Here is a 57,671-nt window from a genome sequence, read left to right on the forward strand (position 1 = left end):
GAGATAACTATACAGAAGGAGGGGGATTAGTAGGAGGACAAAATGACTTTACAGCATATGTTCCTAAAAGCGGAAGTTCTACAGACGGATATCTTTCTATCAATCACGAAACCAATCCGGGAGGAGTAACCATGGCTGAAATTAATTATAATACTTCTACAAAGCTTTGGCAGTTAACAAGATCCAGAGCGGTAAGTTTCTCTGCTCCGAGTCTGGTTCAGACGATCAGAAACTGTTCAGGAGGTATTACACCTTGGGGAACAGTAGTTACAGCCGAAGAACAGACGACTTCAAGTGATGTAAATGGTGACGGAATGAAAGATTACGGATGGTTGGTAGAAATCGATCCTGCAACTGCTCAGGTAATTTCTCAAAATACGGATGGTTCTAAAGGAAAACTTTGGCAGATGGGAATTATGAATCATGAAAATGTGGTGATCAATAATGCTGGAACCACAGCTTATTATGGTGAGGACGGAGGAACTCATATGGTATACAAATATGTAATGGATACTCCGAACAACCTTTCATCAGGGAATTTATTTGTTTTAAAACTGGATCAGGGATTAAGTAACGGAGATCCTGTTGCAACAACAGCAACATGGATTCAGGTTCCTAACAAAACCAAAGCAGACCAGAATAATACAACGGCTTTAGCACAATCTCTGGGAGGAACTTCTTTCAACGGAATCGAAGACGTTGACATTAGTCCGATTGATGGTAAAATCTACTTTACAGCGAAAGGGTTGAATAAAGTCTACAGATTACAGGATAACGGAACTACGGCTTCTCAGGTTGAAACTTTCGTAGGAGGTCTTACAACAAATTATTCATTTACAACGGCACAGGGAACAAAAACTGAAACCTGGGGAGACGGAAACGACAACCTTACATTCGATGAACTTGGAAACCTTTGGGTATTACAGGATGGTGGAAAAAATTATATCTGGGTAATTGCTCCGGATCATACTCAGGCTAACCCAAAAGTGAGATTATTCGCTTCTATGCCTGCAGGTTCTGAACCAACCGGTCTTACTTTTACCCCGGATCATAAGTTTGGATTCTTCTCCGTGCAGCACCCGGATTCTACGATATCTACAGATATTGATGCTACAGGAAATACAATCAATTATATTGGAAAATCAGCAACAATCGTAGTAGCTCTTAAAAATAATTTAGGAACTGCAGGATCTCTCGGAACAGGTGAAATACATGCAGAAACTGAAGTAACAGTTGCTCCAAACCCGACTTCAGGAATCGTGAAAATCAATTCTCCAAAAGGATTGAAAAATATTGCGGTAACAGCTTACAGTATGGATGGTAAAATTGTGTTCACTCAGAAGTTTTCAGGAACAAACAATGCTTTAGATTTAGACTTTACAAAGCAGCTTGAATCTTCAAGAGTTTTGATTTTAAATATCGAAGCTGATGGATTCCAGAAAACAGTAAAGCTGTTGAAAAAATAAATCTTAATAATTCTAAGCTGCCGGTACATTACTTACCGGTGGCTTTTTTATAAGTATGAAAAAAATCTTTTTCACTTTTTTTATAATTATGCTTTCACAGGCAAAAGCTCAGATAGATCCGGTGAAATATCCTACCTATACGAGTGTAGAAGACGCCTTGAAAAGCGGACAGACTGTTTACAGCATAAGTTTGAGAGGAAAAACAATGTTTAATCTTCCAACTGAAATTCAACAGCTACCATCAATTTTTTTTCTGAATTTGATGGAAAATAAATTTGAGAAAATGGATGAGTCTATTTTTACACTAAAAGAACTCACTATTTTAAATCTGAATGAAAACAGCATTAAATTCATTCCTAATGAAATTGCGGAACTTCAGAAATTGGAAAGCTTTTCGATCAATTTAAATGAACTGACAAGCATTAATCCAAATCTGGCAAAACTTCAGAAACTGAAAGTGGTCCATCTTGACGCCAATAATCTGAACGTATTTCCTGAAGCATTATTAAAAATCCCGAGTTTGGAGGAAATTAATTTACAGGGAAATCAGATCAGTTTTATTGCTAAAGATTTAGATAAAATTAAAAATTTAAAATCATTGAATCTGGCCTCCAATCAGATCAAAGATTTAGGGAAACTAGAATTTCCCAAGCAATTAAAATATTTAGAATTACAGCAAAATTCAATATCCAAACTTCCGGATGATCTATTTAAAGCAAAAAATCTGGAATTTTTAAATGTAAGTCAGAATAACATCAAAGAAATTTCACCTCAAGTAAAAGGTCTGAAAAATGTAGTCAGTATGAATCTAGCCAATAATAGTCTAAAAGATCTTCCAACTGAATTTTCACAATTGAAAAACCTTAAAACATTAATATTAACGGGCAATCCAATGGAAAAAGCAACCATTGAAAAACTAAAAGCCATGATGCCGGAAACCCAAATTTATTTCTAGAATTTACCCGCCGACTCTTTTAGTTTTATATCCCATCTCCTTAAGGATATTCATTATTTTATCACGATTGTCACCTTGAATAATAATCGTTCCGTCCTTTTCAGAACCACCTATTCCAAGTGTGGTTTTTATTTTTTTTGAGATGTTTTTCAGTTCTTCTTCGCTTCCTTCCCAACCTTCAACAATCGTTACAGGTTTACCGTTTCTGCCTTTCTTCTCAAACTTGCATACCAAGGGTTCTTTCTGCTTGAACTGCTCTTCAGGCATCTCAAAATCCTGCTCATCATGATCAGGAAAAAGGTTCTTCAATTGATCTCTTAAATCCATGAAACAAAATTAATAAAATTCCAAGAAAGAAAAGACAGGCAGATAGGTTTTAATCTTACGTAAACTTTATTCTCAAAGTTTATGAATAGTATTTAACTTTTAATAATTCCAAGTTTTCAGGAAGTCCTTCTTTTACATTTTTATTAATTTGCTCCCAATCTTCATAGTTTTCAAGATGAAACCCTTTATAAAAAGATATAAACTCTTTTATTTCTTTACTAATTAATTCTAAATCTCCATAAATTTTTTGAAGAGCCAAATCATAAAAGTCTCCATAACCATACAAAAATGTATTTTCTAAATCTGTCAATCCTTTATAGTAAGTAATTTCATTAATTATTAATGAAACCTTGCGCATGTTTACATTTTCTGTTTCCAAAAGATTTGAAAGTATACCAATTACAGCTCTTGAAACGACTTCAATATTAAAGTTTTGAGCATTGCAGTTTAAAATTGAGATCACGTCACTTATATTTCTTGAGCCTGTTGCTAATTCAATGATATCATGATCAAGTCCATTGGGAGAATCAATAACTTTATCCGCCCAGTCTATTATAGATTTAATGTCAATTACATTTTTCTTCAAGAGAATTTCATAGACTTTAAACAGGTTTTGATATTTATTATTAATAATTTTCATAGGACCAAAATAGTTATTATCAATTCCAAATAGATGAAATTACTGATTTTTTTAAATTTTAACTGGAATTTTCAAACCTCAAATTTTTCTTTTGTTACGATACATACAAAGATTACTATTTTAAATAAAATTTAAGCCTGTCAATTCTTTCATTCATTTCAAAATAAATAAATTTGTAGTACAAAAGTTTACATAATGTCAAAAAAAGCAATATTGGCCATTCTTGACGGATGGGGATTGGGAATGAATCCGGACGTTTCAGCACTAGATAAAGCAAACACACCATTTATAGATAACTGTCTTAAAAACTATCCTCATACTACGCTTGAAGCGAGTGGTTTGGCGGTAGGTTTACCGGCTGGACAAATGGGGAATTCAGAGGTAGGTCACATGAACCTGGGAGCAGGAAGAGTGGTTTATCAAAACCTGGTAAAGCTGAATATGGCGGTTGAAAACGGAACTCTGGGACAGGAAAAAGTTATTCAGGATGCCTTTGAATATGCCAAAAAAGAGAACAAAAAAGTACACTTTATCGGATTGGTTTCCAATGGAGGAGTACATTCACATATCAATCACCTTAAAGGTCTTTTAACAGCAGCGCATGAATCTGGGCTAAATGAAAATGTCTTCGTGCACGCGCTTACAGACGGACGTGACTGCGATCCGCATTCCGGAAAAGGTTTTATCGAAGAACTTCAGAACCACATGGAGTCTACTACGGGAAAACTGGCAACCATTGTCGGAAGATATTATGCGATGGACAGAGATAAAAGATGGGAGCGTGTAAAGCTAGCTTATGATGCATTGGTAGAAGGAATTGGAGAACAATCTACAGACGCTTTGGCTTCGATTCAGAAATCGTATGATAATAATGTGACGGATGAGTTCATCAAACCCATTATTCTGGTCAATACAACCGAAACAGGAAATGTAGTTCCGGTTGCTAAAATTATTGATAATGATGTGGTAATCTGTTTCAATTTCCGTACAGACAGAGGTCGTGAAATTACAGAAGTGCTTTCTCAGAAAGATTTCCCGGAATATTTCATGAGAAAACTTAACCTTTATTATATTACGCTAACCAATTACGATAAGACTTTCCAGAATGTTCATGTTGTTTTCGATGAAGAAGTATTGCATGAGACTATGGGAGAAGTGTTGGAAAGAAATCATAAAACACAGATCAGAATTGCTGAAACGGAGAAATATCCTCACGTTACCTTTTTCTTTTCAGGAGGTCGTGAAGAAGAATTTGTTGGCGAAAGAAGACTGCTTTGCCCAAGTCCAAAAGATGTTCCTACTTATGATCTGAAACCTGAAATGTCTGCTTATGATATTACCAATGCAATCATTCCCGAACTGGAAAATGAGACTGCAGATTTTATATGTCTTAACTTTGCGAACACTGATATGGTAGGTCATACAGGTGTTTTTTCAGCAGCAGTAAAAGCAGCAGAAGTTGTAGATTCTTGTATCGAAAAAGTAGCTACAACAGCTTACGAGCATGGTTATGCAGTTTTCATTTTGGCAGACCACGGAAATTCTGATGTAATGATCAATCCGGATGGAACACCGAATACACAGCATTCTACCAATCTGGTTCCTTTTATTGTGATGGATAAAGATCATACATGGAATCTGAAGCCAGGAAAACTAGGAGATGTTGCTCCTACTATTTTAAAAGTAATGGGAATAGAAGCTCCTGAAACAATGACAGGAGATATTTTAGTAAGCTAATAATATTGTTAAAAAAATGCCGTTATTACTTTAATAATGGCATTTTTTATGATTAAAATCAGAAAGAGTTAACATAATATTATGTCTTAAATAATAAATAATATTATATCTTTGTAAATTAAATTTAAATTCAAATAATGTATCAAACGCTTGTAAGGAAAGAAGTCATGGGAATTTTGGGAAAGGAAGTTGGTTCTTTTCTGGATAAATTTTTAACGCCGATTGAAAAAATTTGGCAACCCTCAGATTATCTTCCTGATCCTTCAAGTGAAGATTTTAAGCACGACTTAGAAGAAATTCAGACTTTTGCCCGTGAAATGCCTTACGATTTATTCGTAACATTAATTGGTGACTGTATTACAGAAGAAGCTTTGCCTTCTTACGAATCTTGGTTAATGGGAGTAGACGGAATTGATCAGGAAGAGAAGCAGGTAGGATGGGCAAGCTGGATAAGAGCTTGGACGGCTGAAGAAAATAGACACGGAGATCTGTTAAGTAAATATTTATATCTGTGTGGAAGAGTAAATATGAGAGAAGTAGAAGTTACGACTCAATATTTAATCAATGACGGTTTCGATTTAGGAACAAGCATGGATCCTTATAGAAACTTTGTGTATACAAGTTTTCAGGAAACAGCAACCAATATTTCCCACAGAAGAGTAGGTACACTGGCAAAACAGTCCGGGAACGGGAAATTAGCTAAGATGTGTGGCGTTATTGCGGCAGATGAAGCAAGACATGCTAAAGCATATAAGCATTTTGTGACAAAAATTTTAGAAATCGATCCGTCTGAAATGATCTTGGCATTTGAAGACATGATGCGTAAAAAAATCGTAATGCCTGCTCACATGATGAGACAATCCGGTCAGAAAGCCGGTGAGCTTTGGGGACATTTTTCTGATGCTGCTCAAAGATGCATGGTATATACCGGACAGGATTATATCAATATTTTGAAAGATTTGTTGGATGAATGGAAGATTGAACATGTAAAAGGTCTTAATGAAAAAGCTGAAAAAGCTCAGGAGTACTTAATGAAACTTCCTTCAAGACTTCAGAAAATTACAGACAGAATCTCAACACCTGATTTACAATTCCAGTTCAACTGGGTGAAAAGTTAGTTCTATATTCATTAAATTATAAAGTTAGGAGTGCTAAGTATTTTTAGCACTCTTTTTATTTCTTATCTTTGCCAATCTAAATCATAATCGAAATGATGAATAATAAGAAAATTGCGGTTGATTTTGACGGAACTATTGTAGATGATGCATATCCGGCCATTGGAAAACCGAAAATTTTTGCTTTTGAAACGCTAAAAAAGCTTCAGGCTGAAGGGTACAGACTTATTTTGTGGACCTACAGACACGGAAAAACTTTGGACGAGGCTGTAGAATTCTGCAGGAAAAACGGAATCGAATTTTATGCTGTCAACTCCAGCTTTGAAGGAGAGGTTTTTGATCCTCAAACACAGTCCAGAAAATTGGATGCAGACTGGTTTATTGATGACAGAAATATCGGTGGTTTTCCGGGATGGGGAGAGATCTATAACATTATTCAAGAAAGAATAGAGTTTCGTGTAGATGGTAAAGAAGTTTTAGCCTATTCAAAACTAAAGAAAGAAAAGAAAAAAGGATTATTCTGGTAGAAATAAAAAATAATGTAGCAATTTACCAATATAACAATCTACCAATCAGTATGTATGAAACACTGATACACTGTTATATTATTACATTTATAAATTAGAACATGATTCAATTAAAAACAATAGACGAATTACGTCTTATGAAACAGAGTGCTCAGTTGGTTTCAAGAACATTAGGAATGTTGGCTAAAGAAATCAAACCGGGAATTACCACTTTGTATTTAGATAAATTAGCTCACGATTTTATTAAAGACCATGGGGCAGAACCTGCATTCTTAGGATATGGAGGTTTCCCTTATTCATTGTGTATTTCACCAAACGAACAGGTGGTTCATGGTTTTCCAAGCAAAGAAGAAATTAAAGAAGGAGATGTCCTGTCTGTTGATTGTGGGGCTATTTTAAATGGTTTCGTAGGAGATCACGCTTATACTTTTGAGATCGGTGAAGTAAAACCGGAAACGAAAAAACTACTTAAGGTAGCTAAAGAATCCCTTTATAAAGGAATCGAACAATGTATCAGAGGAAAAAGAATTGGAGATATTTCCCATGCCATTCAGGCACATTGTGAAAAAGAAGGCTATGGAGTAGTGAGAGAGCTTGTTGGTCATGGAGTGGGAAGACAGATGCACGAAGATCCTCAGGTTCCCAATTATGGAAGACAGGGAAGCGGAAAAGTGATTAAAGATGGTTTAACTATTGCAATTGAACCGATGATCAATCTTGGAACAGAAAAAGTAAAATTCCATAATGATGGCTGGACGGTAACAACATTGGACAATCAGCCTTCTGCTCATTTTGAACACGATATAGCGGTCATTAACGGAAAACCTGTATTGCTTTCTACATTCCAGTATATTTATGATGCTCTAGGAATTGTAAGTGATGAAGAAAAGCCATTCCAACTGGATTTTTAATGAAAAAAGTAACGAAGCTTTTATTAAATAAAATTCCGCGTCCCTTGCTTATTAAAATGAGTATCTGGGCACGTCCGCTTATTTATCAGTTTTTTAAAGGAAACAAGTTTTATGATCCTATTGATGGTAAATCTTATCGCAAGTTTCTTCCTTACGGATATGGAAAACAGCGTGAAAATGCATTGTCTCCCGGAACTTTAAGTCTAGAAAGACACCGCCAGATGTGGCTTTATCTTCAGAACGAAACAGATTTTTTTACTAAAAACTATAAAGTTTTACATATTGCTCCTGAGCAGGAATTTTTAAGAAAATTCAAGAGAATGACCAATCTGGATTATATTTCTGCAGATTTATTTTCTCCGATTGTAGATGTAAAAGCAGATATTCTGGATCTTCCTTTTGCTGATGAAAGCTTTGATATTATTTTCTGTAACCATGTTCTCGAACATATTGAAGATGATGCAAAAGCGATGAGTGAACTGTACAGAGTCTTAAGACCGGGAGGATGGGGAATTTTACAGGTTCCGATGAAGAATTCTTTAGAAAAAACCTATGAGGATTTCTCCATAAAAGATCCTAAAGAACGTCAGAAGCATTTCGGACAATACGATCATGTTCGTTGGTACGGAATGGATTATTTTGAGCGTTTGCAAAAAGCAGGGTTTGAGACAGAACCTAACTTTTATTCTCAGAAATTTTCGGAAGAAGAAATTAAAAAATATGGGTTAAGACACAATGAAATCTTACCCATTGTTTTGAAAAAATAACAAAATCGGCTTCAGATTCTGAAGCCGATTTTTTATGATTTAAAGTTTAATTATTATTAATGAGAAACAGCCTTTAATCCAACTACAGAACCAATTAAGGTAACAATAAAGAAAATTCTCCAGAAGCTTACCGGGTCTTTAAAAAAGAAAATTCCCATTAATGCTGTTCCTACAGCACCGATTCCGGTCCATACAGCATATGCCGTTCCAATAGGTAGCGTTTGTGTAGCTTTAATCAACAATACCATACTGATGGTCATAGTGATCAGAAAACCTGTAAACCAAAGATACATAGGAGTTCCTGTCGTTTCTTTTACTTTTCCTAAACATGATGCAAATGCAACTTCAAATAATCCTGCGATAATTAAGATAATCCAATTCATTTTTCATTAATTTCTGTGGCAAAGTTCAGGATTTTATTAGAGTCCAAATTTTACATTTGTTAAAAAATGAAATAAGTTTTAAGTTAGATGTATGAAAAAGTTATTTGATTTCAGCCCGAATCCGGCTTAAGCTTACTTGTGTAATTCCAAGATAAGAAGCAATATGACCAAGTTGAACACGTTTCAAAAGGTGGGGTTTATCCCTCATAAGATCTTTGTAACGCTCTAATGCCGTTTTAAATTGCCTGGAAATAATTAATTCTTCCGTTTTTACAAGTTCTTTTTCAGCAAATCTTCTTCCCCAGTTGGCAATATTAATATCCTGATTATATAACTCTCTCAAATGTATCGTTTCAAGCTTATATAAATCACAATCCTCCAATGATTCTATATTTTCATATCCCGGCTTATCTTCCACGTAGCTTTTCATCGAAATGACAGTTTCTCCTTCACTTCCGAACCAAAAAGTAATATCATCATTATCTTCGGTAGATGCATAAGCTCTTACAATACCTTTTTTTACAAAATAAATAAAAGGAACAACTTTTTGAGCTTCCATTAAACAGCTTCCTTTGGGGTGGGAAACTTCCGTAATATGCTTTTTTAAATTTTCACGGGAAGAATCCGGAAGAGGGTAGATGTTGTTTATGATTTCATCAATATTCATAATAAGAACTTCAATGACATCAAAAGTATTAGTTTTTAAAAAGAATTAAAAAAAATATTTACAATAATTAGAGATAAACGTTTAAGGCAAATTAGACATTTTAAAAATAGAAATATCGCTTTCTAGCTTATTATCAAAATAATGATTTTTTATTATATTTGTAAATAGGTGTTTATGAGGTATTTAATTGTTTGGTAAAGGTTTTGAAAAAATCCGCGAAAGTACAATTATTTTTAAAATCCTCAAAGAAAATACCTATTGTTTATTAATGATTTAATCGAATATTTTTGTTTTTCCTTAAACTATATAATGAAAAGAGCTTCCATAAAAGATATCGCAAGAATCGCGGGTGTTTCCGTTGCAACAGTTTCTTATGTCCTTAACAAAAAAGAAGGAAGTAGAATAAGTCAGCAAACTAAAGAAAAAATCTTAGAAATTGCAGATTCTATCAATTATGTTCCTAATAAGATCGCTAAAAGCTTAAAAATGAGCCGAAGCAAACTGATAGGACTCATTTTAGCAGATATTTCAAATGGATTTTATTCTACGATGGCCCGTTGTATCGAAGATGAAGCCATAAAATTAGGATACACGCTTCTTATCGGAAGTTCAGATGAAAATCCTGAAAAATTCAAACAATTAACTGAGCTTTTTGCAGAACATCAGGTTGACGGAATGATTGTAGCTCCGATTATAGACTCAAATGACACCCTGAAAAAGCTTATTAAAGATGAATATCCGGTGGTTACGATTGACCGTTACCTTAAAGACATTCATTTGCCGGGTGTTTTGGTCAATAACTTTGAAGTTTCGGAACAGGTTTTTGATTTTCTGAAAGCTAAAAATTTTGAAGAAATCCTCTATGTAGGATACAATACAGAAGTTCCCCATCTTTTGGACAGGCAATATGGTTTTGAAAAACATTTTCCTGAAAGCGGAATCAGCTACAAAAAGGTTTTGGTAGGCATGGAAAACAGGAAAGAAGAGATCCATAACGCGCTTGAGCAACAGCTTGATCTTTCTAAGCGAACAGCCGTTTATTTTACAAGTAACAAGCTTGGAATCGCGGGAATGAGCTATTTCATTAAACATAACATCAAAGTTCCTGAAGATCTTTCGATGATTACCTTTGATGAAGCAGAAGCCTATGAACTTTTCCCGATTGAGCTTACGTATGTGAAGCAGCCATTAAAAGACATGGCAAAAACGATCATAAAACTGATTGATGATGAAATCACCTGTTATAAAAAGGATAGTGAACGAGTTACCTTTAAAGCCAAACTTATTCATAAAGATTCGGTGAAATAGAATACTCATCGGATTCTTTTAACAGTTTTTGCAGAGAAGTTTTCTATTAATCGGGAAAGACGATTTTGTTTTAGTAACTTTGCAGTCCGTAATATAATTTTTATGCACAAAGCAGGATTTGTAAATATAGTTGGAAAGCCAAATGCCGGAAAATCGACTTTGCTCAATCAGTTGATGGGAGAGAAGCTGGCAATTGTTACTCAAAAGGCTCAGACAACACGTCACAGAATTTTTGGAATTTATAACGAAGAAGACCTTCAGATCGTATTCTCGGATACTCCCGGAGTGTTGGATCCTAAATATGGACTGCAGGAAAAAATGATGGATTTTGTGAAAGATTCTTTACAGGATGCAGATGTTTTTCTTTTTATTGTAGATGTAACCGATAAAGCAGAACCTTCGGAGTTTTTAATTGATAAATTAAATAAAATTCCGGTGCCGGTTCTATTATTATTAAATAAAGTAGATCAGACCAATCAGGAAGGATTGGAAAAACTGGTTTCAGACTGGCATGAAAGAATTCCTAAAGCTGAAATTCTGCCTATTTCTGCGCTTAATGCCTTCAACACGGATGTTATTCTTCCTAAATTAAAATCAATGCTGCCGGAAAATCCTGCGTACTATGATAAAGACATGTACACGGACAAACCGGAACGTTTCTTCGTAAACGAGGCTATCAGAGAGAAAATTCTTTTGAATTATGAAAAAGAAATTCCTTATTCTGTAGAAGTGGTAACCGAAATGTTCAAGGAAAAGGAAGGGATTATCTTCATCGATTCTATTATTTATGTAGAAAGAGATACCCAGAAAGGAATTATCATCGGACATAAAGGAGAAGCTATTAAAAAAGTAGGAACAGAAGCCAGGCTGGATCTTGAAAAGTTCTTTGCTAAAAAAATTCATTTGAACCTTTTTGTAAAAGTGAAAAAAGATTGGCGAAAAAATGACAGAGATCTAAAAAACTTCGGATACAGATAGACTAAAAATTCAATATTCATCGTTAGATTAGAAGATTTTTATTATCTTTAAGTTTAAATTAATATTGAATGAGCTACTCAAACTCGAAAACGACTCCTGTCTATGTAGACTTAGTTTTATTAGTGGTAAGAATATTTATCGGTTTTGCAATGTTATCTCATGGTTTTCCCAAACTTCAGCAGTTGTTGGAAGGTGGTGAAATAAAGTTTTTTGACTTCATAGGACTCGGACCCAAGATTTCATTGATCTTAACCGTATTTGCAGAGTTTGTATGTTCTATTCTTTTAATCCTAGGACTTTTTACAAGAGTGGCAACAGGTTTTTTAATTTTTACAATGGCCATTGCAGCTTTTGTAGTACATGGAGCGGATCTGTTTGAAAAAAGAGAATTAAGCTTACTCTACCTGTCTGTCTATTTATTGATTGTTTCCTTTGGAGCTGGCAAAATCTCCGTAGATTATATGATTGAAAAAAGAAAAAGATCTTCAGATTGGTAGTCTTTTGATATAAAATAAGAGAAGCAGGAAATTTTTCTTGCTTTTTTTATGTCATTAAATTCATTAAATTCGTAAAAAATGAAATTATAATGAAGATAAAGCTAACAATCTGTCTTCTTGCGTTTCTTAATTTCTATAACGCGCAGGAAAGTATCACCTACCAAAAACCTTCACCGGAAATTTTAAAACTGGCTGATTATGAAAGACCACCAAGTGTTTTAATGAACAGCAAAAAAGACTGGATTGTTTTCACCTACCGTCCGACTTATAAAACCCTTGAAGATCTGAGCCAGCAGGAAATGAAACTGGGAGGACTGAGAATTAATCCTGTCACCAATATTTCAAGCAGTATTACCTATCTGAATAACCTTAAGGTAAGAAAAACAGCTGAGAAAAATGAAGTTCAGGTAAAGAACCTGCCTTCCAACGCTAAAATTGCCTATACTTCTTTCTCTCCGGATGAAAAGAAATTTGCCTTTACCAATACAACCAGCAAAGGGGTAGAGCTTTGGATTGTGGATCTGGAAACAGCTACTGCAAAGAAAATCACTTCGGATAATTTAAATGCTAATTTAGGCTCACCTTATGTTTGGTATAAGGACTCCCAGAATCTATTGATCAAAATATTACCCCAAAACAGGGAGGCTTTAATTGATTCAAGCAAAGACCTTCCGACCGGTCCTATTGTTTCTACTTCAGATGGAAAAGTTTCTCAGAACAGAACCTATCAGGATCTTTTGAAAAATCCTCAGGATGAAAAGAATTTCGAAATACTTACAACTTCAGACGTTTACAAAGTTGATCTCAATGGAAGCTTAAAGAAGGTAAAAGAAAAGGATATGTTTGCGGGATTGAGCTTTTCTCCGGATGGAAGCTATTTGATGGCAACAACGATTCAAAAACCATTCTCTTATATCGTTCCTTTGAGCAGGTTTCCAATGACAACAACTGTATATGATCTGAATGGAAATCTGATAAAAAAAGTCAACGAAACTCCATTGAATGAAATTATGCCCAAAGGTTTTTCTTCAGTAAGAACCGGGAAAAGAGATATGGGATGGAGAAGTGATATGCCTGCAACTTTGGTTTATACAGAAGCTTTGGATGGAGGAGATCAGTCAAAAGCAGCTGAATACAGAGATGAAATTTTCACTTGGGAAGCTCCGTTTACGGCCGCTCCGAAGTCTTTCTTCAAGACAAAGCAGCGATATGAAGATGTAAGTTGGACGAATGATCATTATGCCATTGTGCATGAATCATGGTATGACACAAGAAATACAAAGTCCTTTCTGATAGATCTTAATACAAATGAATCTAAAGTGATTGATGACCGAAATTATCAGGATGTTTACAGCGATCCGGGAAATTTCAATACCACCAAAAATCAATTCGGAAGAACAGTGCTGGATCTAAAAGGCGGTAAAGCGTATTTAATCGGAGCCGGATTCACAAAAGACGGACAGCATCCTTTCATTGACGAAATGGATATTAAAACGCTGAAGAAAAAAAGATTGTATACTTCTAACCTGAAGAATGAAAAAGAAGAAATCATTGATATTCTAAACCCGTCCAAAGGTGAAATTCTTACAATACAACAATCCGCAAGTCAATATCCGAACTATTTTAAACGGAATATAAAATCAAATAAAACAGAATCGGTTACCAGCTTTGCAAATCCTTTTGAAAGTATAAAAGACGTATATAAAGAGGTAATTACCTATAAGAGAAATGACGGAGTAACCCTTTCCGGGACGCTTTATCTGCCTGCAAATTATGACAGAAAAGCTAAAAAAGAAAAGCTACCTCTTTTGATCTGGGCGTATCCTACAGAATATAAAGATAAAAATACAGCAGGACAAAGTACGCAAAACCCGAATGACTTTACTTTCCCGTATTACGGTTCGTTTGTATATTGGACAACAAAAGGATATGCTGTATTGGATGATGCCGCTTTCCCGATTATCGGAGAAGGAAAAACGGAACCTAATGACACTTTTATTCCTCAATTGGTAGCGAATGGAAGAGCAGCCATAGATGCAGTAGATAAATTGGGCTATATTGACAGGAATAAAGTAGCTGTAGGAGGACATTCTTATGGAGCATTCATGACCGCGAACCTTTTAACTCATTCTAAAGACTATGCCTGCGGAATTGCAAGAAGTGGAGCCTACAACAGAACTCTGACTCCATTTGGGTTTCAAAGCGAACAGAGAAATTACTGGGATATTCCTGAAATTTACAACACTATGTCTCCATTTATGAATGCGGATAAAATGAAAACACCATTGCTATTGGTTCATGGTGATGCAGATAACAATCCGGGAACATTTACTTTACAGACAGAAAGATATTTCCAGGCACTGAAAAATCTTGGAGCTCCTGTAAAGATGGTTCTTCTTCCAAAAGAAGCTCACGGCTATGCAGCCAAAGAGAATATTTTACATTTGCTTTGGGAACAGGATCAGTTCTTAGAGAAATGTCTGAAAAAATAATCCATAAAAAACTCGTTCTTTATGAACGAGTTTTTTTATAAATAATCCAAAATGCCATTAATATTCTCCAATTCCATAAAATGGGGATGTTCTATTTTAAGATCATGTTGTTCATGCGTCCATGTTACATGATATGGAATATGAGCGGCAAAACCCCCAATCTCTAAAACAGGTAAAATATCCGATTTAATAGAGTTTCCTAACATTAAAAAATGTTCAGGTTTACAATCCAGATGTCTTAAAAGTTTCTGATAATCACTTTCTTTTTTATCACTCATGATTTCAATATGATGAAAATAGTCATGTAATCCTGATTTTTTTAATTTACGTTCCTGATCCAGTAAATCTCCTTTTGTAGCAACGACCAGTCTGTATTTTCCTTTTAAATGTTCTAAAGTCTCATTAACTCCGTCTAAAAGCACAATCGGTTTTTGAAGAAGATCATGACCAATTTCAATCGTTTTATTAATCAATGGTAAAGAGGCAGTACCATTGGAAACCTTGTCTACCGTTTCAATCATGCACAGCATAAATCCTTTTATGCCATAACCATATAAATGGAGATTTTTCATTTCCGTTTTTAATAATTCCTGGGAAACAGAATGCTGAGGAAGATAATCTTCCAGCAACATACAAAACTCCTTTTCAGCCTCCTGAAAATAGGGCTCGTTGATCCAAAGAGTATCATCTGCATCAAAAGCAATAGTAGTTATTTCATTATTCATATTTAGTTTACTTTAGTTTTTGTAATTTTCGCTCACAAAAATCAGTATAAAAAACAAAACAGAAAAGGACATTTGTCCCCGGTAAAATATGTTACGTACGAATCAACCATTTTTAGATTACTTAGAAAAGCTTTATGAAAATCAGGATCATAAAGATAATATTGTATTAAAATCTTTTGAAAAAGGAGAAAAGATCTTAACACAAAATGAAGTCTCCACTAAAATAATGCTTATTAAAAGTGGAATTACGAAATGTTATTTCGTTGAAGAGAATGATAAAGAATATATTGTTGAATTTTTAGGGAAAGGGGAAATTATTGGTGAAATAGAGGTTATTAAAAACGTTCCTTGTCTTTGTAGCATTGAAGCCATTACAGAAGTTACCGTCTATTCTATGACAATTCCATATTTTCAGTCTTTAATTAAAAATGATCTGACGCTGAATAACTTATTACTTGATGTGTTTGCAGACCGTATCTTCAATACCTCAAGCAGAGCTTCTTACCAGCAGTTGCATACCACAGAACACACTTTGTCTCAGCTTCTTGAAGTAAAGTCTAAAGAAATGAAAATTTCAAAAGAAGATATGGCGGCTTATCTGGGAATCACAGTAAGAAGCTTAAACAGGGCTTTTAAGGAATTAAAAGAGAAAGACCGCGATGAATAATTGGCTGCAATAGAACTCAAATCTTCATGTATCTTTGCAAAAAGGATATTGATAAAATGGAAGAATTAACATTCAGGAATGCGGCTATTGAAGATTTACCCAAAATCGTTGAAATTTATAATTCAACGATTGCATCCAGAATGGTAACTGCAGATACAGAAGAAATATCTGTAGAAAGCAGACTGAAATGGTTTGGGGAACATAATCCGCAAACAAGGCCGCTTTGGATGATTGAAGACCAACAACATAATATTATTGGCTGGGTAAGTTTTTCTTCATTTTATGGGAGACCTGCTTATAACGGAACTGTTGAAATGAGCATTTATATGGATGAAAGCAGCAGAGGAAAAGGCTTTGGAAAGAAAGTTCTTCAGTATTGCATTGACAACGCGGGGAAACTGGGTATTAAAACGTTATTAGGTTTTATTTTCCTTCATAACGAGCCTAGTTTAAAATTGTTCCGGTATTTTGGGTTTGAAGATTGGGGAATACTTCCTGATGTAGCCGTATTGGATGGTATAGACAGAACTTTAGTGATTTTGGGAAAGAGAATTACATAAAAATATAAAAACTCGCTTTTAAGCGAGTTTTTTATTAATTGAACCTAGGTTCCTTATCTTTTTCAATATAAATATATCGGCTTTTAATTCCTTTCTGCAGCATAGCTTTCTTTTTATTCAATTCTTCTAGAGATTCTACTGTTTCCTTTCCAAAAGTAGACCCTCCGTTTTTTACGCCGTTAGAAAACATTCTTACAGGATCAGAATACGTATCCTCAACATATTTATTGAATTTTTCATTAGAAATAGGCAACGCAGTTTTCCCATAATGAGTTTCAACAAAGTCCTTTGTACTATAAGTTTCCGGAAGTTTTATATTTTTAACCAGTTTATAACTGAAGTCCTTTTTATCATCTTCAATAATAAAGATCAGTCCCGGAAGTCCCCTGAATTTGTATGGACCTTCCTTAATATCCACTTCTTTAGAAAACCATGCCGTCCATTGTCTTCCTCCAAAACTAGTGGTGGCTTTTTGCAGTGTATAACCATTGTAGATTTGAGTGTCTGACAAAAGATTCCACTTCATTTCATCATTTGTTTTTATTACAAAATATTCAAAAAAATCCCTGTACCAATTATTTTTAAAAGAATTGGGCTGTCTTTCGACTACCTGATCTGTTTTTGTACTGTGATGGGAATTTCCCATTTGTGAACTTTTATTGATAGAATCATAGTCTGCAAAATCCTTATCGTAAAATTTAACCGATTTTGGACTGATGTCGAGATTCATTAAAGCTTTTCGATATTCCTGGCTTTCGTCTGTTCTGAATTGCAGTTCATAGATAAACCTGTTCGTTTGTGATTGATAAAAGGAGAATAAGGATATACTTAATAAGAGAAATATTTTTTTCATTGAAATTGTAACAGTCTTTATAAATATTAATATAAACAAAAATACAAATATCTTTTATCTAATTCACAGAGTAATGAATGTTCGTGACAAAAAAGACCCTTTGAAAGGGTCTTTAAGTATTTTATGAATTGAGTTTAATTTTTCTGGCTGACATATTGAGGAATCTTTTTACTAGGAACAATGCTGAAATCGTAAGTCCTAATCCTAATGCGATCCACATTCCGAATGCTCCCATTTCTAAAGTTACACAAAGGAAATAACCTAAAGGAACTGTAATGACCCAATACGCAATAAAAGTGTAAATGGATGGGATTTTTACGTCCTGAAGACCTCTCAATGTTCCTAAAGCTGTAACCTGAATTCCGTCTGATAACTGAAATAATGCCGCTATAATCATAAGCTTCGAGGCCAGGGTAATTACTTCCACTTCTTCTTTTTTAGTAAAAAAAGTAGGAAGGATATTTCTGCCTAAAATAAAGACGGTTCCGCAAATACACATGAAAATAAAAGCTATTTTCAAATTGTTGATCCCAACTTTTCTTAATTCCACATAGTTCTGTTCTCCCAATTTCCTTCCAATCATTACAGTAGATGCAACACTGAACCCGACACATAAATTAAAGGTGAATGAAGCCATACTCAGGGCAATCTGATGGGATGCTATATCGTGTGCGGAGATCAAGCCACAGATAAATGCCGCTCCTGCAAAAGCAGTAACTTCAAAAAACATCTGCAATGCCGTAGGAAGCCCCAATCTCACCATTTTTTCAAACATTTTTTTCGAGAAAACCTCAATTTTCAAGGAAAAAGCTTTGATATACTGTCTGGTTTTAGGCTGCTTCAACAATACGATGTAAAGGAAAACGACCATGAAGATACGGGCAATTAAACTTGCCAATGCAGAACCTTTTACTCCCATTTCAGGAAATATCCACAGCCCTTTAATAAAAACGTAATTAAGGACGATATTAATCACATTGGCAATGATCGTAGCCTTTGTTACTCCGATGGTATAAGATAAACCTTCGGACACCTCTCTTAAGGTCTGAAATGCCATAAACGGAACAATACTTACTGCCATAATGGTCAAAAAGTCTACCGTATCAGGAATAATTTTAGCGGGCTGCCCGGAATGATAGAGTAGTGGCATTCCCAGAAATAAAACTCCCATTAAAATAATCCCTACAGACATATTAATGATAAATCCGTGACTGAAAACAGAATTAATGGTCTTATGGTCATGCTGCGAATGGGCTTCGGAAACCAATGGAGGAATGGCAAATGAGAATCCCAATGCTAAAACAAACATAGAGAAAAACACTGCATTTCCTAATGATACGGAAGCTAATGCATCTGCTCCCAATAATTTTCCTACAATAATGTTGTCAAATAAATTGACCGACACCTGTCCTACCTGGGTGAGCATTACCGGTAAGGCAAGTGCCAAAGTTTCTTTTGTATATTTTTTATTTAAAAAGCTCATAATTTAAAATTCATATAGTTTGTAGTTTGAGTTCAAAAAAAAATTGCAGTAACAAATGGTACTGCAATTTTTATAATTTATATTAAGTAATAATCTACATTATTTCCTTACAAAACTTGCAACGTCTTCGGCGGACACAGTGCTTCCACCCAAAATAATTAATCTTTCTACAACATTTCTTAGTTCTCTGATGTTTCCTGTCCATGAAAGTGCTTTTAAGGCTTCAATCGCTTTATCATCGAATTTTTTTGTTGCAGTACCGTGCTCATCGGCGATCATTCCGGAGAAATGCTCAACCAATAATTTGATGTCTTCTTTTCTTTCATCCAATGGCGGTACATAGATTTCGATCACAGAAAGTCTGTGATAAAGATCTTCTCTGAATCTTCCTGCTTCTATTTCCTTCTGCATATTTTTATTGGTTGCAGCAAGTACTCTTACATCAACTTTTATTTCTTTATCACTTCCTACGGGAGAAACTTTACTTTCCTGTAATGCTCTTAATACTTTTGCCTGAGCGATAAGACTCATATCTCCAATTTCATCCAAGAAAATAGTACCTCCGTTGGCCTGTTCAAATTTTCCCTGTTTATCTTTGATAGCCCCTGTAAAAGATCCTTTTACGTGACCAAAAAGCTCAGATTCTATAAGCTCAGAAGGAATGGCAGCACAGTTTACCTCAATCATCGGGCCTCTCGCTCTTTCACTTTGATTGTGAATGGCGTGTGCTACAAGCTCTTTTCCTGCACCATTGGGTCCTGTAATCAAAACTCTGGCATCAGAAACAGCAACTTTCTCAATCATGTCCTGAATCTTCTGTAATCCGGCGGACTGACCGATCATTTGGTATTTTTTGCTTACTTTTTTCTTAAGCGTTTTATTTTCAGTTTGAAGATTTTTGTTCTCTTTTTTAAGTGTTTCTTTAGTTAAAGCATTTTTAACACTTGTAATCAGTCGGTTGATGTCAATCGGCTTTGAAATGAAATCATAAGCACCTTCCTTTAAACATGAAACCGCAGAATCAATATCTGCGTGTCCCGAAATCATAATAAAAGTAGTTTCAGGCTTAAGTGCTAAACTTTGCTTTAAAAGCTCAGTTCCTGAAAGTTTGGGCATTTTGATGTCAGAAATTACCAATGCAAAGTCTTCTTTCTCTACCTGTTTATAGCCTTCAAGGCCATCTTCGGCGATTACAAATTCATAATCAGTAAGTTCATCTGAGAGAATACTGTGAAGAACTCCCGATATTGCTTTTTCGTCTTCTACGATAAGGATTTTTTGCATAGTTGCAAATTTAGAAATTTTTGATTGAATTATTAGCAAAAACCATACCTAAATAATCTATTGCGTATAATCTCTTCTTCCAAAAATGGCAGAACCGACCCTTACTGAATTGGCCCCACATTCTATCGCAATAGGAAAGTCGTCACTCATCCCCATCGATAATGTTTGTAGAGATTTCTGCTTATTCAGTTCATCAAAAAGGCTTTTTAATATTGAAAATTCTTTTCTGATCTGCTGTTCATCATCGGTGAATGTTGCCATTCCCATCAATCCTGTAACTTCTATATTTGAAAATGCTCCGTCTGTATATTTTTGAAATAATCTTTTGGCTTCATCAATTTCTAACCCGAATTTACTTTCTTCTTCAGCAATTTTTACCTGAAGTAAAACTTTAATGTTCCTGTTATACTTTATGGCTTCTTTATTGATTTCCAAAATTAATTTTTCAGAATCTACACTCTGAATAGTATCTATAAACTCAGCAATGTATTTTACTTTATTAGTCTGCAGATGTCCTATCAGATGCCATTGAATATCTTTAGGAAGAAGAGGATATTTCTCCATTACTTCCTGAACTTTGTTTTCTCCAAAAACCCTTTGCCCAAGATCATAGACTTCCTGAATGGCTGAAACCGGATGCGTTTTTGATACAGCAACCAGTTCTACGTGATCCGGAAGCTGAGTTTTTATACGGGTATAATTTTCCTGAATGCTCATGATTGCAAATTTCTGAATTTTAAAAGCAAAAAACGAATTAATTTCTAAATTTTAAAATCAGTTTACCATGTAGAAGTAAAGAAAAATGATTGTCTGTCATTCTGACGAAGGAAGAATCTCGGATTAATATAGATCAGGCTTCATTTAACAGAAAGATTCTTCACTGCATTTCATTTTGTTCAGAATGACAGGCAACCAAAAATATTTAAATTAATTCAAAACCTCATTGATCTTAGGATATTCAGAGATTTTTCTGAAAACAAAGCGGTTACTTTTCTGCAGTTTCTCAATAAAAAGATCAAGTTCATTAATAGAGTCAGAATCTGTAAGATATTGGTCATGCGTAAGAAAAACGAGGTGTCTTGAAGTTTTTTCTAAATCATTAAAAAAAATACTGTCCACTTTTTTCAGCATAGCCTCATGACTGCCTTTCAGAGCCATTTTCTGACCAGGTTTCCATTCCAGATCCCAGCCAATTACTTTATAACCTGCTTCTTTAAGTTTATTAGCAGCTTCGGTAGAACTTTTAAGATCGGTCACGTTTGTATTAGTAAGCCTCCAGATATTCCTTCCCGGAGTTCTGGCAATTTTATCGTATAATTTCAAGCTGTCTTTTGCCGTATCAAAATCGTGGACAACAGCCAGCGGATTTTTGTAAAAATCGGTGTATTTATTATTGGCATGAGTAAAACTATGATTTGCCAGTTCTATCAAGGGATCCTTTTTCAAAAGCTCAAAGTCATTCATTTGTGTTTTGCTTCCATATACATGTTTTCCAACAATAAAAGCAGTTGCACAGACATTTCTCTTGTTAAGAATTTTGAGAAGATTTACTGTTCCGCGATTTGGTCCATCATCAAATGTAAGATAAATAACTCTTTTGTCCGAATCGACATTTTCATCATCAATTTTAGGAACTGTTTTTGCGACGGGATGTTCCTGAGAAATCAGTTTTTCTGATTCTTTCTTGTCGTTTTTACGGTTACAACCGTTGAATAAGATTGAAGTTGCACTCACCAATGCAAACATCCCAAGAAAAGTCTTGTTTCTAGACTTTTCCGCAAAAGTTTTTTTCATAAAATTAAGAGGAATTTAAATTGTTAAAAAAAAGTTAATTTTTCTAAATTATTCTTAACAAATTACATGCCGAATTTAATTGAATTCGGCTTTTTAAGGATATTTTAATAACTAAATTTTATTTCAGTAATTCCTTTAAATATAAAGAGTTATTAATCGCAGCTGTTCCCCATGTATTATTGAAAAAAATAAAGGTTTTCTTTTTCAGATTTATAATATTTTCAGCGAGATCTTTAAGGAATTCTGAAGTATATTCGGATTTGTAAAGAATAGGTTTCCCATGAAGCCTGTAGTACAAAATTTCAGAATGATTAATGATAACATCTTCAGGTAAATTTCCCGGGAAACTTACACCGGAAAAAATAATATTGTGATCTCCCAGAATTTTAAAAATCTCATCGTTCCACCATGATTCATGACGGAATTCAATGACGTTCAAGTAAGCAAAATTGATATTACGAAGGATAACATCAATATTTTCCTGCGAATTTTTGAAAGAAGGCGGGAATTGATAAAGAAAGCCGGAAAGCTTATCTTTAAGATGATCCTGAATATGAGCACAGAATTCGGTAATATGTTCTTTGCAGTCTTTCAGGCGCTTTTCGTGAGAAATTGTTTTCGGAATTTTAATAAAAAACTTAAAATCTTCAGGAGTTTCATCTCTCCATTTCAGAAGGGTTTTAGCTGTTGGATTCCTGTAAAAAGTTGAATTGATTTCTACACAATTGAATTTGTGAGAATATAAAGAAAGAAAGTCTTTACTTTTTGCATCTTCAGGATATAATGATCCTTTCCAGTCATTATTGTAAAATCCTGAACAACCAATATACAGACTTTCTTTTTTCATATTTACTTAATATCTAAATCGACTGAATTCAAACGTAGAGAATTTAAAATCACCGATAATGAGCTAAAACTCATTGCTGCCGCAGCAATCATAGGTGATAAAAGAATTCCAAAGAAAGGATACAATAATCCTGCCGCAATCGGAACGCCTAAAACATTATAAATAAAAGCAAAGAATAAGTTTTCCTTAATATTCTTTAAAAGCTTTTCACTGAGTAACTTTGCCTTGGCCACCCCTAAAATATCACCTTTTAATAAAGTAATTTCGGCACTTTCGATAGCAACATCGGTTCCTGTTCCCATCGCAATTCCAATATCAGCCTGAGCCAAAGCAGGGGAGTCATTGATTCCGTCACCCGTCATGGCTACGATTTTACCTTGCTGCTGAAGTTTTTTAACCTCATTTAATTTATCCTCCGGATGACAGTTGGCTTTGAAATGTTTGATTCCCAATTCTTCAGCAACCGCTTTTGCAGTATGTTCATTGTCTCCGGTCATCATGATGACATCTATACCTTCACTTAATAACAGCTGAACCGCTTTTTTAGAGCTTTCTTTTATTTTATCAGTAAAGCTAATGAATCCTAAAACCGTATTTCCCTGAGCGATATAAGAAATAGTATGTGCTTTTGACTGAACTTCAAACGCCTTTTGTTTTAAGTTTTCAGGAATTGATATCTGATGAGAGATTATCAGACTTTCGTTTCCTAAATAAACCGTTTCTCCGTTGATATTTCCTTTAACTCCTTTTCCTGAAATATTTTCAAAATCTGTTACTTTTTCAGGAGAAACATTTTGCTCTTTTGCTTTTTTGATTACCGCATTGGATAGAGGATGCTCAGAATTCTGATTTAAGGAATAGGCTAATTTCAGGATTGAATTTTTATCTTCATCAACCGTTTCAATATATTCTAAAGATGGCTTTCCTTCTGTTAAAGTTCCTGTTTTATCGGTAATTAAAACATTTACCTTATTCATTTGTTCAAGTGCTTCTGCATTTTTGATAAGAATTCCGTTTTTAGCCCCTTTTCCAATTCCAACCATTAAAGACATCGGTGTAGCCAAGCCCAATGCACAAGGACAGGCAACAATTAAAACAGCCACAGCATTCACAAAGGCAAACAAGCTTTTTTTTCCTTCCGGACCGAAAATTTGCCAAAGAATAAATGTTAAAACCGCAATCAAGATAACAGTAGGAACGAAAACTTTTGAAACTTTATCAGTAAGCTTTTGAATCGGAGCCTTACTTCTGCTGGCTTCATTCACCATTTTAATGATCTGAGCAAGTAAAGTTTCATCGCCCACTTTTTCAGCTTTCATAATGAACACCTGATTGCCGTTGATAGTTCCTGAAGAAACTTTATCATTAATGCTTTTTTCAACCGGAATAGGCTCTCCTGTAATCATACTTTCATCAACATAAGAGCTTCCTTCTGTTATTTTTCCGTCAACAGGAATTTTTTCTCCCGGTTTTACCTTTAATAAGTCTCCGATTTTTACCTGAGAAAGCAAAACTTTTTTTTCTTCTCCGTTTACGATAAGATTGGCTTCATCTGGCGAAAGATTCATCAGTTCACGGATGGCATTTCCCGTTTTTTTATGTGCAGCAGCTTCCATGAGCTGACCTAAGATCACCAATGTTAAAATCACACAGACCGCTTCAAAATACAATGGAATTTCATGATCATGACCACGGATTTCATGGGGGATCATATCCGGAAAGACCAAAGCAACAATACTGAAAATAAATGCTGCAGCAACTCCCAAAGCAATTAAGCTAAACATATTCAGATTCCAGGTTTTAAAAGAAACCCAGCCTCTTTTTATTAAAAACCACCCGGAATAAAATAGAACCGGAAGTGTTAAAATAAATTCAATAACGCCCTGAATCTGGTGAGAAAAAGGGAAATCAATGAACATTCTTCCCATCGAAAGTATAAAAACAGGGAGCGTGAAAGCCAGAGAAATAATGAATTTTCTTTTCAGAATGATGTATGTTTCATCCTCTTCACCTTCATTTGAATCAGGCATTCTTACTAAATCCATTCCACAAATAGGACAACTTCCCGGCTCATCACTTATAATTTCAGGATGCATCGGGCAGGTATATTTTGCCACTTTTTTCTCAGGATATTTTACCAGATCCATTCCACAAACCGGACAACCTACATTCCTGTCATACACCTTATCTCCTTCACAATACATTGGACAGTAATATTTGCCTGCCATTTCATCGGTAATTTTCGGAGCTTCATGGTGATGCCCGTGATCATGAGTATGGTGATGCGAATGAGTTCCCGCATTTTTCACCAAGTTCTCCGTAATTTCTTCCAAATGCATATGACAAACAGGACAATCGCCTTTCTCATTATAAATCTTATCTCCTTCGCAGAACATAGGACAATAATATTTTCCTATATTATCTTTGAAATTTTCAGGTAAATGGGCAGAAGAGTAGGTTGGCTTATGATTAGGATCTTTTGCCAGCTTTTCTTCAATAGGAACCAGATACATATTGCAAACCGGACATCTTTTCCCTTGCTGGAAATAGACTTTATCACCTTCGCATTCCATCGGGCAATAATAAACAGATGATGGAGATATTCTGTCCTGCGGTTTTACAAAATCTTTTTGAGAATTGTCAGGATCGTCCAGTTTATAGTTTCCGATTGCGTCCAGCGCTTTATTTAAAGTATTTAATTCAATATCTTTTTCGGAAGTGATGGTTGCTGTATTTGTTTCTAAATCAACATCAGCACTTATCCCTTCAATACTATTCAGCTTTTCAAAAATCTTTTTCTGACAGCCGGAACAAGTCATTCCGAGTATTTTATATTGTTTTTCCATAATCCTTTTAATTTACAGTACAAATTTCCAAAACGCAACATGAAGGTTGTTATAAATTTAAGGATAATGTTTATAGAATTTGGCAGGAAGGATTAGAGTTTTGATTATCAATGAATTTCAAAACTCTAATATATTTTATTTTCAGACAAGATCCAGAGGTTTTCGATTGTGGATCTTCAGTTTTTTAAATTCAGTAGGAGTGAAACCTGAACTGTTTCTGAATTGGGATGACAAATGCTGAACACTTTTATAACCAAGTTTTCCTGCAATTTCTGTCAGTGTAAATTCATTATATAAAAGTAATTCTTTCACCTTTTCAATCTTTTGAAGAATAAAAAACTGCTCTAATGTGACATTCTCATTTTGAGAAAAAGTCTTTGAAAGAGAACTGTAATCCTTATGAATTTTTGATGTTAAAAACTCTGAAAGAAGGAAGTTTTCATCAATATCAAGCTCGCTGATTTTTGTAATGATCAGAGCCTTAATTTTTTCAATAAGCTGATGAGCAGAATCTTTTATCCTTTCGAAACCTGTTTCCGAAAGATGTTTTTCAATGGACTGAAGATCTTCTTCGGAAACATCGGATTCTGTTTCCACTTCACCAAGATTGATAGATTTGATTTTTACTCGATTTTCATTAAAAATAGACTGAACGGCAGAAATACACCTTCCACAAACCATATTTTTTATGAAAATTTTCATTGCTGATCCTGATTGTTTAGCAATCTGTCTTTTACAAATTCAACTTTTGTTTTTCCATGTGGTGCAGGGTTTCCGTCCTGATCTAAGTTTACCATTACAATTCTGTCGACAGTAATGATGGTTTGATGGGTCATTTTATTTCGTACATCACATCTTAAGGTAAGCGAAGTTGATCCAAAATTTGAAACTTCAATCCCAATTTCAATAATATCACCTTGTTTTGCAGAGCTTACAAAGTTGATTTCTGATATGAATTTTGTAACTACTTTTTTATTTTCCAGCTGAATCACGGCATACAATGCTGCTTCTTCATCAATCCACTGTAATAATCGTCCTCCAAAAAGTGACTGATTAGGGTTCAAATCTTCGGGTTTTACCCATTTTCTCGTATGATAGTTCATATTTTTAATAATTTGCAGCACAAATTTAAGGTTAAAAAATTGTATTTACAGTTAATTAATATTTAGTTATTAAAAAACAATAATTTGTTTTCTCAATTACTAATAAAAGCCTGATAAATATTATTTTATAAGAATTAGATTTAACAAATTCAATATTAAGTGAGAATTAATTATAAAAAAGCTTTGATTTGTAATTTTTAATTGTAACTTGCAATCGTTTATATTTGGAATCAATATTTGTTCATTAATTTATGTTGTTTTTCTTTTATATGCCAAATTTTTATTAATTTTTTAATTTTATTTAAAATGAACATTTTTGTTTCAAACATCAATTACGCAACTAAAGAATATGAGTTGCATGACTTATTCGCTGAATTTGGCGATGTAACATCTGCTAAGATTGTAACAGACAGAGAAACTGGTCGTTCTAGAGGTTTCGGTTTCATCGAAATGGGTGACGAAGAAGGAGCTCAAGCTATTGAAGCTCTTAACCAGAAAGAACTTAACGGGAAAGTACTTAACGTATCTGAAGCTAAGCCGAGAGAAGAAAAACCAAGAAGAAGTTTCGATAACAACAGAGGTGGTGGTTATGGAAACAACCGTGGTGGAAACAACGGTGGTGGTTACGGTAACAACAGAGGAGGTAACGGCGGTGGAAACCGTTGGTAAAAAATATAAGCGGCTTTTCGGAGCCGCTTTTTTTATGTCTTTTATTTAAAGAATTAGTCTTTTTTCTTCTTCTTTTTCTTTTCTTTATTCTTTTTATCTTTTTTAGGATTCAATATTTCTTCGGCATATTCTAATTTAGGTTCTTTTATTTTCGCCGGCTTAAGTTCTATTTTCAGATCAAAATATCCTTTAAGATCATTTTGAGAGATCAGATTCTCATTAAATAAAAATTCCAAAACTTCCTTCCCTGAATTATTAAAGAAATTAAGGGAAAGCTCTCTTAACAAAAATTTTCTATATTCTTCCAGCGGTACAAGAACCGTATATTTAAAAATTCTTCCTTCTTTTTCCGTAGACAAATATCCTTTTTCAACCAGTATTTTAAGGTAAGTAGAAACTGTATTCTGATGGGGTTTCGGTTCAGAATGCTTTTCCATAATGTCTTTTAGATAAAAAGATTTCAGCTTCCAGAAGAGCTTCATTAAGTTTTCTTCTGCAGAAGTGAGATGATTTATTTTCATAGTAGAGTCTTAATGTTGAAATTGTATATTGCAATATAGGTAAATAAAAGATACCATAAAAGCGATAAGAGCTCCCATGAATACTTCTTTCGGACTATGTCTTTTTAAAATAATCCGGGTAATCCCTACTAAAGCCGCAATTCCGAGCCATATAAGTCCTGCAACTGGATTAATCGCAAAAAACAAAGCTGCAACAAATATATTGAATGCAGTATGCATAGAGCTTTTAATAAAAAAATTACTGATCTGCAGAGCGAAAAGAAGGATCAGAATAAATAGCATGACAAAATCAATGTATCCGTTTTTTATGTAATTGAAAACAATATAAGCAATAATACAAACGGCTATAAACACATATAAAGTCTTTCTCTGTACCCGGTTCGAAACATCCATATTGGTATACCTTCCTGTTTTTACATTCCAGACCAGCCAAACAATGACAGGAATCATAATAATCAACAGTATTGGTAAAAAGTAATATAAAGAATCTTTCAATGAGTAATTTCTTACACTCATGTATAGAAAGAATATAAATAAAGAAAGTAGGGGATTAAATAAATCTGAGATTATTTTTGATGCTTTAAGTATAAATGAAGGCTGTTTTTCTTCCATATTTCAGTTTGATAATGTAAATATAATATTATAACTAAAAAAACAATTGGTATGTATACAATAAAAACAAAGTTTTTTTTATAATTTTGCTCAACTATTTCATAATAAATAAGCAAGAGCTCAACACATGAAAGAATTTTCTAAAGAGGTATACCTGAAGTGGTATGAAGATATGACTATGTGGAGAAGGTTTGAAGACAAATGCCGTTCTCTTTATCTAAAACAAAAAATCAGAGGTTTTTTACATTTGTACAACGGTCAGGAAGCTATTCCTGCTGGTTTTACGCATGCAATGGATTTAACTAAAGATAGTATGATCACTGCTTACAGATGTCACATCCATCCAATGGCGATGGGAGTAGATCCTAAAAGAATCATGGCAGAACTTTGTGGTAAGGCTACAGGTACGTCAGGAGGTATGGGTGGATCTATGCACATTTTCAGTAAAGAACATAGATTTTACGGAGGTCATGGTATTGTAGGAGGTCAAATTCCTTTGGGAGCGGGTATTGCTTTCGCAGACCAATATTTTGACAGAAAAGCGGTAAACATTTGTTTCTTCGGAGACGGAGCAGCAAGACAGGGATCTTTGCATGAAACGTTTAACATGGCTATGAACTGGAAATTACCTGTAATTTTTGTTGTTGAAAACAATCAATATGCAATGGGTACTTCTGTTAAAAGAACAGCCAACCACGAAGATATCTATAAATTAGGATTAGGCTACGAAATGCCTTGTCTTGCTGTAGATGCAATGGATCCTGAAAAAGTGGCTGAAGCTGCTTACGAGGCTATCGAAAGAGCAAGAAGAGGAGACGGACCTACTTTCATCGAAGCGAGAACGTACCGTTTCAGAGGTCACTCAATGTCTGATGCTGAACCATACAGATCTAAAGAAGAAGTAGCGATTCACAAAAATGATGATCCCATCGAGTTGATCAAACAAAGAATTTTATCAAACGGATGGGCTACAGAAGAAGAATTGGAAGCTATGGATAACAAATCCAGAGATTTCGTTGAAGAGTGTGTAGAATTTATGGAAAATTCCCCATATCCGGATGCAGAAAAAGTTTATGAGTACGTATACGCTCAGGAAAATTATCCATTCTTAGATAAATTAGAAAACTAAAATTAATAATTAATTTGACATTTGAAATTTGAGTTTCCCTAATCTCAAATCTCAAATCTCGAATCTCGAATATCAAATCAATATATATTATGGCAGAAGTGATTACAATGCCACGTCTTTCTGATACAATGACGGAAGGAAAAGTGGCTAAATGGCATAAAAAAGTAGGAGATAAAGTAAAAGAAGGAGATATTTTAGCCGAAATTGAAACAGACAAAGCGGTTCAGGATTTCGAATCTGAAATAGAAGGAACTCTTTTATACATAGGTGTAGAAGAAGGTAATGCAGCAGCTGTAGATTCTGTTTTAGCAATTATTGGTAATGAAGGAGAGGATATTTCAGGATTAACAGGCGGAGCAGCTGCTCCTGCTGCAACTTCTGAAGAGAAAAAAGAAGAGCCTAAAACAGAAACACCTGCAGCTCCGGAACAAGCATCAGCTGAAGTTCCTGCAGGAGTGGAAGTGATTACAATGCCTAGACTTTCTGATACAATGACGGAAGGTAAGGTAGCTAAATGGCACAAAAATATTGGAGATACAGTAAAAGAAGGAGATCTTCTTGCTGAGATCGAAACAGATAAGGCAGTTCAGGATTTTGAATCTGAATTCAATGGAGTATTATTGAAGCAAGGAGTAGAAGAAGGAGGTGCTGCACCGGTTGATAGTGTTTTAGCTATTATTGGTCCTGCTGGAACAGATGTTTCAGGAGTGGGTGCTGCAAAACCTGCGGCTTCATCATCAGAAAAACCAGCTGAACAAAAAACAGAAACTAAAGCAGAGGAAAAAGCTGCTGCTCCAGTTGTAAGTTCTTCGTCTACAGACAGAGTTGCCATTTCCCCATTAGCGAAAAAAATGGCCCAGGATAAAGGTGTTGATATCAATAGTGTACAAGGTTCTGGTGAAAACGGAAGAATCGTTAAAAAAGATATTGAAAATTATCAGCCATCTGCGAAACCAGCAGCTTCAGCTCCGACAGCAAGTCCTGCGGCGCAAGTTGCATTAAGCTTTGTACAGGGTGAAGATACAGAAACTCCGAATTCACAGGTGAGAAACATTATCGCAAAACGTCTTTCTGAAAGTAAGTTCTCTGCTCCTCACTACTATCTAATGGTAGAAATCAACATGGATAAAGCGATTGAAGCTAGAAAAGAGATCAATTCTTTGCCGGATACTAAAATTTCATTCAACGATATGATCATTAAGGCAACTGCTGTTGCTTTAAGAAAGCACCCGCAGGTAAATTCAAGCTGGGCAGGTGATAAGATCATTCACAGAGGAAATATTAATGTTGGTGTAGCGGTTGCAATTCCTGACGGATTGGTGGTTCCTGTACTTAAAAATACAGATCAGATGAACTATACTCAAATTTCTGCTGCTGTGAAAGATATGGCTTCAAGAGCGAAATCTAAAGGTCTTAAAGCAAATGAAATGGAAGGATCTACATTCTCAATTTCAAACTTGGGTATGTTCGGAATTGAAACCTTTACAAGTATCATCAACCAGCCAAACTCTGCTATCCTTTCAGTAGGAGCTATCATTGAGAAACCAATTGTGAAAAATGGACAGATCGTGGTTGGAAACATCATGAAGCTTTCATTAGCTTGTGACCACAGAGTGGTAGACGGTGCCACGGGTGCTCAGTTCTTACAGACATTAAAAACGTATTTAGAAAGTCCATTAACTTTGTTACTGTAATTTTCTAAAGTTTTAAATATAAAAAAACGCTTCTCGATTTGAGGAGCGTTTTTTATAATATCATAAGCTTGATAAGGATGCTTCGGCTTCGCTCAGCATGACACATAAAATTATCCAGAGTAATCATATTATTCTTGTTAAGAGAATCACTGTCATGCTGAGCGAAGCCGAAGCATCTCAAAGACACTTAATTTAATGGTGTCATTATTAATTTATCATAGTATAATTCGCTTTAAAATTATCTCATATCTCAAATCAATTTACTATTTTTGAATCATGATTAAAGCAAGAAATATCCATAAATCATATGGAAATTTAGAAGTATTGAAAGGCGTTGATATCCATATAAAAGTAGGAGAAGTTGTGTCTATTGTTGGAGAATCGGGAGCCGGAAAATCTACCCTTTTACAGATTTTAGGAACTTTAGATCTTCCTACCAATTCGAAAAACTTTGATACTGAAATAACCATTGCAGGAGAATCTTTCATTAATATGAATGATAAACAGCTTTCTAAATTCAGAAACCAAAATATTGGCTTTGTTTTTCAGTTTCATCAATTACTTCCTGAATTTACAGCTTTAGAAAATGTATTACTTCCAACAAAAATTGCGGGCGCCAATGAAAAAGAAGCAATTGAAAAAGCTTATGCCTTATTTGAAGACTTAAAAATAGAGCAGAGATTGCATCATAAGCCTAATCAATTATCCGGAGGTGAAGCACAGAGAGTTGCTGTAGCCAGGGCTTTAATCAATTCTCCGAAAATTATTTTTGCAGATGAACCTACAGGAAATTTAGATTCAAAAAATGCAGATGATCTTCACCGTCTTTTTTTCGATTTAAGAGATAAATATAACCAGACTTTCGTGATTGTAACCCACAACCCTGGTCTTGCCGAAATTACCGATCGAAAACTAGTGATGAAAGACGGAATGATTATCGAATAAACTTTCCAGCAAATGATGAAACCCTTTATTTTTTTATTTTTTCTTATTATTTCCTGTTCAAAGTTTGAATCTCAGGCTAATCATACTGTTGATTACTTGCCAAAATCAAGGGTTCTGGAAATTAAGAACTATATTAAAGGTAAAGATTACAACCGGGATTTAGCTGTTTTTATCAATTTTAAAATTCATTCAGGAAAGTACAGGTATTTCGTTTATGATCTGAAGAGTGACAAGATATTACAAAAAGCCATTGTAGCTCATGGTGACGGTTCTGTTGTTAAAAATTCAAATACTTTACAGTTCAGTAATCTTGATGGTTCACATCAATCGTCTTTAGGAAAATACGAAATAAAGGAAAGTTATATTGGAAAATTTGGTAAAGCTTACCGACTGGACGGATTGGATAAAACCAATAGTAATGCAAGATCAAGGTCTATTGTTCTTCATTCCTACTACTGCATTCCGGATCATGAATCTACGAATCCTGCCTGTTTAAGCTTTGGGTGTCCGATGCTTTCAAAGAATGCACTGGATAAAACTACCAAATATATAGATATGTCAGAGCAACCTATTATTTTATACGCTTTTTATTAAATTTATAATTTATTTATAATTCTCAAAATGTCTATTAAATTTCTTGCTGAAGACGACAGACCGCGTGAAAAGTTCTTATCAAAAGGTAAGAGCTCCCTCTCTGATTCAGAATTATTAGCCATTATTATGGGAAGTGGAAATAAAAATGAAACAGCCATAGAGCTTGCCAGAAAAATTTTAGCATCAGTCAATAATAACTGGCATCAGCTGAGTTTACTCTCATTAAAAGATTTAATGAAGTTTAAAGGAATCGGAGAAGTTAAAGCCATTTCTATTATAACCGCTTTGGAAATCGGAAGGCGAAGAGCCGATCAGCAGCTTCCGGAAAAACGTATAATTTCTAGCAGTAACGATGCTTATCTTATTTTGAAAAATCATTTATCAGACCTAAGGACTGAAGAATTTTGGGCTATATTTCTCAATCAGAGCAATAAAGTTATTCATCTTACACAGCTGACACAAGGCGGAATAAACCAGTCTATTGTAGATATAAGGGTTTTGTTCAGAACAGCTCTTGATCATTATTCCACTGGAATTATCATTGCCCATAACCATCCTTCAGGTAATTTAAAACCCAGTATAGACGATCTTGATATTACGCAAAAAATAAAAGAAGCCGGAAATATGCTAAGTATTCAATTACTAGATCATTTAATTATTACACAGAGTTCATACTTAAGTTTTTCAGACGAAGGATTATTATGATTAAGAAATTAAAGTATGAAAATATTGACTTTGATAAATATACTCAATGTTTAGAGAATTCTCAACAGAAAAATTGGTACGCAAAAAAAGAAGTTCTTGATGAGCTCTCCGGAAATTGGGAAATCTTAGTCTATAGGGATTATGAAGCTGTGCTGCCTATTCCATTAATTAAAAAATTTGGAATAAAATTCGTAATCACGCCACTTTTTTGTCAGCAACTAGGAGTTTTCTCATCAAGTGACAATTCGGAGATCAATGATCAGTTTTTAAAAGCTCTAAAAAAAAATTATAAAATATTTTATTATTCTTTTAATCAGCATAACTCATTTTCTTCGAGTGCTGAAAAAAGAAAAAATTATATAATTCCCATTTCAGATTACGAAATTTTAAGAAGAAAGAAATATTTTAAAGGAAGGAAGTCAACAGTTAAATGTGCACAGCATCTTATTTATAAAGAAATAGAATTAAACACAAAGCATATTTCATTCATCGAAAATAATTTTAAAGGGCTTACAAAGGAAAATGATATTAAAAAGTTTAAAGATTATCTCAATTTTCTTGATCGTAATAATTCGCTGAAGCTCTTTGCGGCTTATCTGGATCAACAATTAATAAATATTGCCATTTTAGTTTCGGAAAAAACGGAATTTTCATTATTGGCTTTGATTAATGATGAAGCTTATAAAAAGGAAGACGGGGCTTCTTTTTTAATAGATAAAATTCTTAGTCATTATATTCATAAGAAAAGCTTCAATTTTATGGGAAGCAATATTCCTGGAATCGAACGCTTCTTTAAAAGCTTTGGTGCAGAGCTTCACGACTACAATTTTATTCAGAATAAAATATTAAAGAAAATTTATAAAATATAATCTTTAGTTATCCTACACAATCATGTGTTTTTAATCATAAATTCAGAAAATATTAGTAATTTTGCTACCTCAAATTATGACAAATTTTTCAGGATATCTGCCGTATGCATTTGCATTAATTATTGCAATCCCTTTCTTGGTTTTACTAAGACAGTTTGTATTTACTTATATCAGACTTAAAGAACAGGAAATCAAATTACTTTCCGTAAAATCAAATTCTGAAAATAAGACTCAGGCTTATGAAAGAATGACCTTGTTTTTGGAGAGAATAAAACCTTCAAACCTGATTCAAAGATTTGACAAAGACTTGGCGAGTCACGAGTTTATTTTCCTTACAGAAAAGACAATCAACGAAGAGTTTGAATATAATTCTTCTCAACAATTATATATTACGAAAAATTCATGGCAAAATATTGTTGATTCTAAAAATGCAGTAATAGATTTGCTTCATAAAACATATGGTGGATTAAATGGAAATAGCAATCTTGAAGAATTCAAGACCATTTTCATTATGAATTATATGGAGAGTGAAGACTATATCTCAATAACCATTGAAGATCTGAGAAGAGAAATTCTAATAATAGCTTAACTAAAAAAATAAAATTTTAAATAAAATGATTCCAAATTTTAAAGCACATCCATGGCATGGGATTTCTGCGGGAGAAGATGCGCCAAATGTTGTAAATGTTTTCGTGGAGATCGTTCCTTCAGATACTATTAAATATGAAGTAGATAAAGAAACAGGATTTTTAAAGGTTGACAGGCCTCAGAAATTCTCAAATATTATTCCTGCATTGTATGGTTTTGTTCCCAGGACTTACTGTGATCAGGCGGTAATGAACTTAGCAATCGAAAGAGGAGCAAATGATGTTACCATGGGAGACCATGACCCTCTTGATATCTGTGTTTTAAGCTCTCATAATATTCACTCAGGAGGTTTATTGATGGAGGCTATTCCAATCGGTGGATTCAAAATGATTGATGGAGGAGAAGCGGATGATAAAATCGTTGCTGTAATGATTGGAGACCACGCTTTCGGTCACTACAGAGATATTTCTGAATTGCCTGAAGCTGAAGTGAAAAGATTAATGCACTATTTCTTAACGTATAAAAACTTACCGGATGAGCCTGCAAAATGTAGAATCCAGGAAGTTTACGGTGCAGATCATGCGAAAAAAGTAATCAAAGCATCTCAGGATGACTATGCTAATAAATATGGAGGATAATATTCTCTTTATTTGATTATAAATTAAAGGATAAATGAAAATTCATTTATCCTTTTTTATTGAAGTTTTGTAAGATACTATAGTATTATTTTTATCCGGCTTCATTATTTTCTTAAAATCCATAGGAATTATTTATTATATTTAATTTTCTATTACCAAAAAAATATTAAACTATGGACTTATTTGTGTTAGTACCAATTTTTGGTGTCATTGCTTTGCTGTATACCTTTATTCAAAGCAATTGGGTAAGTAAACAGGATGCCGGAAATGACAAAATGAAAGTTATCAGTGGACATATCGCTGACGGTGCGATGGCTTTTCTAAAAGCCGAGTACAAAATTTTAACTTATTTCGTAGTAATTGTAGCTATTCTTTTAGCGGTGATGGGAATGAGCAATGCCAATTCACACTGGAGCATTGGGATTGCTTTTGTTGTAGGAGCAATATTTTCAGCTTCGGCCGGTTTTATAGGCATGAAAATCGCGACCAAAGCCAACGTAAGAACCGCAGAAGCAGCAAGAACCTCACTTTCAAAAGCACTTAAAGTTTCGTTTACGGGAGGTTCCGTAATGGGAATGGGCGTTGCCGGATTGGCTGTTTTAGGATTGGGTTCTCTATTTTTAATCATTAAACAGATTTTTGCAGCAGATGCACCTGTAGATTCCCATGAAATGGAAAGAACCATCGAGATCTTGACAGGGTTTTCCTTAGGTGCAGAATCCATTGCACTATTTGCAAGAGTAGGAGGTGGAATTTATACAAAAGCTGCAGATGTGGGAGCTGATTTAGTAGGAAAAGTAGAAGCCGGAATTCCGGAAGATGACCCAAGGAATCCGGCAACGATTGCAGATAATGTAGGAGATAATGTGGGAGACGTTGCAGGGATGGGCGCAGATTTATTTGGTTCTTATGTCGCTACAGTCTTAGCAACTATGGTTTTAGGAAGAGAAACTGTTTCCGAGGATTCTTTTGGTGGTTTTGCACCGATTCTTCTTCCTATGCTGATTGCAGGAACCGGAATTATTTTTTCTATTATAGGGACTTTATTTGTGAGAATTAATGACAATGAAGGCTCATCAACTTCAAGCGTACAAAACGCGCTGAATTTAGGAAACTGGGGAAGTATAGTTATTACCGCTATAGCATCCTATTTTCTGGTCACTTATATCTTACCGGAGAAAATGCTTCTTAGAGGCCAGGAATTCACTAAAATGGGTGTTTTTGGAGCAATTATGGTAGGATTAGTGGTAGGAACATTGATGAGTATCATTACAGAATATTATACCGCCATGGGAAAAAGACCAGTTTCAAGCATTGTAAGACAATCTTCAACAGGTCACGCCACCAATATTATCGGTGGACTTTCAGTGGGTATGGAATCTACATTTCTTCCGATTCTTGTTTTAGCAGGTGGAATTTATGGCTCTTATCTATGTGCAGGATTATACGGTGTCGCTATTGCGGCGGCAGGTATGATGGCTACTACAGCAATGCAATTGGCGATCGATGCTTTTGGTCCTATTGCAGACAACGCAGGAGGAATTGCTGAAATGAGTGAATTACCAAAAGAAGTCCGTGAAAAAACAGATATTTTAGATGCTGTCGGAAACACAACTGCAGCAACAGGAAAAGGATTTGCAATCGCTTCAGCAGCATTGACTTCTTTAGCTCTGTTTGCGGCTTTTGTGGGAATTGCAGGCATTGATGGCATAGATATTTACAGAGCCGATGTTCTGGCTGGATTATTTATCGGGGGGATGATTCCTTTTATATTTTCTTCTTTAGCTATTACCGCAGTTGGACAGGCTGCAATGGCAATGGTGGAAGAAGTCCGAAGACAGTTTCGTGAAATTCCGGGGATTCTGGAAGGAAAGGCACAACCTGAATATGAAAAGTGTGTTGCTATTTCTACCGACGCTTCCATCAGAAAAATGATGCTTCCAGGAGCAATTGCCATTATTTCACCGTTATTAATAGGATTTATTTTCGGACCTGAAGTATTGGGCGGATTTTTGGCAGGAGCAACTGTAAGCGGCGTTTTAATGGGAATGTTCCAGAATAATGCAGGAGGAGCTTGGGATAATGCAAAAAAATCTTTTGAAAAAGGTGTAGATATTAATGGACAGACGTACTACAAAGGATCAGAGCCTCATAAAGCTTCGGTAACGGGAGATACTGTAGGAGATCCTTTCAAAGATACTTCTGGGCCTTCAATGAATATCCTTATTAAATTGATGTCAATCGTTTCGCTGGTCATTGCTCCAACTTTGGCAACTTTACATAAAGATAAGATTGAGGCTAACCGAAAAGCAAAAATTGAAGCTTTAACAGGTATTGCTGGCCTTAGTTCTTCAATAGATACTCATAATGCTGCAGTTTCATTAGCTCCAAAAGAAGTAAAAGGATACATCAACGAAAATGGTGATTTTGTTTATGATACAGGGAGTATTAAAGAAGTCGAATTAAAAGGAGGAAAGAAAATTTCGATAGGGGAAGGAAGTCAACTCTATCAGTTGTATAATTCTGTGAAACAAAAAGATCAGAAAGTTTTAGACCCAAATAATTGGTACACCATCGAAAACCTTTATTTTGAAACAGGTTCAAGTGATTTAAGAGCAGGTTCAGAAGCTCAGTTGTTGAATTTGGTTGAAATTATGACGGCTTATCCGGATTTGAAAATAAAACTTGGAGGATATACAGATAATTCAGGAAATGAGGAAAGCAACCAAAAACTATCCAATCTAAGAGCTCAAACTGCAAAACTGAAATTACTGGAATTGGGAATTGCTGCAGATAGGGTAGAAGCGGAAGGATATGGTTCACAGCATCCTGTTTGTGCAGCCAATGATACTGATGAATGTATGGCTAAAAACCGAAGAATTGATGTGAGAGTTCTCTCTTTCTAATTAAAACGATAATAAATTAAAAAGCACTGCAATCGCAGTGCTTTTTATATAGAATCTTAAGAATATTCTTTAAAGATTTTTTTGCAAATGTTCCAAAGCATCAATAATTAAATCATCTTTTTTGGCAAAGCTAAACCTTATATAATCTGAATTTGTTTTAGAATTGTAAAATGCTGAAACCGGAAGACAGGATACTTTTTTCTCCACAGTCAGCCATTTGGAGAATTCTACGTCTGTCATTGTTTTGGAAACATTTCTGAAGTTAACGATCTGAAAAAAACTTCCCTGTGCCTTTTGCTCAACCTGCAAAGGAGTATATTGGATAAGTTCATTAAAAATATTCCTTTTATTTTCCATTGCTTTCCGGTTTTCTTCAGGATCAAATACCTGGAGATATCTGGCAATAGCATATTGGGCAGGAGCATTCGTACTAAAAGAAATGTATTGCTGATAGCTTCTGAAATTTTTCAATAAATCTTCTGCCGCAAGCAAATAACTGACTTTCCATCCTGTTGCATGAAACATTTTTCCGAAAGAAAATATACAAAAAGTCCTTTTTCTCAAGTCTGGATGAAGAAAAGAACTGTAATGTTCAATATTGTCATAGCAATAAATATCATAGATTTCTTCTGAAATCAGGTAAATTTCCTGGTCTTTGATTAACTCATACAATTGATTCCAATCATTTTGATTCCAAATCTTTCCGGTGGGATTTTGAGGAGAATTTACGATAATCGCTTTAGTTTTTTCAGAAATACAGCTTTTAAGTTTCTCCCAGTTAATGGTAAAATCACATTCTAGATCATAATAGACAGGACTCCCCCCATTAAGAACAATTGAAGGAGCATAGGTGTAATAAGAGGGCTGTATCACGATAACTTCATCTCCCTGATTAAGAATAGATTTTAAAGAAGTATATAAAGCAAAAGTTGAACAGGGAACAATATTCACTTCCTCTTTTTTTATGAAGATAGTATTCTTTCTTTTAGCATTAAACTTAATAATATTATCGATCAGCACATCATTTCCGGCAAGAGATTCATAGCTGTGGCTAATATGATCTGCTGATTCTTTCAGGTAATATCGTAATCTGCTGTCTATTTCGAAATCAGGCAGACCTAGAGACAGATCGAAGCTTCCATGCTTTCTGGAAAGCTCAGACATCTCCGTAAAAAAAGAATAATGATTAAATCCGTAAATTTCTACCATTCATTTTGCATTTAAATCAAATATAATAAATTTTAGATTTCAGTAAAGAATAAATATATTTTGCTATTTTTAAGAAAATTATTTTACATGAAAAAGGTAATCATTCCTGTATTAGCCGCTGTTGTACTTACAAGCTGCGGAGCTTCTAAAACTTCTATGGAAACTTCCGGTTCATCTATTGTTTCTCCTACTATATACAATAAAGCGTTTCAGTCTGCTTATAAAGAAATTAAAGCAGAAGATTTAAAGAAAAACTTATATGTAATCGCTTCCGATGAAATGGAAGGTCGAGATACCGGAAGTCCCGGACAAAAAAGAGCAGGTGAATACATGATTAATTATTATAAAAGTTTAGGAATTTCTTATCCAAAAGCTTTAGGATCTTACTATCAGAAAGTTCCGGCTGATTTTATGAAGCAGAGAGGAGGCGGAAATCTCCCTGATTCTGAAAATATACTGGCTTTTATTGAAGGAAGTGAAAGGCCTGAAGAAATTGTTGTGATTTCCGGACACTATGATCATGTGGGAACAAGAAACGGAGTTGTTTATAATGGCGCGGATGACGACGGAAGCGGAACTGTAGCCGTAATGGAAATTGCAAAGGCTTTTCAGAGTGCTAAAAAAGCTGGAAAAGGCCCTAAAAGATCAGTCTTATTTCTTCATGTGACCGGAGAAGAACACGGTTTGTTCGGGTCAGAGTATTATACCGATAATCCGGTATTTCCTCTTGCAAATACTGTGGTAGATTTAAATATTGATATGATCGGGCGCGATGATCCTGAAAACAGAGGAAAACAATACGTGTATGTAATCGGTTCGGATATGTTAAGCTCTCAGTTAAAAGTAATTAATGAAGCAGCTAATAAAACAACAAATAATCTGGAACTCAATTATAAATATGATGATCCTAATGATCCTCAAAGGTTATATTACAGATCCGACCATTATAATTTTGCCAAAAACAATATTCCTGTAGCATTTTTCTTTGATGGAATTCATGAAGATTATCACAAACCAACGGATGATGTTGAAAAAATAGATTACAATTTATTAGCTAAAAGAACACAGTTGGTGTTTGCAACAGCCTGGGAATTGGCTAACAGAAAGGAAAGAATTGTAGTAGATAAAAAATAATCTGCAGTCAGAAAAAACGAGGACAAATTTGTAAATAATACAGTTTGTCCTTTTTATTTTAAAGTAATACTATCAATTATGAAACAGCAAATTAAATCTATCCGCCCGTTTATAGGATCAGAAAATTTTGAGATCAGCCGTAATTTTTACAGAGATCTAGGATTTAAAGAAATTATTTTAGAGCCTAAATTATCCCTGTTCAAATGGAATGAAATTGGATTTTATCTACAAGACGCCTATGTAAAAGACTGGATCGATAATACCATGATTTTTGTTGAAGTAGAAGACGTTGATGTGTTTTGGAAGAATCTGCAGGAATTGAACCTTGATAAATATAATGGAGTAAGATTAACTCCGGTCAGAATGATGACATGGGGAAAAGAATGTTTTGTTCATGATCCTTCCGGTATTTTATGGCATTTCGGAGAATTTTTTGATCAATAACATATAAAAAAGATATGATCGGATATAAAATTTTGTAATCCTGACAAATGTCAGAATGTTTTTATTTTTATTAATTCTAAATAAATATAAATTTGCATCAACAAAAATATCAAAACACATATCTAATCATATCCATATCAATTTTTGTTTTTTTAACCGGCAGATTTATTGTCGGTTTTTTAATTCTGATAAAGAGATTTCCTGTATTCAATGCCCCATTTAGCAATTTCATCAATAATAGGCTCAATAGTTCTGCCGTATTCGGTAACTTCATATTCTACCGTTACAGGTTTTGTATCCAGTACAGTACGCTTGATGAGATGATTGATCTCCATATCCTGAAGTTCTTTTGAAAGCATTTTGGCGGCAATACCGTCAATTTCTCTCAACAAATCCATAAAACGCATACTTCCTCCCTGCAGTAAAGTGCCCAGAATATGAAACTTCCATTTGCCGGATAGAATCTCCATAGCATCCTTAATAGCGTTCATTCTGTTTTTGCAGACTAATGTTGTATTTAAATTGGCTACTTTTTTCATTCCTTAGTTATTTAAACCTTCTTTAAAATTTGAAGTTGTAAATGTATAAAAAAATAATCAGGTAGTTTCCTAGAGGAAACTAGTTTCCAAAAGGAAATTTATTGTGAAAATGTAATGATTAAATCTTAGCTTTGCATACAATAGTAAATATGTATAAAATCTTATCATAACTAAAAGAATGATAAACTACAAAATACTAACATTCTTGTACCTAACTATAACTTTGGGCAGTTGCAAGGGACAGAACGATAAAAGTAAAAAAATGGAAAACAAAACTACTAACCCATTATTATGTGATCCTGCAACAGGGATTTGTGAGACACCAGGAGAAAAGACGGACAATGGGTATGTCAAAACCAATGAAAAACCAGTGAAAGTTATTTATTTTACCGATCCCATTTGCTCTTCTTGCTGGGGAATCGAACCTCAATTGAGAAAGTTAAAATTAGAATACGGAAACAGTGTAGAAATAGAATACAGAATGGGAGGTCTTCTTCCGGACTGGAGCTACAACAGTGGAGGAATCAGTAAACCTTCAGATGTTGCTCACCACTGGGATGAGGTAAGCGGATATTATGATATGCCAATTGATGGAGATGTTTGGTTAAAAGATCCGCTAGACTCTTCTTATCCTCCTTCTATTGCATTTAAAGCAGCTCAGCTTCAGGATAAATCTAAAGCGTTGGATTTTATGAGAGAGCTTCGTGAAATGGTATTTTTAAAGAAAAAAAATATCGCAAAATGGGAACATATTGCTGCTGCGGCTGAAAAAGTTGGATTGGATACCCATAAGCTAAAAGCAGATTTTGAAGGAAAAGCAAAAGACCTTTTCCAGGAAGATCTGAAACTGGCAAGAGAAATGGGCGTTCGTGGTTTTCCTACGATGTTCTTTACCAATGGAGGTGGGAACAGAGAAACAGTGTATGGTTCAAAACCATACGCATTCTACGAAACTGCTATCTTAAAAATAAATTCAGATACAAAAAAATCTGAATATTCTAAAAACTGGGAAAGTTTATTCGCGAAATATCCTTCTCTTACAGCAAAAGAATTTTCAGAATTATCAGGAACACCAAGAGTGGAGAGCGAGAGACTTTTAAATGACCTCGCCGCTAAAGGAACTCTTGAAAAACTTACGACTAAAAACGGTTCAATCTGGACTTTAAAATCGTAATTAATCACAATCATATTTAGCAAATTTTACCGGAGATTCTTATGGATCTTCGGTATTTTTTATGATTATTACATTCCCGGCCAATAGAGCACATTGAATGCGTGCCCGTCCGGATCGGAAAATCCAAATGTATATCCTTCTTCTATTGCATAAGGCGTCGTAGAAATTATACCACCAGCTTTTTCAACTTTTTTTACCCATTCCTCAACTTCTTCTTTACTTCCTGCAGAAAGACTGAAAATGATTTCATTTCCGGTTTTCAGATCCGAAAACTTCATTTTAGTATTGCTTTCAAGAATATCCTTCAGGAAAAAATTAATAATAAAATTATTTTCTCCAAACGAAAAACTTATCAACTGATCAGACTTTACAGAATTATTTGATGTAAAGCCCAGTTCTTCATAAAACTTTGTTGTTCTTTCAAGATCTGAAATAGGCAGGTTTGCCCATATTTGCTTTGTTTTCATATGATTTATATTTAGGTGTCAGAATATCATAACAGAATGAAACTTTCAGACCAATTTCATTTTGGCTACATCAATATCCGTTTTGGCAACTTTAATCTATTCATAAGTACGGAATTTTGTCATGTAATTTTTAAACAATAAAAAAATGAAAACAATTTTCATAACAGGAGCCTCAACAGGACTAGGAAAAACAACAGCAAAATTATTTCAAAGTAGAGGGTGGAACGTGATTGCAACGATGAGAAATCCGGAAGCTGAAACAGAATTGAATCAATTGGAAAACATTACACTTCTTCCACTGGATGTTACCAATTTAGAACAAATTCAGACAACCGTAAAAAAAGCGTTAGAATACAGTGATATTGATTTGGTCTTCAATAATGCAGGATATGGATTAATCGGACCTTTAGAAGCTTTACATGATGATCAGATCCTGAAACAATTAAATACTAATTTATTAGGGGTTATCCGTGTTACCAAAGAATTCATTCCTTATTTCAGAGAAAGAAAAAGCGGAATGTTCATTACAACCACATCCATCGGTGGATTAATTGCTTTTCCGTTAAGTTCAACGTATCATGCTACAAAATGGGCTTTGGAAGGATGGAGTGAAAGTTTGGCTTACGAATTAAATACATTAGGGATTGATATAAAAACGGTTTCTCCGGGAGGAATTAAAACCGATTTCATCAGCCGTTCGCTAGATATGGGGACACAACCGGAATATCAAACCATGATAGATACGATGTTCTCAAATACAGAAGATATGATGGAGGCTGCCTCTGAACCTGAACTTATTGCAGATGTAGTATATGAAGCAGCAACAGACGGAAAAAAACAGCTGAGATACGTTGCAGGGGAAGACGCCAAAGCTTTATATGCGCAACGTCTGGAAATAGGAGCTGAAGCATTCAGAGAACAGCTCGGCAAGAAGTTTATTTAATTTTTTACAGTTTGAGTATATCATTTGAAAAGCCGATATACTCAACTTAATTCTTTTTAATACCTTTAATTATGGAAAAGAAAGATAGTTCTCCTTTAAAAATCTCATCAATTTCAGAACTTCATCAGATTTTGAAAGTTCCGAAACCTCTTCACCCGCTTATCAGTTTAGTGGATAACAGAAATATGAGCACGAATAAAGATTTTCTTTACCGAAGTTTTACATTAGGATTTTATAAGATTTCCTACAAGTTTTCTGAAAACGGTAAAATGGGATATGGACAGGGCTATTATGATTTTAATGAAGGCGGAATGATGTTTACGGCTCCCAATCAGATCCTGACAACAGATGAGAATGCCGAATATTATGGCTACACCTTATTTATTCATCCGGATTTTTTAAGGAATTACCCTATAGCAAAGAATATTAAGAAATATGGTTTCTTTTCCTACGATACCAATGAAGCTCTGCATTTGTCTGAAAAAGAAAAGGCTTTAATTGTCGGAATACTCGATAATATCAATGAAGAACTGAATACAGCTATTGACGAAATAAGTCAGGACGTTATTATTTCTTATCTGGAAGTTCTATTGAATTACAGCAACCGTTTTTATAAAAGACAGTTCATTACCCGAAAAGTAGTAAATCATGATCTGCTCTCTAAAATGGAAGATGTTCTGGAAAGTTATTTCAATAATCAGGAAACATTAACAAAAGGCCTTCCTACAGTAGAATTTCTTGCTTCAGAGTTAAATCTATCCACCCATTATTTAAGTGATATGCTTAGAAATCTGACGGGGCAAAATACTCAGCAACATATTCATGAAAAGCTGATCGAGAAAGCCAAGGAATATCTTACTACAACCAATTTTTCAGTTTCTGAAGTAGCTTATCAATTAGGATTTGAACATTCCCAGTCTTTCAATAAGCTGTTTAAAAAGAAAATGAATATAACGACCTTTGAGTTATAAACAGTCATTCAACTAGTTATAAAAGAATCCGTTCTTTAGGAACGGATTCAGTAGATAAATACATCTCATTTTTTTAATTAGACAACAATAAAAAAGCACAGCCGACAATGCTGTGCTTAAATTTTTATAAATTTAATTGCAATTTCAAAACTGAAAAAAGCAAAATATGTTTCCACTTTAGTAGTATTACATAGTAAATGTAGTGATAATTTTAATACAAAACATTAATTTAATGTTAAAATTAACAAGTTACTAACAATTTATTGTGGATAAGCACTCATACTTTTCACCCCGAACTTTTTACATAACAAAGGTAAATTTTAAGTTTAAATTTTTATATCTTTATTCGATCAAAATCTCTTTATAAATAATATCCCAAATTTCAGAACAGTTTTACGGTCTGAAAATCTAAAGGTTCAAATTCATTGAACCCTTAAATCTTTTATTTTACTGCAAAAACAAAAAGATTACCTTATTGGTTTTCTTAGTTTTTGTAAATCCAATCCTTTAAAGAGAATACTATGAAAAAAGATACAATCGCTCTAATCGGCGGAACAGGAAAATCGGGAAAATATCTTGTTCAACAACTTTTAAAAAATAATTATCACCTTAAACTATTATTAAGAAATCCAGAGAATTTTACACTTCAAAGCCATTTGACAGAAGTTGTAAAAGGGGACGCGAGAGATTACGACGCTATTCAGAAGTTAATTAAAGATTGTGAACTCGTCATCAGTACTTTGGGACAACCTGCAGGGGAAGAATCAATCTTCAGTGATGCCACGAAAAACATTATTAAAGCAATGAATTTTCACGGAATTAAAAGATACATCGTCACCACAGGACTGAACGTCGATACACCTTTTGACAATAAAAATGAAAAGGTGAAAATGGCCACCGATTGGATGTATCAACATTATCCAAAAACAACTGCAGACAAACAGAAAGAATATGAACTTCTCGTAGCAAGCAATCTAAACTGGACGTTGGTAAGACTTCCTTTAATCAATTTAACAGATGAAAGTTTAAGGACAGAAACATCTCTGGAAGACTGTAAAGGAGAAAATATCTCGGCAACAGATTTAGGAAAATTTTTAGTTTCTCAGATTGATGATGAGACTTTTATTAAGCAAAGTCCATTTTTATATAATGTTTAACTTAATCATTAAGATTTTTAATGATTAAGTCAACTTTATATTTCGCTTGAAATTAGAATGTTCTCCTCTTAATTGATCTTAATATCTTAAATTTCTTAATGGTGTAAATAAAAACAGAGAGTAAAAATTACTCTCTGTTCTATTTTAGTTTTCCAGCTTTTCCTTAATGTATTTCGCTGTATGTGATTTCTTATTTTTTGCCAAATCTTCAGGTGTTCCCGCAAAAACAACTTCACCACCATACTTTCCTGCTTCAGGGCCGATATCGATAATATAATCTGCGCATTTAATGATATCCGGCTGATGTTCAATGACGATTATTGAATGCCCTAAATCAATTAATGCCTGTAAAGATTTTAGTAATTTCTGAATATCATGGAAATGAAGTCCTGTAGAAGGTTCATCGAAAATAAATAACGTTTTGTCTGTAGTAACTCCTTTTACAAGGAAAGAAGCCAACTTCACACGCTGTGCTTCACCACCGGAAAGGGTAGAAGAACTCTGCCCCAGCTGTAAGTACCCTAAACCAACATCCTGTAAAGGTCTTAATTTGGTCACGATTTTATCTTCATGATTATCTTTGAAAAATTCCAAAGCTTCATCAACAGTCATATGAAGAATATCTGAAATATTCTTCTCGTCATACCTTACTTCAAGAATTTCATTCTTAAAACGGGTCCCCTTACAAACTTCACATTCCAGTTCGATATCTGCCATGAACTGCATCGAAACATTAATAACACCTTCTCCTTTACATTCATCACATCTTCCGCCATCTACGTTGAAAGAGAAATGTTTAGGTTTATACCCCATCATTTTTGCCACCTTTTGCTTAGCAAATAAATCTCTGATATCATCGTACGCTTTAAGATAGGTAACAGGATTGGATCTTGAAGATTTCCCGATTGGGTTTTGGTCGATCAGTTCAATGTGCTTGATAAGTTTTTTGGGAAACTCCACTGAATCATAATCTCCTTTTTTACCACCCATTCCTAATTGAATCTGGATATCGTTGGTAAGAATCTCTTTCATTAACGTAGATTTTCCGCTTCCCGAAACCCCTGAGATCACTACAAGATTTTCCAACGGAACCTCTACATCTATGTTTTTAAGATTATTTTGACGGGCACCTTTTATATTGATCCATTCTTTGGCCTTTCTGCGCTTTGCAGGAACCTCAATTTCCAGTCTGCCTGTCAGATATTTTGAGGTTAAAGTATCTGCATCTTTGAGTTCTTTATAATCACCAGCAAAAACAAGTTCACCTCCTAAATATCCTGCTTCCGGACCAATATCAATGATATAATCTGCCGCTCTCATCACATCTTCATCATGTTCTACCACAATGACTGTATTTCCAAGATCACGGAGATTCTGTAATACTTCGATCAGATTCTCCGTATCTCTGGAGTGTAATCCAATTGACGGTTCATCCAAGATATAAATTGAACCCACCAAAGAGCTTCCTAAGCTGGTTGCAAGGTTAATTCTCTGGCTTTCTCCTCCTGAAAGGGTATTGGAGGTTCTGTTTAAAGTCAAATATCCTAAACCTACTTTTAATAAGAATTCAAGTCGGGTAGTGATTTCATATAATAACCTTTTGGCCACTTCCTGATCGTGATCAGATAGCTTTAAGCTTTTTATTAACGGAAAAAGCTCATCTAAAGGAAGTTCAATCATCGACTGGATATTGTGTCCGTCAATTTTCACCCAGCTTGTTTCTTCACGTAATCTCAATCCTTCACAAGTCGGGCAAAGTGTTTTACCACGATATCTGGAAAGCATTACACGATACTGGATTTTATATAAATTTTCCTCCAGCATCTGGAAGAAGTTATTGACTGATGGGAAGGTTTTACTTCCGTCACCTTTCCAAAGATAAGTTCGTTGCTCTTTGGTCAGTTGATGGTACGGCTTATGAATAGGGAAATCTTTTGCCTTTTTAATGAAGTCTTTTTTCCATTCGCTCATACTTTCCCCTTTCCAGGAAGCAACAGCATCTTCAAAAATGGATAATGTTTTATTGGGAATAACTAAATCTTCATCTATTCCGATTACTTTTCCATAGCCTTCACAAGTAGGACAGGCTCCATACGGATTATTAAAGCTAAAAAAGTGAACATTGGGTTCTAAAAATTCGATTCCGTCAAGCTCAAACTTATTTGAAAACTCTTTAATTTTTCCGGTTTCAATATTCTTTAATGAGCAATATCCACGACCTTCATAGAATGCCATTTGGATGGAATCTGCTAATCTCTGAAGGAAACTTTCGTCTTCTTCATAAGAAAAACGGTCGATCACGAGATTAATTTCCATACCTTTTTCAGGTGTAAAACCAAAGCTTTCCAAATCCTCTATTCCTGCAACATTTCCGTTGATTTCCAGTCTTGTGAACCCGGCAAGTTTTAAGACATTTAGGTTTTCTCCAAAATTTGCGATATCATATTCATAAGGAGCCGTCAGTAAAAAGGAAGTATCTTTTTTAGAAGCTTTAATAAAATCTACCACATCAGAAACCGAATCTTTTTTAACTTCTTCACCTGAAACCGGAGAAAATGTTTTCCCGATTCTTGCGAAAAGAAGCTTCATATAATCGTAAATTTCCGTTGAAGTTCCCACCGTTGAACGGGGATTCGAAGAAATGACCTTCTGCTGAATAGCAATGGAAGGAGCTAATCCTTTAATATCATCAACTTTCGGTTTTTCCAGTTTGCCCAAAAACTGACGCGCATAAGAGCTTAAACTCTCAACATAACGTCTCTGTCCTTCTGCATAAATGGTGTCAAAAGCCAATGAAGATTTTCCGCTTCCGGAAACTCCAGTGATGACAATCAATTTATTTTTAGGGATGAGTACATCTATGTGTTTCAGATTATTAAGATGTGCATTCTTAACAAAAATCTGTTTTTTAATATCTATATCTGTAGTTGAAGCCATAGTAAAATTAAGACTAACAAAATTACGAATTTTTACGGGAATATCGTCACCACAAAACAGATCTCTTTCCGAGTTTTGATCTTAAAATTTCTATAGCTTAAATAGTTTAATTTTAAATGTTTTTAAACCGCATGACAACAATCATTTTGTGGTGTAAGTAAACTCCGCTACTTTTGGAAACTTTTAAAAATGACCAAAAAACTAAAAGTAAATACCGTTATGATTAAGAAAATAGGCAGTCTCTTCCTTATTGGATCTGTATTTTTTGTGAAAGCTCAGGAAAAAACGTCTGACATTGAAACGATTGAAATTCAGGGGAAATTCATTTCTACACCTTATAAATCTGCCAATCAGAATATTACTGTTATTACAAAAGAGGAAATTGCAAATTCTCCTGCAAAAAGTATCGATGAGGTTCTTCAGCAGGTTGCCGGTATGGACATCAGAAGGAGAGGAGCTAATGGGGTGCAGAGTGATGTTTCTTTCAGAGGTAGTTCTTTTGAACAGGTTCTTCTTCTTATCAACGGAATCCGGATGAATGATTCCCAGACTGGTCACAATTCATTGAATCTTCCAGTTGATTTGGCAGATGTAGAAAGAATTGAAGTCATCAAGGGACCTGCCGCAAGAAGATTCGGTCAAAATGCCTATGCAGGAGCTATTAATATTATCACAAAAATTAATCCCGGTAAAAAAGTAAAAATTAATGCTGAAGCAGGAGATTTTGAAACGTATGGATTAGGGCTTAGTGCTCATTTAGGAGGCGAGAAGTTTTCAAATTCATTAAATATGAGTTCAAATTCTTCACAGGGATATATGCATAATACGGATTATGCTATCCGAAATATTTTTTATCAGAGTCAATTAAAAATAAAAGATGGAGATGTAAGATTACAGGCCGGTTTTTCAGAGAAGAAGTTTGGAGCCAACGGATTTTATTCATCTCCTTTGGCAACTGAGCAATATGAAGAACTTCAGGCTTCTGTTATTAGTTTGGCTCACAGACAGACCTTCGGAAAGTTTAAGCTCAATTCCAACGTATACTGGAGAAGAGGACAGGATATGTATCTCTACAACCGTGAGAAACCTGAGATCTACAGAAATATGCACATCGGTAATAATGTAGGCGGGGAAGTGAATTCAAGCTATGATTGGGCATTAGGAACAACCGGTATCGGAGTAGAATTAAGAAAGGAATTTCTGGCAAGTAATAATCTGGGAAACAGAGAACGATTTGTATCCCAGGTTTTCTTTGAGCATTATTTCTCATTTTTTGATAAAAAACTGAATATCTCTCCCGGGATTTCATGGGCTAATTATTCCAATGCAGGCAACTTTTTTTATCCTGGATTAGATGTAGGATATAACTTTACCAGCAACAGCAAAGTCTATGGAAACATTTCAAAAGTCCACAGAGTTCCTACATTTACAGATTTGTATTACATGAGTAAAACGGAAAATGGAAATCCTAATTTGAAGCCGGAAAGCGCCCTGTATGCAGAAATTGGATATCAGTATCAGACTAAAGATATTTTAGCCAAAGTAAGCGGTTTCTTAAGGAGTTCAACCAATCCGATCGACTGGACAAAAACATCTTTAAATGATCCTATCTGGTATGCTCAAAATGTGGGAGATATGGAAATCAAAGGAATAGAGATCGAAATAAATCATCAGGTATTTAATTGGCTTAAATATTCAGCAGGATACACTTATCTGGACAATGATTTTAAACAGCAGAAAGATCTTGTTTCAAGATATACTTTAGACAACCTGAAGCATCAGTTTATCGGAAAACTGGAAACCAAGTTTCTGAAAAGTTTCACCAACGAGCTTGTCTACCGATACAATGAAAGGTTAAATAATGGGAGCTACAACTTACTGGACGAAAAAATAAGTTTCGCTAAAAAAGACTTTTCAGTGTATGTTTTAATTAATAATATAACCAATACAGAATATACTGAAACTTTTGGTGTGAAAATGCCAAAAAGATGGTTTCATCTAGGGTTTACTTACAATCTCAATATTAAGTAAATGTTAATTGATAATGAATTAAAGTTAATATTACGAAATTGTTAATTCAATTACATTTGCAAAAATTTTTTAGAGATGAAACTTTTTCTAAGTCTTAGTTTATTTTTAAGTCTTACTTTTATTAAAGCCCAGGAACATCTTTCCGGATTTGGCGCACTGACATTAACCTACAAGTTTCATCCGAAATTTTTCCTTTATGCAGAAGGTCAGATGAGAAGTATTGATGAGTTTACTTACCCCGATTATTATGAGATAAAAGGAGGAGTAGGATACAATCTTACAAAAAATCATAAACCCTTCATTGGTTTAGGAAGATATGCAACCTACAAAAATCATGCAATCAACAAAGAGGAGTTCAGAATATGGTTGCAGGACGTCATTGATGTAAAAAAGGGAATCGTAAAATTTGAAAATCGTTTTCGCGCTGAGAAAAGCTGGTTTTATGAGCCTCAAACTGATAAAAGCTCACAGAGAATGCGTTATCGTTATCGTTTAAATGTGAGTGTTCCTTTAAATGCTAAAGAAGTGAAAAAAGGAACTGTGTTTGCCAATGCCTATGATGAGGTATTTTTTGTAAGTCCTAATAAACCTACATTTGCAAGAAACAGAGTCTATGGAGGATTTGGTTATCAGATTGACAATAGTATAGGAGTTGCTTCCGGATACCTTTGGCAGAGGGAGTTTGAAGCAGCAGGAAATAAAAACTTACATTTCCTTTATCTTGCTTTAAACATCAATATAGACGGCACCAATCATCCTGTAAAAACGTTTGATTATCCTGGAGCAGATTAATTGTTTAAAGTTTTACAACATAATATAAAGGCATTAAGAAAATCACTTCTTAATGCCTTTATTATTTAATCTTTATCGGAAAATTAATACTTATCAATAAGATAGCGGTAAGCTTTCAGATATTTATTAAATCTCTTAATATCTTTTGGAGTAAGTTCTCTGTTCACTCTTCTCAGATCCATATTATCCCGTAGATCATTCATTTTTACGGCGACCGCCAAAGGAGACCTTTCAGTTCTTTTGATAAATTCATCATAATCTTCTTCCGGATCATATTTTGTCAGGCAGCTTATTGCGAAAATTATATATTCAGGAAAGCCTTCATTCCTTAAATAATCGAGGCTGAATTCCGAAGGATGATCTTCAACGACATCATGCAAAACACCCACTATTTTTTCGTCGGTTGTTTTACCATATTCCATTACACGCATTACATGAGCTATATAGGGAGCGTGATATTTGTCGGTTTGTCCTTTGTGTGCTTTAGTAGCTATCTTAATTGCTTTATGAAGCAGTTCTTCTTTTGTCATTTCAATGAAATAGATTACAAAAATAAAAAATGCTTTAACATCTAAAAGCATTTGTGTTTAATTTTTTTATCTGTTTTTCCACAATTTTTATAAAGCTTTTTCAAACTTATTTTTTTGACTAAAAATTTCAAATTATTCTAATTTCTACGAAATACCACTACTCAAAATTAACAGATTCATAATTTTGAAAAACATTTATCAAACAATATATATCAATATTTCATTTTATATACAAAATTTTAATTATTTTTATATAAAACTTAGCCTATGAAACCTGTAAAACATATCCTGAATGACATTTGGGATAGGTATCCGGAAGTTTTATCTAATCAGCATGTTGAAGAAACTATTCCTGAAATAGAACGAATTATTGCCGAATTATTTACTTTAGGTCCGTTTTACTACTATACCTTGCATGTTGAAAACAGTACCCTGAGTAATTTCAGCGAAAATATCTTATCCATGCACAGCTTGAACAGATATCCTCAACATTTAAAAGATATTATAGATCTTATACATCCGGATGATTTAGCTTTTGTAATGGAAGCTGAAGCCTGGACCCTGGAAATGTATAAAGAAATTGGATTTGAATATCAAATGAACTTGAAATCCGGATATTGCTTTCGTATGAAAACAAAAGAAAATACGTACGAAATGTTTAATCACCAAGCTATCCATACCCTAAAAGATAAAAACGGAAAGCTTTTGCAGACCATAAATATTCATACCAATATTCACCATCTTTCACATGAAAATAATTATGTTGCAACTGTTTCCGGAATCGGAACAAGGCACGATTTCTATCAGAAAACACTGCGCCCCGAATTGTTTGCCTTAAATATTACCGACCGTCTTACCAAAAGAGAACTGGAGGTTTTTGTATTATTAATCAAAGGATACAGCGACAAAGAAATCGCGGATACCATTGTGGTTTCCTATCATACAGTTCGTACCCATCACAAAAATATTTTAAAGAAGACTAAAAGCAAGAACAGCAAAGAGCTTATTAAAATAGGATTAATCCAAGGATTTCTGTAAGCATTCGGTTCTTTATTTTACAATTGCAAACAATTTATTTCTTTTTTGAAAGAAGTTTTATTTTTTCGGGAGGAGTAGAGTTTAAAATTTTATACTCTGTCGTATCTTTTCTTTTATCTTTCAGACAAGCGTAGATTTCCGGGTTTTCTGGCTTTACAATAAGTATTTTATACATATCATTTTGCTTAATTTTTTTTGTAGTATTAAGATCAGCAACTTTCATATTTAAAGTGTCTTTCTTAGGTTTAAGCAAAGGAACTTTTTTCTCTATACTCTGAGCTGATAATGCAACAGAAACAAATATAATGGGAATCAATAATAATTTCATGCGTTATATTTTTTGAATGAACTTTTAGAATTATAAAAAATTATAATTTACCTGATTTATATAAGACACCTCAGAAGATCCAATTATTACATTTAAATTCTTTTTTGAAAATAGAAAACGTCCCAAAAAATGGGACGTTTAGAAATCAAATTTATATATTAAAAGACTAGTAAGCTCCTTTCTCAATATAATGAGCAGCAACTTTTTCTGTTAATGCCACTACATTCGGATGATTGGTATATTTTGTAAATCTTCTCAATCCGGAAAGCATCATTCTTTGTTCATCACCTTCTGCGAAAGAAACAATTCCTTCTTTAGCAGCCACGATGATTTTCTCAACGGCTTTATAAAGGTTTAATTGAGCCATTGCCGCTTCCACAGAATCAGGAGAGAAATGTTTTTCAGCTCTTAATACAGCAGATTCTGCCATGTAAATTTGGTTAAGAATTTCAGAAGCATTCAGTAATAAATGTTGCTGTTTTTCAATATCCATCATATATTTTTGAAGAGCAGCTCCGGAAACCATTAAGAATACTTTCTTAAGATTCGCAATAATCGCTTTTTCTTCGCTCATGAATGCAGAGTAATCAGGAACTTCAAATGATGGAATTCCCATCAATTCTTTGCTGATCGCCATTGCCGGAGATAATAAGTCTAATTCTCCTTTCATCGCTCTCTTGATCAACATTCCAACAGCCAACAATCTGTTGATTTCGTTCGTACCTTCATAAATTCTACCGATTCTGGCATCTCTCCATGCAGATTCCATCGGAGTATCTTCTGAGAATCCCATTCCACCATAGATTTGGATTCCTTCGTCTGCAGTATTTTGAGTAAGGTCTGAAACAAAAACTTTCAGGATTGAAGCTTCTACTGCGAATTCTTCAACACCTTTTAATTCAGCTTGTTGATGATCCATTCCTCCTGCAACCAATTCTGCAATTTTATCTTCAACATTTTTTGCTAAACGATAAGAACCTGCCTCACTTACGAAAACGCCGGTTGACATTTCAGCAATTTTCTTTCTGATCGCCCCAAAAGTTGAGATTGATACTCCAAACTGCTTTCTTTCATTTGAATATTGAATAGAGTGATTTAAAATTCTTCTCTGTCCGTCAAGATTAGCCGCCGCTAACTTGATTCTACCAACATTTAACGCATTCAAAGCGATTTTGAAACCGTTGTTTCTTTCCCCTAACATATTTTCAACAGGAACTTTCATATCATTAAAGAAAACCTGACGTGTTGAAGACGAACGTATCCCCAATTTGTGCTCTTCTTCACCAAATGATAAACTGTTTGGGTCTTCTAATTCAGAACGGTTGATAACAAAACCCGTAATGTTTTTATCATCATCAATTTTTGCAAACAAAGTGAAAGTATCTGCAAAACCTGCATTGGAAATCCACATTTTTTGTCCGTTGATGATATAATGTTTTCCATCTTCAGACAATCTTGCCCTTGTTTTTCCAGAATTAGCATCAGAACCTGCGTCCGGTTCAGTCAAACAATATGCTCCGAATTTTGTTCCGGTAGCTAAATCCGGAAGATATTTCTTTTTCAATTCTTCACTTCCATAAAGTAAAGTAGGAAGTGTTCCGATTCCCGTATGTGCTCCGTAAGCTGTTGCTAATGATCCGTTTCCTCCTGAAACATAATCGCAAGCCAACATCGTACTAACGAATCCCATTCCAAGACCTCCATATTCTTCAGGAACGGTGATTCCTAACAATCCCATTTCACCTAACTGGCGCATTTTTTCTTCCGTTAAGGCATAATCTTTTTTCTCAAAACGATCGTGCTGAGGAATAACTTCTCTATCTATAAATTCTTTCGCAGAATCACGAAGCATTTTTTGTTCTTCAGAAAGTTCTTCCAAAGAAAAGATTTCTTCAGCTTGAATTTCTTTTATTAAAAACTCACCTCCTTTCAGTGTTTTATTAAGTGTTGTCATTATATTTTGTATTTTTTTTAGTTATAATAATTCGAAGATTGAAGCCGCTCCTTGCCCTGTTCCAACACACATAGAAACCATTCCGTATTTGTTTCCGCGTTTTCTCATTTCGTCAAGTAACTGGACGGTTAATTTTGTTCCTGTACATCCAAGAGGGTGACCTAAAGCGATTGCTCCTCCGTTGACATTCAAAATATCAGGATTTAAGCCTAATTCTTTTTTTATAGCAACAGATTGTGATGCAAATGCCTCATTTAATTCGATCAGTTCAATATCTTTCAATTCTAAACCAGCCTGTTTTAGAGCTTTTGGAATGGCATAAATCGGTCCCATTCCCATAATTCTTGGCTCCAATCCGGCAGCTGCATAAGCTACTAGTCTTGCTTCTGGTTCAAGTCCTAATTCTTTCACCATTTCTTCACTCATTACCATTACAAAAGCTGCTCCGTCACTCATTTGAGAGGAGTTTCCGGCTGTTACACTTCCTCCGTTTGCAAAAACGGGTCTTAATTTAGCCAAACCAGCCAAAGAAGTATCTGCTCTTGGCCCCTCATCTACAGAGAAATCAAACTTTTTAGTCTGCAGTTTCTGGTTTTCATCAAGGAAATTATATTCAACAGGAATCGGAACAATCTGGTTAGCAAATCTACCTTCCTGATTAGCTTTTAAAGCTTTCATGTGAGATTCAAAAGCAAACTGATCCTGTTCTTCTCTTGTTATATTATATTGTTTTGCAACTTCTTCCGCAGTGTAACCCATTCCCCAGTAATAATCAGGATTTGTTTTCGCAATATCCGTTTCCGGAACCGGCTTGTAACCACCCATCGGAATATAAGACATGGATTCTGTTCCTCCAGCAATAATACAATCAGCCATTCCCGCCTGAATTTTTGCAGAAGCAATAGCAATCGCCTCACTTCCGGATGCACAATATCTATTTACGGTAACTCCGGGAACTTTGTCGGTATTTAAACCCATTAAGGAAATTAAACGAGCTACATTTAAGCCTTGTTCAGCTTCCGGCATTGCGTTTCCTACAATAAGGTCATCGATTCTGTTTTTATCTAATTGCGGAAGTTCAGCCATTAATTTTTCAATCACGGTTGCCGCCATTACATCGGGACGAGTAAAACGAAGGGAGCCTTTAGGAGCTTTTCCTACCGCTGTTCTAAATCCTTTTACTATATATGCTTGTTTTGACATTTTTAATTCTTAATTATT

55 protein-coding genes and 1 pseudogene (1 of these 56 cut by a window edge) are annotated in these 57,671 nt (G+C 34.5%); 32 read left to right on the forward strand and 24 right to left on the reverse strand.

Annotated elements, in window-relative coordinates; translation table 11 throughout:
• Positions 1-1,466: the 3' portion of a DUF839 domain-containing protein gene (locus P0Y62_03640; protein WEK70651.1), read on the forward strand. Its footprint begins 679 nt before the window's first position; 1,466 of the gene's 2,145 nt are visible here — the last part of the coding sequence; the start codon falls outside the window, past its left edge; its stop codon occupies positions 1,464-1,466.
• 55 nt (positions 1,467-1,521) lie between these two features.
• Positions 1,522-2,421, forward strand: a complete 900-nt coding sequence (locus P0Y62_03645) for a leucine-rich repeat domain-containing protein (protein ID WEK70652.1) — start codon at positions 1,522-1,524, stop codon at positions 2,419-2,421.
• Positions 2,422-2,424: 3 nt separating this feature from the next.
• On the opposite strand, the gene P0Y62_03650 is transcribed toward P0Y62_03645, so the two are convergent.
• Positions 2,425-2,748: a translation initiation factor gene (locus P0Y62_03650; protein WEK70653.1), complete on the reverse strand. Its 324-nt coding sequence runs from the start codon at positions 2,746-2,748 to the stop codon at positions 2,425-2,427.
• 79 nt (positions 2,749-2,827) lie between these two features.
• Positions 2,828-3,388, reverse strand: a complete 561-nt coding sequence (locus tag P0Y62_03655; protein WEK70654.1) for a hypothetical protein — start codon at positions 3,386-3,388, stop codon at positions 2,828-2,830.
• 195 nt (positions 3,389-3,583) lie between these two features.
• Between P0Y62_03655 and gpmI the strand changes: the two genes are divergently transcribed.
• From gpmI to P0Y62_03680, 5 genes are all read left to right on the forward strand, one after another.
• Positions 3,584-5,125 carry a 2,3-bisphosphoglycerate-independent phosphoglycerate mutase gene (gpmI, locus tag P0Y62_03660; GenBank protein ID WEK70655.1) on the forward strand — a complete coding sequence of 514 codons (1,542 nt, stop codon included), beginning with the start codon at positions 3,584-3,586 and terminating at the stop codon, positions 5,123-5,125.
• A gap of 137 nt (positions 5,126-5,262) precedes the next feature.
• Positions 5,263-6,243, forward strand: a complete 981-nt coding sequence (locus tag P0Y62_03665; GenBank protein WEK70656.1) for an acyl-ACP desaturase — start codon at positions 5,263-5,265, stop codon at positions 6,241-6,243.
• A gap of 92 nt (positions 6,244-6,335) precedes the next feature.
• Positions 6,336-6,767, forward strand: a complete 432-nt coding sequence (locus tag P0Y62_03670; GenBank protein ID WEK70657.1) for a hypothetical protein — start codon at positions 6,336-6,338, stop codon at positions 6,765-6,767.
• A gap of 101 nt (positions 6,768-6,868) precedes the next feature.
• The gene (gene map / locus P0Y62_03675; protein WEK70658.1) at positions 6,869-7,678 is read left to right on the forward strand and encodes a type I methionyl aminopeptidase; all 810 of its coding nucleotides are present in this window, start codon (positions 6,869-6,871) and stop codon (positions 7,676-7,678) included.
• Positions 7,678-8,445, forward strand: coding sequence for a methyltransferase domain-containing protein (locus P0Y62_03680; protein WEK70659.1), 768 nt, complete (start codon positions 7,678-7,680; stop codon positions 8,443-8,445). Before map ends, P0Y62_03680 begins: the two co-directional genes overlap by 1 nt.
• A 56-nt stretch (positions 8,446-8,501) precedes the next feature.
• Here P0Y62_03680 and P0Y62_03685 read toward each other — a convergent pair whose 3' ends face one another.
• Both P0Y62_03685 and P0Y62_03690 read right to left on the reverse strand, forming a co-directional pair.
• The gene (locus P0Y62_03685; protein WEK70660.1) at positions 8,502-8,828 is read right to left on the reverse strand and encodes a multidrug efflux SMR transporter; all 327 of its coding nucleotides are present in this window, start codon (positions 8,826-8,828) and stop codon (positions 8,502-8,504) included.
• A gap of 100 nt (positions 8,829-8,928) precedes the next feature.
• Complete coding sequence (locus P0Y62_03690; protein WEK70661.1) at positions 8,929-9,495, reverse strand: Crp/Fnr family transcriptional regulator; 567 nt, start codon at positions 9,493-9,495, stop codon at positions 8,929-8,931.
• Between the two features lie 309 nt (positions 9,496-9,804).
• On the opposite strand from P0Y62_03690, the gene P0Y62_03695 reads away from it, so the two are divergent.
• The 4 genes from P0Y62_03695 (at position 9,805) to P0Y62_03710 (ending at position 14,770) form a co-directional block, all read left to right on the forward strand.
• The gene (locus P0Y62_03695) at positions 9,805-10,803 is read left to right on the forward strand and encodes a LacI family DNA-binding transcriptional regulator (protein WEK70662.1); all 999 of its coding nucleotides are present in this window, start codon (positions 9,805-9,807) and stop codon (positions 10,801-10,803) included.
• Positions 10,804-10,905: 102 nt separating this feature from the next.
• Positions 10,906-11,781, forward strand: coding sequence for a GTPase Era (era, locus tag P0Y62_03700; GenBank protein ID WEK70663.1), 876 nt, complete (start codon positions 10,906-10,908; stop codon positions 11,779-11,781).
• Positions 11,782-11,849: 68 nt separating this feature from the next.
• On the forward strand, positions 11,850-12,278 hold the full coding sequence (locus P0Y62_03705; GenBank protein WEK70664.1) for a DoxX family protein: 429 nt from the start codon (positions 11,850-11,852) through the stop codon (positions 12,276-12,278).
• A gap of 89 nt (positions 12,279-12,367) precedes the next feature.
• Entirely contained in the window at positions 12,368-14,770 is a 2,403-nt protein-coding gene (locus P0Y62_03710) for a prolyl oligopeptidase family serine peptidase (GenBank protein ID WEK70665.1), read from the forward strand.
• Positions 14,771-14,805: 35 nt separating this feature from the next.
• Here the strand turns inward: P0Y62_03710 and P0Y62_03715 are convergent, their stop codons facing one another.
• Positions 14,806-15,495, reverse strand: coding sequence for an HAD family hydrolase (locus tag P0Y62_03715; GenBank protein ID WEK70666.1), 690 nt, complete (start codon positions 15,493-15,495; stop codon positions 14,806-14,808).
• Positions 15,496-15,583: 88 nt separating this feature from the next.
• On the opposite strand from P0Y62_03715, the gene P0Y62_03720 reads away from it, so the two are divergent.
• Both P0Y62_03720 and P0Y62_03725 read left to right on the forward strand, forming a co-directional pair.
• On the forward strand, positions 15,584-16,162 hold the full coding sequence (locus P0Y62_03720) for a Crp/Fnr family transcriptional regulator (protein ID WEK70667.1): 579 nt from the start codon (positions 15,584-15,586) through the stop codon (positions 16,160-16,162).
• 56 nt (positions 16,163-16,218) lie between these two features.
• Positions 16,219-16,722: a GNAT family N-acetyltransferase gene (locus tag P0Y62_03725; GenBank protein WEK70668.1), complete on the forward strand. Its 504-nt coding sequence runs from the start codon at positions 16,219-16,221 to the stop codon at positions 16,720-16,722.
• Positions 16,723-16,756: 34 nt separating this feature from the next.
• On the opposite strand, the gene P0Y62_03730 is transcribed toward P0Y62_03725, so the two are convergent.
• The 9 genes from P0Y62_03730 to P0Y62_03770 form a co-directional block, all read right to left on the reverse strand.
• Positions 16,757-17,575: a GLPGLI family protein gene (locus P0Y62_03730; protein ID WEK70669.1), complete on the reverse strand. Its 819-nt coding sequence runs from the start codon at positions 17,573-17,575 to the stop codon at positions 16,757-16,759.
• A 121-nt stretch (positions 17,576-17,696) separates the two neighbouring features.
• On the reverse strand, positions 17,697-19,058 hold the full coding sequence (locus P0Y62_03735; protein ID WEK70670.1) for an MATE family efflux transporter: 1,362 nt from the start codon (positions 19,056-19,058) through the stop codon (positions 17,697-17,699).
• A 99-nt stretch (positions 19,059-19,157) separates the two neighbouring features.
• Entirely contained in the window at positions 19,158-20,342 is a 1,185-nt protein-coding gene (locus P0Y62_03740; protein WEK70671.1) for a sigma-54 dependent transcriptional regulator, read from the reverse strand.
• A 57-nt stretch (positions 20,343-20,399) separates the two neighbouring features.
• Positions 20,400-21,059, reverse strand: coding sequence for a YggS family pyridoxal phosphate-dependent enzyme (locus P0Y62_03745; protein WEK70672.1), 660 nt, complete (start codon positions 21,057-21,059; stop codon positions 20,400-20,402).
• A 210-nt stretch (positions 21,060-21,269) separates the two neighbouring features.
• Positions 21,270-22,136 carry a polysaccharide deacetylase family protein gene (locus tag P0Y62_03750; protein ID WEK70673.1) on the reverse strand — a complete coding sequence of 289 codons (867 nt, stop codon included), beginning with the start codon at positions 22,134-22,136 and terminating at the stop codon, positions 21,270-21,272.
• Between the two features lie 118 nt (positions 22,137-22,254).
• The gene (locus P0Y62_03755; GenBank protein WEK70674.1) at positions 22,255-22,983 is read right to left on the reverse strand and encodes a DUF72 domain-containing protein; all 729 of its coding nucleotides are present in this window, start codon (positions 22,981-22,983) and stop codon (positions 22,255-22,257) included.
• Positions 22,984-22,985: 2 nt separating this feature from the next.
• Positions 22,986-25,829: a heavy metal translocating P-type ATPase gene (locus P0Y62_03760; GenBank protein WEK70675.1), complete on the reverse strand. Its 2,844-nt coding sequence runs from the start codon at positions 25,827-25,829 to the stop codon at positions 22,986-22,988.
• 141 nt (positions 25,830-25,970) lie between these two features.
• On the reverse strand, positions 25,971-26,531 hold the full coding sequence (locus P0Y62_03765; GenBank protein ID WEK70676.1) for an AraC family transcriptional regulator: 561 nt from the start codon (positions 26,529-26,531) through the stop codon (positions 25,971-25,973).
• Positions 26,528-26,932 carry a hotdog domain-containing protein gene (locus P0Y62_03770; GenBank protein WEK70677.1) on the reverse strand — a complete coding sequence of 135 codons (405 nt, stop codon included), beginning with the start codon at positions 26,930-26,932 and terminating at the stop codon, positions 26,528-26,530. Before P0Y62_03770 ends, P0Y62_03765 begins: the two co-directional genes overlap by 4 nt.
• A gap of 306 nt (positions 26,933-27,238) precedes the next feature.
• On the opposite strand from P0Y62_03770, the gene P0Y62_03775 reads away from it, so the two are divergent.
• The gene (locus P0Y62_03775; GenBank protein WEK70678.1) at positions 27,239-27,601 is read left to right on the forward strand and encodes an RNA-binding protein; all 363 of its coding nucleotides are present in this window, start codon (positions 27,239-27,241) and stop codon (positions 27,599-27,601) included.
• A gap of 53 nt (positions 27,602-27,654) precedes the next feature.
• Here the strand turns inward: P0Y62_03775 and P0Y62_03780 are convergent, their stop codons facing one another.
• Positions 27,655-28,122, reverse strand: coding sequence for a BlaI/MecI/CopY family transcriptional regulator (locus P0Y62_03780; GenBank protein WEK70679.1), 468 nt, complete (start codon positions 28,120-28,122; stop codon positions 27,655-27,657).
• Between the two features lie 9 nt (positions 28,123-28,131).
• On the reverse strand, positions 28,132-28,734 hold the full coding sequence (locus tag P0Y62_03785; protein WEK70680.1) for a phosphatase PAP2 family protein: 603 nt from the start codon (positions 28,732-28,734) through the stop codon (positions 28,132-28,134).
• A gap of 127 nt (positions 28,735-28,861) precedes the next feature.
• Here P0Y62_03785 and pdhA point away from each other — a divergent pair, with 127 nt between their 5' ends.
• The 9 genes from pdhA (at position 28,862) to P0Y62_03830 (ending at position 38,802) form a co-directional block, all read left to right on the forward strand.
• The gene (gene pdhA, locus P0Y62_03790) at positions 28,862-29,863 is read left to right on the forward strand and encodes a pyruvate dehydrogenase (acetyl-transferring) E1 component subunit alpha (protein WEK70681.1); all 1,002 of its coding nucleotides are present in this window, start codon (positions 28,862-28,864) and stop codon (positions 29,861-29,863) included.
• Positions 29,864-29,952: 89 nt separating this feature from the next.
• A complete protein-coding gene (locus P0Y62_03795) occupies positions 29,953-31,557 on the forward strand; it encodes a 2-oxo acid dehydrogenase subunit E2 (protein ID WEK70682.1) in 1,605 nt (534 codons plus the stop codon).
• Between the two features lie 276 nt (positions 31,558-31,833).
• Positions 31,834-32,502, forward strand: coding sequence for an ABC transporter ATP-binding protein (locus P0Y62_03800; GenBank protein WEK70683.1), 669 nt, complete (start codon positions 31,834-31,836; stop codon positions 32,500-32,502).
• Positions 32,503-32,514: 12 nt separating this feature from the next.
• Positions 32,515-33,096, forward strand: a complete 582-nt coding sequence (locus P0Y62_03805) for a murein L,D-transpeptidase catalytic domain family protein (GenBank protein ID WEK70684.1) — start codon at positions 32,515-32,517, stop codon at positions 33,094-33,096.
• A 27-nt stretch (positions 33,097-33,123) separates the two neighbouring features.
• Positions 33,124-33,801, forward strand: coding sequence for a DNA repair protein RadC (gene radC / locus P0Y62_03810; GenBank protein ID WEK70685.1), 678 nt, complete (start codon positions 33,124-33,126; stop codon positions 33,799-33,801).
• Entirely contained in the window at positions 33,798-34,670 is an 873-nt protein-coding gene (locus P0Y62_03815; protein WEK70686.1) for a hypothetical protein, read from the forward strand. The genes radC and P0Y62_03815 overlap by 4 nt, the downstream gene beginning before the upstream one ends.
• 76 nt (positions 34,671-34,746) lie before the next feature.
• Positions 34,747-35,259, forward strand: a complete 513-nt coding sequence (locus tag P0Y62_03820; protein WEK70687.1) for a hypothetical protein — start codon at positions 34,747-34,749, stop codon at positions 35,257-35,259.
• Between the two features lie 25 nt (positions 35,260-35,284).
• Positions 35,285-35,896, forward strand: coding sequence for an inorganic pyrophosphatase (locus tag P0Y62_03825; protein ID WEK70688.1), 612 nt, complete (start codon positions 35,285-35,287; stop codon positions 35,894-35,896).
• Positions 35,897-36,069: 173 nt separating this feature from the next.
• Complete coding sequence (locus P0Y62_03830) at positions 36,070-38,802, forward strand: sodium-translocating pyrophosphatase (GenBank protein WEK70689.1); 2,733 nt, start codon at positions 36,070-36,072, stop codon at positions 38,800-38,802.
• A gap of 69 nt (positions 38,803-38,871) precedes the next feature.
• Here P0Y62_03830 and P0Y62_03835 read toward each other — a convergent pair whose 3' ends face one another.
• Positions 38,872-40,011 carry an aminotransferase class I/II-fold pyridoxal phosphate-dependent enzyme gene (locus P0Y62_03835; GenBank protein WEK70690.1) on the reverse strand — a complete coding sequence of 380 codons (1,140 nt, stop codon included), beginning with the start codon at positions 40,009-40,011 and terminating at the stop codon, positions 38,872-38,874.
• An 87-nt stretch (positions 40,012-40,098) separates the two neighbouring features.
• Here P0Y62_03835 and P0Y62_03840 point away from each other — a divergent pair, with 87 nt between their 5' ends.
• On the forward strand, positions 40,099-41,145 hold the full coding sequence (locus P0Y62_03840; GenBank protein WEK70691.1) for a M28 family metallopeptidase: 1,047 nt from the start codon (positions 40,099-40,101) through the stop codon (positions 41,143-41,145).
• A 78-nt stretch (positions 41,146-41,223) separates the two neighbouring features.
• The gene (locus P0Y62_03845; protein WEK70692.1) at positions 41,224-41,589 is read left to right on the forward strand and encodes a glyoxalase; all 366 of its coding nucleotides are present in this window, start codon (positions 41,224-41,226) and stop codon (positions 41,587-41,589) included.
• 179 nt (positions 41,590-41,768) lie between these two features.
• On the opposite strand, the gene P0Y62_03850 is transcribed toward P0Y62_03845, so the two are convergent.
• Positions 41,769-42,128, reverse strand: a complete 360-nt coding sequence (locus P0Y62_03850; GenBank protein WEK70693.1) for a helix-turn-helix domain-containing protein — start codon at positions 42,126-42,128, stop codon at positions 41,769-41,771.
• Positions 42,129-42,390: 262 nt separating this feature from the next.
• Between P0Y62_03850 and P0Y62_03855 the strand changes: the two genes are divergently transcribed.
• Positions 42,391-43,302: a ClpXP adapter SpxH family protein gene (locus tag P0Y62_03855; GenBank protein ID WEK70694.1), complete on the forward strand. Its 912-nt coding sequence runs from the start codon at positions 42,391-42,393 to the stop codon at positions 43,300-43,302.
• A 68-nt stretch (positions 43,303-43,370) separates the two neighbouring features.
• On the opposite strand, the gene P0Y62_03860 is transcribed toward P0Y62_03855, so the two are convergent.
• On the reverse strand, positions 43,371-43,769 hold the full coding sequence (locus P0Y62_03860; protein ID WEK70695.1) for a VOC family protein: 399 nt from the start codon (positions 43,767-43,769) through the stop codon (positions 43,371-43,373).
• Between the two features lie 145 nt (positions 43,770-43,914).
• Here P0Y62_03860 and P0Y62_03865 point away from each other — a divergent pair, with 145 nt between their 5' ends.
• From P0Y62_03865 to P0Y62_03875, 3 genes and pseudogenes are all read left to right on the forward strand, one after another.
• Positions 43,915-44,712 carry an SDR family oxidoreductase gene (locus P0Y62_03865; protein WEK70696.1) on the forward strand — a complete coding sequence of 266 codons (798 nt, stop codon included), beginning with the start codon at positions 43,915-43,917 and terminating at the stop codon, positions 44,710-44,712.
• Between the two features lie 71 nt (positions 44,713-44,783).
• A pseudogene (locus P0Y62_03870) lies at positions 44,784-45,699 on the forward strand (helix-turn-helix transcriptional regulator).
• Positions 45,700-46,204: 505 nt separating this feature from the next.
• Positions 46,205-46,840 carry an NAD(P)H-binding protein gene (locus P0Y62_03875; protein WEK70697.1) on the forward strand — a complete coding sequence of 212 codons (636 nt, stop codon included), beginning with the start codon at positions 46,205-46,207 and terminating at the stop codon, positions 46,838-46,840.
• Positions 46,841-46,984: 144 nt separating this feature from the next.
• Here the strand turns inward: P0Y62_03875 and uvrA are convergent, their stop codons facing one another.
• The gene (gene uvrA, locus P0Y62_03880; protein WEK70698.1) at positions 46,985-49,777 is read right to left on the reverse strand and encodes an excinuclease ABC subunit UvrA; all 2,793 of its coding nucleotides are present in this window, start codon (positions 49,775-49,777) and stop codon (positions 46,985-46,987) included.
• A 189-nt stretch (positions 49,778-49,966) separates the two neighbouring features.
• Here uvrA and P0Y62_03885 point away from each other — a divergent pair, with 189 nt between their 5' ends.
• Together P0Y62_03885 and P0Y62_03890 are read left to right on the forward strand one after the other, a co-directional pair.
• On the forward strand, positions 49,967-51,808 hold the full coding sequence (locus P0Y62_03885) for a TonB-dependent receptor (GenBank protein ID WEK70699.1): 1,842 nt from the start codon (positions 49,967-49,969) through the stop codon (positions 51,806-51,808).
• Positions 51,809-51,883: 75 nt separating this feature from the next.
• Entirely contained in the window at positions 51,884-52,600 is a 717-nt protein-coding gene (locus P0Y62_03890; GenBank protein WEK70700.1) for a DUF2490 domain-containing protein, read from the forward strand.
• Between the two features lie 83 nt (positions 52,601-52,683).
• Here the strand turns inward: P0Y62_03890 and P0Y62_03895 are convergent, their stop codons facing one another.
• A complete protein-coding gene (locus tag P0Y62_03895) occupies positions 52,684-53,130 on the reverse strand; it encodes a phosphohydrolase (GenBank protein ID WEK71772.1) in 447 nt (148 codons plus the stop codon).
• 267 nt (positions 53,131-53,397) lie between these two features.
• Between P0Y62_03895 and P0Y62_03900 the strand changes: the two genes are divergently transcribed.
• Positions 53,398-54,168, forward strand: a complete 771-nt coding sequence (locus P0Y62_03900; GenBank protein ID WEK70701.1) for a helix-turn-helix transcriptional regulator — start codon at positions 53,398-53,400, stop codon at positions 54,166-54,168.
• Between the two features lie 34 nt (positions 54,169-54,202).
• Here the strand turns inward: P0Y62_03900 and P0Y62_03905 are convergent, their stop codons facing one another.
• The 3 genes from P0Y62_03905 to P0Y62_03915 all read right to left on the reverse strand — a co-directional run bounded on the left by P0Y62_03905 (position 54,203) and on the right by P0Y62_03915 (position 57,653).
• Complete coding sequence (locus tag P0Y62_03905; GenBank protein WEK70702.1) at positions 54,203-54,496, reverse strand: hypothetical protein; 294 nt, start codon at positions 54,494-54,496, stop codon at positions 54,203-54,205.
• 166 nt (positions 54,497-54,662) lie between these two features.
• Positions 54,663-56,450, reverse strand: coding sequence for an acyl-CoA dehydrogenase family protein (locus P0Y62_03910; GenBank protein ID WEK70703.1), 1,788 nt, complete (start codon positions 56,448-56,450; stop codon positions 54,663-54,665).
• A 21-nt stretch (positions 56,451-56,471) separates the two neighbouring features.
• Positions 56,472-57,653, reverse strand: a complete 1,182-nt coding sequence (locus tag P0Y62_03915) for an acetyl-CoA C-acyltransferase (protein WEK70704.1) — start codon at positions 57,651-57,653, stop codon at positions 56,472-56,474.
• Positions 57,654-57,671 lie beyond the last annotated feature (18 nt).

The organism is Candidatus Chryseobacterium colombiense, assembly GCA_029203185.1.
Taxonomy (GTDB): Bacteria; Bacteroidota; Bacteroidia; order Flavobacteriales; family Weeksellaceae; genus Chryseobacterium; species Chryseobacterium colombiense.

What these genes read in the sequence shown, in the direction of transcription:
- P0Y62_03645 (WEK70652.1), top strand. Translation starts at nt 1,522, where the DNA reads ATGAAAAAAATCTTTTTCACTTTTTTTATAATTATGCTTTCACAGGCA.
- P0Y62_03650 (WEK70653.1), bottom strand. Translation starts at nt 2,748, where the DNA reads ATGGATTTAAGAGATCAATTGAAGAACCTTTTTCCTGATCATGATGAG.
- P0Y62_03655 (WEK70654.1), bottom strand. Translation starts at nt 3,388, where the DNA reads ATGAAAATTATTAATAATAAATATCAAAACCTGTTTAAAGTCTATGAA.
- gpmI (WEK70655.1), top strand. Translation starts at nt 3,584, where the DNA reads ATGTCAAAAAAAGCAATATTGGCCATTCTTGACGGATGGGGATTGGGA.
- P0Y62_03665 (WEK70656.1), top strand. Translation starts at nt 5,263, where the DNA reads ATGTATCAAACGCTTGTAAGGAAAGAAGTCATGGGAATTTTGGGAAAG.
- P0Y62_03670 (WEK70657.1), top strand. Translation starts at nt 6,336, where the DNA reads ATGATGAATAATAAGAAAATTGCGGTTGATTTTGACGGAACTATTGTA.
- map (WEK70658.1), top strand. Translation starts at nt 6,869, where the DNA reads ATGATTCAATTAAAAACAATAGACGAATTACGTCTTATGAAACAGAGT.
- P0Y62_03680 (WEK70659.1), top strand. Translation starts at nt 7,678, where the DNA reads ATGAAAAAAGTAACGAAGCTTTTATTAAATAAAATTCCGCGTCCCTTG.
- P0Y62_03685 (WEK70660.1), bottom strand. Translation starts at nt 8,828, where the DNA reads ATGAATTGGATTATCTTAATTATCGCAGGATTATTTGAAGTTGCATTT.
- P0Y62_03690 (WEK70661.1), bottom strand. Translation starts at nt 9,495, where the DNA reads ATGAATATTGATGAAATCATAAACAACATCTACCCTCTTCCGGATTCT.
- P0Y62_03695 (WEK70662.1), top strand. Translation starts at nt 9,805, where the DNA reads ATGAAAAGAGCTTCCATAAAAGATATCGCAAGAATCGCGGGTGTTTCC.
- era (WEK70663.1), top strand. Translation starts at nt 10,906, where the DNA reads ATGCACAAAGCAGGATTTGTAAATATAGTTGGAAAGCCAAATGCCGGA.
- P0Y62_03705 (WEK70664.1), top strand. Translation starts at nt 11,850, where the DNA reads ATGAGCTACTCAAACTCGAAAACGACTCCTGTCTATGTAGACTTAGTT.
- P0Y62_03710 (WEK70665.1), top strand. Translation starts at nt 12,368, where the DNA reads ATGAAGATAAAGCTAACAATCTGTCTTCTTGCGTTTCTTAATTTCTAT.
- P0Y62_03715 (WEK70666.1), bottom strand. Translation starts at nt 15,495, where the DNA reads ATGAATAATGAAATAACTACTATTGCTTTTGATGCAGATGATACTCTT.
- P0Y62_03720 (WEK70667.1), top strand. Translation starts at nt 15,584, where the DNA reads ATGTTACGTACGAATCAACCATTTTTAGATTACTTAGAAAAGCTTTAT.
- P0Y62_03725 (WEK70668.1), top strand. Translation starts at nt 16,219, where the DNA reads ATGGAAGAATTAACATTCAGGAATGCGGCTATTGAAGATTTACCCAAA.
- P0Y62_03730 (WEK70669.1), bottom strand. Translation starts at nt 17,575, where the DNA reads ATGAAAAAAATATTTCTCTTATTAAGTATATCCTTATTCTCCTTTTAT.
- P0Y62_03735 (WEK70670.1), bottom strand. Translation starts at nt 19,058, where the DNA reads ATGAGCTTTTTAAATAAAAAATATACAAAAGAAACTTTGGCACTTGCC.
- P0Y62_03740 (WEK70671.1), bottom strand. Translation starts at nt 20,342, where the DNA reads ATGCAAAAAATCCTTATCGTAGAAGACGAAAAAGCAATATCGGGAGTT.
- P0Y62_03745 (WEK70672.1), bottom strand. Translation starts at nt 21,059, where the DNA reads ATGAGCATTCAGGAAAATTATACCCGTATAAAAACTCAGCTTCCGGAT.
- P0Y62_03750 (WEK70673.1), bottom strand. Translation starts at nt 22,136, where the DNA reads ATGAAAAAAACTTTTGCGGAAAAGTCTAGAAACAAGACTTTTCTTGGG.
- P0Y62_03755 (WEK70674.1), bottom strand. Translation starts at nt 22,983, where the DNA reads ATGAAAAAAGAAAGTCTGTATATTGGTTGTTCAGGATTTTACAATAAT.
- P0Y62_03760 (WEK70675.1), bottom strand. Translation starts at nt 25,829, where the DNA reads ATGGAAAAACAATATAAAATACTCGGAATGACTTGTTCCGGCTGTCAG.
- P0Y62_03765 (WEK70676.1), bottom strand. Translation starts at nt 26,531, where the DNA reads ATGAAAATTTTCATAAAAAATATGGTTTGTGGAAGGTGTATTTCTGCC.
- P0Y62_03770 (WEK70677.1), bottom strand. Translation starts at nt 26,932, where the DNA reads ATGAACTATCATACGAGAAAATGGGTAAAACCCGAAGATTTGAACCCT.
- P0Y62_03775 (WEK70678.1), top strand. Translation starts at nt 27,239, where the DNA reads ATGAACATTTTTGTTTCAAACATCAATTACGCAACTAAAGAATATGAG.
- P0Y62_03780 (WEK70679.1), bottom strand. Translation starts at nt 28,122, where the DNA reads ATGAAAATAAATCATCTCACTTCTGCAGAAGAAAACTTAATGAAGCTC.
- P0Y62_03785 (WEK70680.1), bottom strand. Translation starts at nt 28,734, where the DNA reads ATGGAAGAAAAACAGCCTTCATTTATACTTAAAGCATCAAAAATAATC.
- pdhA (WEK70681.1), top strand. Translation starts at nt 28,862, where the DNA reads ATGAAAGAATTTTCTAAAGAGGTATACCTGAAGTGGTATGAAGATATG.
- P0Y62_03795 (WEK70682.1), top strand. Translation starts at nt 29,953, where the DNA reads ATGGCAGAAGTGATTACAATGCCACGTCTTTCTGATACAATGACGGAA.
- P0Y62_03800 (WEK70683.1), top strand. Translation starts at nt 31,834, where the DNA reads ATGATTAAAGCAAGAAATATCCATAAATCATATGGAAATTTAGAAGTA.
- P0Y62_03805 (WEK70684.1), top strand. Translation starts at nt 32,515, where the DNA reads ATGATGAAACCCTTTATTTTTTTATTTTTTCTTATTATTTCCTGTTCA.
- radC (WEK70685.1), top strand. Translation starts at nt 33,124, where the DNA reads ATGTCTATTAAATTTCTTGCTGAAGACGACAGACCGCGTGAAAAGTTC.
- P0Y62_03815 (WEK70686.1), top strand. Translation starts at nt 33,798, where the DNA reads ATGATTAAGAAATTAAAGTATGAAAATATTGACTTTGATAAATATACT.
- P0Y62_03820 (WEK70687.1), top strand. Translation starts at nt 34,747, where the DNA reads ATGACAAATTTTTCAGGATATCTGCCGTATGCATTTGCATTAATTATT.
- P0Y62_03825 (WEK70688.1), top strand. Translation starts at nt 35,285, where the DNA reads ATGATTCCAAATTTTAAAGCACATCCATGGCATGGGATTTCTGCGGGA.
- P0Y62_03830 (WEK70689.1), top strand. Translation starts at nt 36,070, where the DNA reads ATGGACTTATTTGTGTTAGTACCAATTTTTGGTGTCATTGCTTTGCTG.
- P0Y62_03835 (WEK70690.1), bottom strand. Translation starts at nt 40,011, where the DNA reads ATGGTAGAAATTTACGGATTTAATCATTATTCTTTTTTTACGGAGATG.
- P0Y62_03840 (WEK70691.1), top strand. Translation starts at nt 40,099, where the DNA reads ATGAAAAAGGTAATCATTCCTGTATTAGCCGCTGTTGTACTTACAAGC.
- P0Y62_03845 (WEK70692.1), top strand. Translation starts at nt 41,224, where the DNA reads ATGAAACAGCAAATTAAATCTATCCGCCCGTTTATAGGATCAGAAAAT.
- P0Y62_03850 (WEK70693.1), bottom strand. Translation starts at nt 42,128, where the DNA reads ATGAAAAAAGTAGCCAATTTAAATACAACATTAGTCTGCAAAAACAGA.
- P0Y62_03855 (WEK70694.1), top strand. Translation starts at nt 42,391, where the DNA reads ATGGAAAACAAAACTACTAACCCATTATTATGTGATCCTGCAACAGGG.
- P0Y62_03860 (WEK70695.1), bottom strand. Translation starts at nt 43,769, where the DNA reads ATGAAAACAAAGCAAATATGGGCAAACCTGCCTATTTCAGATCTTGAA.
- P0Y62_03865 (WEK70696.1), top strand. Translation starts at nt 43,915, where the DNA reads ATGAAAACAATTTTCATAACAGGAGCCTCAACAGGACTAGGAAAAACA.
- P0Y62_03875 (WEK70697.1), top strand. Translation starts at nt 46,205, where the DNA reads ATGAAAAAAGATACAATCGCTCTAATCGGCGGAACAGGAAAATCGGGA.
- uvrA (WEK70698.1), bottom strand. Translation starts at nt 49,777, where the DNA reads ATGGCTTCAACTACAGATATAGATATTAAAAAACAGATTTTTGTTAAG.
- P0Y62_03885 (WEK70699.1), top strand. Translation starts at nt 49,967, where the DNA reads ATGACCAAAAAACTAAAAGTAAATACCGTTATGATTAAGAAAATAGGC.
- P0Y62_03890 (WEK70700.1), top strand. Translation starts at nt 51,884, where the DNA reads ATGAAACTTTTTCTAAGTCTTAGTTTATTTTTAAGTCTTACTTTTATT.
- P0Y62_03895 (WEK71772.1), bottom strand. Translation starts at nt 53,130, where the DNA reads ATGACAAAAGAAGAACTGCTTCATAAAGCAATTAAGATAGCTACTAAA.
- P0Y62_03900 (WEK70701.1), top strand. Translation starts at nt 53,398, where the DNA reads ATGAAACCTGTAAAACATATCCTGAATGACATTTGGGATAGGTATCCG.
- P0Y62_03905 (WEK70702.1), bottom strand. Translation starts at nt 54,496, where the DNA reads ATGAAATTATTATTGATTCCCATTATATTTGTTTCTGTTGCATTATCA.
- P0Y62_03910 (WEK70703.1), bottom strand. Translation starts at nt 56,450, where the DNA reads ATGACAACACTTAATAAAACACTGAAAGGAGGTGAGTTTTTAATAAAA.
- P0Y62_03915 (WEK70704.1), bottom strand. Translation starts at nt 57,653, where the DNA reads ATGTCAAAACAAGCATATATAGTAAAAGGATTTAGAACAGCGGTAGGA.